Annotated in this window: 68 protein-coding genes and 3 tRNA genes (1 of these 71 only partly in view); 7 read left to right on the top strand and 64 right to left on the bottom strand. The window is 61.5% G+C overall.

Annotated elements, in window-relative coordinates:
• Both KUL93_RS03795 and KUL93_RS03790 read left to right on the top strand, forming a co-directional pair.
• On the top strand, nt 1-172 hold the 3' portion of the coding sequence (locus KUL93_RS03795; protein ID WP_217125772.1) for a hypothetical protein. It extends 854 nt beyond the left edge of the window; only the last 172 of its 1,026 coding nucleotides appear in the window; its start codon lies beyond the left edge, outside the window; it ends in the stop codon at nt 170-172.
• A 70-nt stretch (nt 173-242) separates the two neighbouring features.
• Entirely contained in the window at nt 243-1,298 is a 1,056-nt protein-coding gene (locus KUL93_RS03790; protein WP_217125771.1) for a 2Fe-2S iron-sulfur cluster-binding protein, read from the top strand.
• Between the two features lie 42 nt (nt 1,299-1,340).
• Here the strand turns inward: KUL93_RS03790 and KUL93_RS03785 are convergent, their stop codons facing one another.
• The 3 genes from KUL93_RS03785 to KUL93_RS03775 all read right to left on the bottom strand — a co-directional run bounded on the left by KUL93_RS03785 (nt 1,341) and on the right by KUL93_RS03775 (nt 4,171).
• Entirely contained in the window at nt 1,341-2,666 is a 1,326-nt protein-coding gene (locus KUL93_RS03785; protein ID WP_217125770.1) for a diguanylate cyclase, read from the bottom strand.
• A complete protein-coding gene (locus tag KUL93_RS03780) occupies nt 2,648-2,872 on the bottom strand; it encodes a DUF2788 domain-containing protein (protein WP_119334537.1) in 225 nt (74 codons plus the stop codon). Before KUL93_RS03780 ends, KUL93_RS03785 begins: the two co-directional genes overlap by 19 nt.
• A 66-nt stretch (nt 2,873-2,938) precedes the next feature.
• Entirely contained in the window at nt 2,939-4,171 is a 1,233-nt protein-coding gene (locus KUL93_RS03775) for an argininosuccinate synthase (protein WP_217125769.1), read from the bottom strand.
• A gap of 73 nt (nt 4,172-4,244) precedes the next feature.
• Here KUL93_RS03775 and KUL93_RS03770 point away from each other — a divergent pair, with 73 nt between their 5' ends.
• The gene (locus tag KUL93_RS03770) at nt 4,245-4,631 is read left to right on the top strand and encodes a nucleotidyltransferase domain-containing protein (protein ID WP_217125768.1); all 387 of its coding nucleotides are present in this window, start codon (nt 4,245-4,247) and stop codon (nt 4,629-4,631) included.
• Between the two features lie 65 nt (nt 4,632-4,696).
• On the opposite strand, the gene argF is transcribed toward KUL93_RS03770, so the two are convergent.
• The 7 genes from argF to purN all read right to left on the bottom strand — a co-directional run bounded on the left by argF (nt 4,697) and on the right by purN (nt 12,701).
• Nucleotides 4,697-5,620, bottom strand: coding sequence for an ornithine carbamoyltransferase (gene argF, locus KUL93_RS03765; protein ID WP_217125767.1), 924 nt, complete (start codon nt 5,618-5,620; stop codon nt 4,697-4,699).
• Between the two features lie 3 nt (nt 5,621-5,623).
• On the bottom strand, nt 5,624-6,829 hold the full coding sequence (locus KUL93_RS03760) for an aspartate aminotransferase family protein (protein ID WP_217125766.1): 1,206 nt from the start codon (nt 6,827-6,829) through the stop codon (nt 5,624-5,626).
• Between the two features lie 193 nt (nt 6,830-7,022).
• The gene (locus tag KUL93_RS03755) at nt 7,023-8,918 is read right to left on the bottom strand and encodes a propionate--CoA ligase (RefSeq protein WP_217125765.1); all 1,896 of its coding nucleotides are present in this window, start codon (nt 8,916-8,918) and stop codon (nt 7,023-7,025) included.
• A gap of 46 nt (nt 8,919-8,964) precedes the next feature.
• Complete coding sequence (locus KUL93_RS03750; protein WP_217125764.1) at nt 8,965-9,966, bottom strand: oxidoreductase; 1,002 nt, start codon at nt 9,964-9,966, stop codon at nt 8,965-8,967.
• A 50-nt stretch (nt 9,967-10,016) separates the two neighbouring features.
• Nucleotides 10,017-11,342 (bottom strand): RsmB/NOP family class I SAM-dependent RNA methyltransferase, encoded by a 1,326-nt coding sequence (locus KUL93_RS03745; protein WP_217125763.1) that lies wholly within the window; start codon nt 11,340-11,342, stop codon nt 10,017-10,019.
• Nucleotides 11,314-12,033, bottom strand: coding sequence for a DUF3108 domain-containing protein (locus KUL93_RS03740; RefSeq protein ID WP_217125762.1), 720 nt, complete (start codon nt 12,031-12,033; stop codon nt 11,314-11,316). The genes KUL93_RS03745 and KUL93_RS03740 overlap by 29 nt, the downstream gene beginning before the upstream one ends.
• Nucleotides 12,030-12,701 carry a phosphoribosylglycinamide formyltransferase gene (purN, locus tag KUL93_RS03735; RefSeq protein ID WP_217125761.1) on the bottom strand — a complete coding sequence of 224 codons (672 nt, stop codon included), beginning with the start codon at nt 12,699-12,701 and terminating at the stop codon, nt 12,030-12,032. Before purN ends, KUL93_RS03740 begins: the two co-directional genes overlap by 4 nt.
• A gap of 57 nt (nt 12,702-12,758) precedes the next feature.
• Here purN and mutL point away from each other — a divergent pair, with 57 nt between their 5' ends.
• Nucleotides 12,759-14,669: a DNA mismatch repair endonuclease MutL gene (gene mutL / locus KUL93_RS03730; protein ID WP_217125760.1), complete on the top strand. Its 1,911-nt coding sequence runs from the start codon at nt 12,759-12,761 to the stop codon at nt 14,667-14,669.
• Nucleotides 14,670-14,754: 85 nt separating this feature from the next.
• Here mutL and KUL93_RS03725 read toward each other — a convergent pair whose 3' ends face one another.
• The 4 genes from KUL93_RS03725 to KUL93_RS03710 all read right to left on the bottom strand — a co-directional run bounded on the left by KUL93_RS03725 (nt 14,755) and on the right by KUL93_RS03710 (nt 15,805).
• Nucleotides 14,755-15,342 carry a YqaA family protein gene (locus KUL93_RS03725; protein ID WP_346731635.1) on the bottom strand — a complete coding sequence of 196 codons (588 nt, stop codon included), beginning with the start codon at nt 15,340-15,342 and terminating at the stop codon, nt 14,755-14,757.
• 44 nt (nt 15,343-15,386) lie between these two features.
• Nucleotides 15,387-15,587: a DUF2905 domain-containing protein gene (locus KUL93_RS03720; protein ID WP_119334524.1), complete on the bottom strand. Its 201-nt coding sequence runs from the start codon at nt 15,585-15,587 to the stop codon at nt 15,387-15,389.
• Nucleotides 15,588-15,616: 29 nt separating this feature from the next.
• Nucleotides 15,617-15,709: transfer RNA gene (locus KUL93_RS03715), tRNA-Ser, on the bottom strand.
• 20 nt (nt 15,710-15,729) lie between these two features.
• Nucleotides 15,730-15,805 (bottom strand) — tRNA-Thr (locus tag KUL93_RS03710).
• Nucleotides 15,806-15,961: 156 nt separating this feature from the next.
• Here KUL93_RS03710 and KUL93_RS03705 point away from each other — a divergent pair.
• Nucleotides 15,962-18,001, top strand: a complete 2,040-nt coding sequence (locus KUL93_RS03705; RefSeq protein WP_217125758.1) for an aldehyde ferredoxin oxidoreductase C-terminal domain-containing protein — start codon at nt 15,962-15,964, stop codon at nt 17,999-18,001.
• A gap of 86 nt (nt 18,002-18,087) precedes the next feature.
• Here the strand turns inward: KUL93_RS03705 and KUL93_RS03700 are convergent, their stop codons facing one another.
• From KUL93_RS03700 to KUL93_RS03625, 16 genes are all read right to left on the bottom strand, one after another.
• Nucleotides 18,088-19,398: an adenylosuccinate synthase gene (locus KUL93_RS03700; RefSeq protein WP_119334522.1), complete on the bottom strand. Its 1,311-nt coding sequence runs from the start codon at nt 19,396-19,398 to the stop codon at nt 18,088-18,090.
• A 29-nt stretch (nt 19,399-19,427) separates the two neighbouring features.
• Nucleotides 19,428-20,612, bottom strand: coding sequence for an ATP phosphoribosyltransferase regulatory subunit (locus KUL93_RS03695; protein WP_217125757.1), 1,185 nt, complete (start codon nt 20,610-20,612; stop codon nt 19,428-19,430).
• A complete protein-coding gene (gene hflC / locus KUL93_RS03690) occupies nt 20,609-21,496 on the bottom strand; it encodes a protease modulator HflC (RefSeq protein ID WP_217125756.1) in 888 nt (295 codons plus the stop codon). Before hflC ends, KUL93_RS03695 begins: the two co-directional genes overlap by 4 nt.
• Nucleotides 21,493-22,812, bottom strand: a complete 1,320-nt coding sequence (hflK, locus tag KUL93_RS03685) for an FtsH protease activity modulator HflK (RefSeq protein WP_217125755.1) — start codon at nt 22,810-22,812, stop codon at nt 21,493-21,495. Before hflK ends, hflC begins: the two co-directional genes overlap by 4 nt.
• The gene (gene hflX, locus KUL93_RS03680; protein WP_217125754.1) at nt 22,803-24,002 is read right to left on the bottom strand and encodes a GTPase HflX; all 1,200 of its coding nucleotides are present in this window, start codon (nt 24,000-24,002) and stop codon (nt 22,803-22,805) included. Before hflX ends, hflK begins: the two co-directional genes overlap by 10 nt.
• Nucleotides 24,002-24,247 (bottom strand): RNA chaperone Hfq, encoded by a 246-nt coding sequence (gene hfq, locus KUL93_RS03675; protein ID WP_119334517.1) that lies wholly within the window; start codon nt 24,245-24,247, stop codon nt 24,002-24,004. The genes hflX and hfq overlap by 1 nt, the downstream gene beginning before the upstream one ends.
• Nucleotides 24,248-24,326: 79 nt before the next feature.
• Nucleotides 24,327-25,694 carry a ribosome biogenesis GTPase Der gene (gene der, locus KUL93_RS03670; RefSeq protein WP_346731634.1) on the bottom strand — a complete coding sequence of 456 codons (1,368 nt, stop codon included), beginning with the start codon at nt 25,692-25,694 and terminating at the stop codon, nt 24,327-24,329.
• Entirely contained in the window at nt 25,691-26,857 is a 1,167-nt protein-coding gene (gene bamB, locus KUL93_RS03665; protein ID WP_217125753.1) for an outer membrane protein assembly factor BamB, read from the bottom strand. The genes der and bamB overlap by 4 nt, the downstream gene beginning before the upstream one ends.
• Complete coding sequence (locus KUL93_RS03660) at nt 26,854-27,525, bottom strand: YfgM family protein (protein WP_217125752.1); 672 nt, start codon at nt 27,523-27,525, stop codon at nt 26,854-26,856. Before KUL93_RS03660 ends, bamB begins: the two co-directional genes overlap by 4 nt.
• Entirely contained in the window at nt 27,503-28,810 is a 1,308-nt protein-coding gene (gene hisS, locus KUL93_RS03655; RefSeq protein WP_217125751.1) for a histidine--tRNA ligase, read from the bottom strand. Before hisS ends, KUL93_RS03660 begins: the two co-directional genes overlap by 23 nt.
• Nucleotides 28,807-30,039 carry a flavodoxin-dependent (E)-4-hydroxy-3-methylbut-2-enyl-diphosphate synthase gene (gene ispG / locus KUL93_RS03650; protein WP_346731636.1) on the bottom strand — a complete coding sequence of 411 codons (1,233 nt, stop codon included), beginning with the start codon at nt 30,037-30,039 and terminating at the stop codon, nt 28,807-28,809. Before ispG ends, hisS begins: the two co-directional genes overlap by 4 nt.
• A gap of 38 nt (nt 30,040-30,077) precedes the next feature.
• Nucleotides 30,078-31,067, bottom strand: coding sequence for a helix-turn-helix domain-containing protein (locus tag KUL93_RS03645; protein ID WP_217125749.1), 990 nt, complete (start codon nt 31,065-31,067; stop codon nt 30,078-30,080).
• Entirely contained in the window at nt 31,061-31,876 is an 816-nt protein-coding gene (locus KUL93_RS03640; protein WP_217125748.1) for a tetratricopeptide repeat protein, read from the bottom strand. The genes KUL93_RS03645 and KUL93_RS03640 overlap by 7 nt, the downstream gene beginning before the upstream one ends.
• Entirely contained in the window at nt 31,877-33,025 is a 1,149-nt protein-coding gene (gene rlmN, locus KUL93_RS03635; RefSeq protein ID WP_217125747.1) for a dual-specificity RNA methyltransferase RlmN, read from the bottom strand.
• 7 nt (nt 33,026-33,032) lie between these two features.
• A complete protein-coding gene (gene ndk / locus KUL93_RS03630; RefSeq protein WP_217125746.1) occupies nt 33,033-33,458 on the bottom strand; it encodes a nucleoside-diphosphate kinase in 426 nt (141 codons plus the stop codon).
• Between the two features lie 126 nt (nt 33,459-33,584).
• On the bottom strand, nt 33,585-34,037 hold the full coding sequence (locus KUL93_RS03625) for a hypothetical protein (RefSeq protein WP_217125745.1): 453 nt from the start codon (nt 34,035-34,037) through the stop codon (nt 33,585-33,587).
• Between the two features lie 52 nt (nt 34,038-34,089).
• Here KUL93_RS03625 and earP point away from each other — a divergent pair, with 52 nt between their 5' ends.
• A complete protein-coding gene (gene earP / locus KUL93_RS03620) occupies nt 34,090-35,223 on the top strand; it encodes an elongation factor P maturation arginine rhamnosyltransferase EarP (protein WP_217125744.1) in 1,134 nt (377 codons plus the stop codon).
• Between the two features lie 41 nt (nt 35,224-35,264).
• Nucleotides 35,265-35,825 carry an elongation factor P gene (gene efp / locus KUL93_RS03615; RefSeq protein ID WP_217125837.1) on the top strand — a complete coding sequence of 187 codons (561 nt, stop codon included), beginning with the start codon at nt 35,265-35,267 and terminating at the stop codon, nt 35,823-35,825.
• Nucleotides 35,826-35,930: 105 nt separating this feature from the next.
• On the opposite strand, the gene KUL93_RS03610 is transcribed toward efp, so the two are convergent.
• The 34 genes from KUL93_RS03610 to KUL93_RS03445 form a co-directional block, all read right to left on the bottom strand.
• Nucleotides 35,931-36,007, bottom strand: a tRNA-Pro gene (locus KUL93_RS03610).
• Between the two features lie 5 nt (nt 36,008-36,012).
• On the bottom strand, nt 36,013-36,984 hold the full coding sequence (locus KUL93_RS03605; RefSeq protein WP_217125743.1) for a polyprenyl synthetase family protein: 972 nt from the start codon (nt 36,982-36,984) through the stop codon (nt 36,013-36,015).
• Nucleotides 36,985-36,993: 9 nt separating this feature from the next.
• Entirely contained in the window at nt 36,994-38,433 is a 1,440-nt protein-coding gene (locus KUL93_RS03600) for an FAD-binding oxidoreductase (RefSeq protein WP_217125742.1), read from the bottom strand.
• Entirely contained in the window at nt 38,423-39,217 is a 795-nt protein-coding gene (locus KUL93_RS03595) for a patatin-like phospholipase family protein (protein WP_217125741.1), read from the bottom strand. The genes KUL93_RS03600 and KUL93_RS03595 overlap by 11 nt, the downstream gene beginning before the upstream one ends.
• 91 nt (nt 39,218-39,308) lie before the next feature.
• Nucleotides 39,309-39,704: a 50S ribosomal protein L17 gene (rplQ, locus tag KUL93_RS03590; protein WP_119334503.1), complete on the bottom strand. Its 396-nt coding sequence runs from the start codon at nt 39,702-39,704 to the stop codon at nt 39,309-39,311.
• A 2-nt stretch (nt 39,705-39,706) separates the two neighbouring features.
• Entirely contained in the window at nt 39,707-40,696 is a 990-nt protein-coding gene (locus tag KUL93_RS03585) for a DNA-directed RNA polymerase subunit alpha (RefSeq protein ID WP_217125740.1), read from the bottom strand.
• A 20-nt stretch (nt 40,697-40,716) separates the two neighbouring features.
• Complete coding sequence (rpsD, locus tag KUL93_RS03580; RefSeq protein ID WP_217125739.1) at nt 40,717-41,346, bottom strand: 30S ribosomal protein S4; 630 nt, start codon at nt 41,344-41,346, stop codon at nt 40,717-40,719.
• A 15-nt stretch (nt 41,347-41,361) separates the two neighbouring features.
• Nucleotides 41,362-41,751, bottom strand: coding sequence for a 30S ribosomal protein S11 (gene rpsK, locus KUL93_RS03575; protein WP_119334500.1), 390 nt, complete (start codon nt 41,749-41,751; stop codon nt 41,362-41,364).
• A gap of 17 nt (nt 41,752-41,768) precedes the next feature.
• Nucleotides 41,769-42,134, bottom strand: a complete 366-nt coding sequence (rpsM, locus tag KUL93_RS03570; RefSeq protein ID WP_119334499.1) for a 30S ribosomal protein S13 — start codon at nt 42,132-42,134, stop codon at nt 41,769-41,771.
• Between the two features lie 53 nt (nt 42,135-42,187).
• Nucleotides 42,188-42,301, bottom strand: coding sequence for a 50S ribosomal protein L36 (gene rpmJ, locus KUL93_RS03565; RefSeq protein WP_119334498.1), 114 nt, complete (start codon nt 42,299-42,301; stop codon nt 42,188-42,190).
• Between the two features lie 15 nt (nt 42,302-42,316).
• The gene (gene infA, locus KUL93_RS03560; protein ID WP_119334497.1) at nt 42,317-42,535 is read right to left on the bottom strand and encodes a translation initiation factor IF-1; all 219 of its coding nucleotides are present in this window, start codon (nt 42,533-42,535) and stop codon (nt 42,317-42,319) included.
• Between the two features lie 4 nt (nt 42,536-42,539).
• Complete coding sequence (gene secY / locus KUL93_RS03555) at nt 42,540-43,853, bottom strand: preprotein translocase subunit SecY (protein ID WP_217125836.1); 1,314 nt, start codon at nt 43,851-43,853, stop codon at nt 42,540-42,542.
• Between the two features lie 16 nt (nt 43,854-43,869).
• Nucleotides 43,870-44,307: a 50S ribosomal protein L15 gene (gene rplO / locus KUL93_RS03550; RefSeq protein ID WP_217125738.1), complete on the bottom strand. Its 438-nt coding sequence runs from the start codon at nt 44,305-44,307 to the stop codon at nt 43,870-43,872.
• Between the two features lie 3 nt (nt 44,308-44,310).
• Entirely contained in the window at nt 44,311-44,493 is a 183-nt protein-coding gene (gene rpmD, locus KUL93_RS03545) for a 50S ribosomal protein L30 (protein ID WP_217125737.1), read from the bottom strand.
• Between the two features lie 5 nt (nt 44,494-44,498).
• Entirely contained in the window at nt 44,499-45,017 is a 519-nt protein-coding gene (rpsE, locus tag KUL93_RS03540) for a 30S ribosomal protein S5 (RefSeq protein ID WP_217125736.1), read from the bottom strand.
• Between the two features lie 12 nt (nt 45,018-45,029).
• Nucleotides 45,030-45,383, bottom strand: a complete 354-nt coding sequence (rplR, locus tag KUL93_RS03535) for a 50S ribosomal protein L18 (RefSeq protein WP_217125735.1) — start codon at nt 45,381-45,383, stop codon at nt 45,030-45,032.
• A gap of 12 nt (nt 45,384-45,395) precedes the next feature.
• A complete protein-coding gene (gene rplF / locus KUL93_RS03530) occupies nt 45,396-45,929 on the bottom strand; it encodes a 50S ribosomal protein L6 (RefSeq protein ID WP_217125734.1) in 534 nt (177 codons plus the stop codon).
• Nucleotides 45,930-45,943: 14 nt separating this feature from the next.
• A complete protein-coding gene (gene rpsH / locus KUL93_RS03525; RefSeq protein ID WP_217125733.1) occupies nt 45,944-46,339 on the bottom strand; it encodes a 30S ribosomal protein S8 in 396 nt (131 codons plus the stop codon).
• A 10-nt stretch (nt 46,340-46,349) separates the two neighbouring features.
• Entirely contained in the window at nt 46,350-46,655 is a 306-nt protein-coding gene (gene rpsN / locus KUL93_RS03520) for a 30S ribosomal protein S14 (RefSeq protein WP_217125732.1), read from the bottom strand.
• A 10-nt stretch (nt 46,656-46,665) separates the two neighbouring features.
• Nucleotides 46,666-47,205 carry a 50S ribosomal protein L5 gene (rplE, locus tag KUL93_RS03515; RefSeq protein WP_217125731.1) on the bottom strand — a complete coding sequence of 180 codons (540 nt, stop codon included), beginning with the start codon at nt 47,203-47,205 and terminating at the stop codon, nt 46,666-46,668.
• Between the two features lie 10 nt (nt 47,206-47,215).
• On the bottom strand, nt 47,216-47,533 hold the full coding sequence (gene rplX / locus KUL93_RS03510; protein WP_217125730.1) for a 50S ribosomal protein L24: 318 nt from the start codon (nt 47,531-47,533) through the stop codon (nt 47,216-47,218).
• An 8-nt stretch (nt 47,534-47,541) separates the two neighbouring features.
• Nucleotides 47,542-47,910, bottom strand: coding sequence for a 50S ribosomal protein L14 (rplN, locus tag KUL93_RS03505; RefSeq protein ID WP_217125729.1), 369 nt, complete (start codon nt 47,908-47,910; stop codon nt 47,542-47,544).
• A 122-nt stretch (nt 47,911-48,032) separates the two neighbouring features.
• A complete protein-coding gene (gene rpsQ / locus KUL93_RS03500) occupies nt 48,033-48,305 on the bottom strand; it encodes a 30S ribosomal protein S17 (protein WP_217125728.1) in 273 nt (90 codons plus the stop codon).
• Nucleotides 48,302-48,496 carry a 50S ribosomal protein L29 gene (gene rpmC, locus KUL93_RS03495; protein WP_217125727.1) on the bottom strand — a complete coding sequence of 65 codons (195 nt, stop codon included), beginning with the start codon at nt 48,494-48,496 and terminating at the stop codon, nt 48,302-48,304. The genes rpsQ and rpmC overlap by 4 nt, the downstream gene beginning before the upstream one ends.
• A gap of 2 nt (nt 48,497-48,498) precedes the next feature.
• Nucleotides 48,499-48,915 (bottom strand): 50S ribosomal protein L16, encoded by a 417-nt coding sequence (gene rplP, locus KUL93_RS03490; protein WP_217125726.1) that lies wholly within the window; start codon nt 48,913-48,915, stop codon nt 48,499-48,501.
• Nucleotides 48,893-49,660 carry a 30S ribosomal protein S3 gene (rpsC, locus tag KUL93_RS03485; RefSeq protein WP_217125725.1) on the bottom strand — a complete coding sequence of 256 codons (768 nt, stop codon included), beginning with the start codon at nt 49,658-49,660 and terminating at the stop codon, nt 48,893-48,895. Before rpsC ends, rplP begins: the two co-directional genes overlap by 23 nt.
• A 12-nt stretch (nt 49,661-49,672) precedes the next feature.
• On the bottom strand, nt 49,673-50,005 hold the full coding sequence (rplV, locus tag KUL93_RS03480) for a 50S ribosomal protein L22 (RefSeq protein WP_217125724.1): 333 nt from the start codon (nt 50,003-50,005) through the stop codon (nt 49,673-49,675).
• Nucleotides 50,006-50,016: 11 nt separating this feature from the next.
• Nucleotides 50,017-50,292: a 30S ribosomal protein S19 gene (gene rpsS, locus KUL93_RS03475; RefSeq protein WP_217125723.1), complete on the bottom strand. Its 276-nt coding sequence runs from the start codon at nt 50,290-50,292 to the stop codon at nt 50,017-50,019.
• A 10-nt stretch (nt 50,293-50,302) separates the two neighbouring features.
• The gene (rplB, locus tag KUL93_RS03470) at nt 50,303-51,130 is read right to left on the bottom strand and encodes a 50S ribosomal protein L2 (protein WP_217125722.1); all 828 of its coding nucleotides are present in this window, start codon (nt 51,128-51,130) and stop codon (nt 50,303-50,305) included.
• A 2-nt stretch (nt 51,131-51,132) separates the two neighbouring features.
• A complete protein-coding gene (gene rplW, locus KUL93_RS03465; RefSeq protein ID WP_119334479.1) occupies nt 51,133-51,441 on the bottom strand; it encodes a 50S ribosomal protein L23 in 309 nt (102 codons plus the stop codon).
• Complete coding sequence (gene rplD, locus KUL93_RS03460; protein WP_217125721.1) at nt 51,438-52,064, bottom strand: 50S ribosomal protein L4; 627 nt, start codon at nt 52,062-52,064, stop codon at nt 51,438-51,440. Before rplD ends, rplW begins: the two co-directional genes overlap by 4 nt.
• A gap of 11 nt (nt 52,065-52,075) precedes the next feature.
• A complete protein-coding gene (gene rplC, locus KUL93_RS03455; RefSeq protein WP_217125720.1) occupies nt 52,076-52,720 on the bottom strand; it encodes a 50S ribosomal protein L3 in 645 nt (214 codons plus the stop codon).
• Between the two features lie 98 nt (nt 52,721-52,818).
• Nucleotides 52,819-53,130 carry a 30S ribosomal protein S10 gene (gene rpsJ / locus KUL93_RS03450; RefSeq protein ID WP_119336029.1) on the bottom strand — a complete coding sequence of 104 codons (312 nt, stop codon included), beginning with the start codon at nt 53,128-53,130 and terminating at the stop codon, nt 52,819-52,821.
• A gap of 69 nt (nt 53,131-53,199) precedes the next feature.
• Nucleotides 53,200-53,298, bottom strand: a 99-nt coding sequence (locus tag KUL93_RS03445) for an EF-Tu C-terminal domain-related protein (protein ID WP_217125835.1), incomplete at its 5' end; no start/stop codon positions are given.

The raw sequence follows: 53,298 nt of genomic DNA, 5'->3' as shown, positions 1-53,298 counted from the left end.
TTTCGGCATCCCCACCTACGAGGCGAAGAAAGAGAACTGGCGCAACGCAATCCTCAATCTCAAAGGGGTGCTCGACCGCTATGGGATCCCCTTCCCCGCGATCCCCGAAGTCGGCATCTCGGGTGAAGAGGTGAGCGAAGTCGATATGGCGTCGATCATTCCGGTCTTCTGAGCTGCTCGAGAACCACCAACCGATTGTGCACGGGCGCCTTATGGCGCCCGTTGCCCCAGGAGAGCCCACGATGGAACCCACGGTCATTCGTCTCTACCCATCGAACCGCGAGGTGGTTTGCGCCCCAGGCGACACCGTCCTCACCGCGCTCGAAAAAGCGGGCTACGCGCTCCCCAACAACTGCCGCGCTGGCGCCTGCGGTGAATGCAAAGTCAAAGTGCGGGAAGGGCAGTTCGATCAGGGAATGGTGCTTGACATGGCGCTTTCGCCGGACGAGCGCCGGGAAGGGTATGGCCTCATGTGTATGGCGAAACCGCTCTCGAAAGTTCTGGTGATCGAATGGGGCACCGCAGACGCCAAACCGAAGCTCTTTCCACCTCGGGAAAACCAGCGTTACGTCGTCGTCGACCGCATCGTGCGCACCCCCCGGGTGGTGGAGTTGCGCCTGCGCCCGGTTGGCCAGCCGATGCGCTACTGGCCCGGGCAGTACGTGACGCTTGCCGATCTGCGGGGCGAATACCCAGCGCGCTCCTACTCGATCGCAAACGCCCCGCGTCCCGACGGCGAGCTGAGCCTTCAGATCGCGAAGATCGATGGGGGTCTTACCAGCGTCTGGGCCACCGAGCGGCTTCAGGTTGGCGAGATCGTCAAGATCGACGGCCCCTACGGCACCTTCATCGGTGATCCTTCGGCAGAAACCCCGGTGCTCTGCCTGACCGCCGGCACAGGGCTTGCGCCGGTGCTCGCGCTCACCGAAGCGGCGCTGCGCCGCGGCTACCGCAAACCGGTGACGTTGGTCCATTCCGGCCGCACCCGCGCCGATTGCTATGCCCAAGGGATGATGCGCTACTGGGAGACGAAACACCGCAACTTCACCTACAAGGCGACGCTCACCCGCGAAACCGCCGAAGGCTACTGGCACGGTCGCATCCCGGCGCTCCTTCCCCACCACTTCCCCGATCTTTCAGCCTATTCGGTATTCATCGCGGGAAGCCCCGAATTCGTCGCCGACTGCCGTTCGGTGGCGCTGGCGCTGGGCGCTCCTGAAGCACGCATCCACACCGAAGGCTTCTTCGGACAGGCCCAACCGGCGACCGCGCCTGCGGACGCGATGCTTTCAGCCTGAAGGCGTCTCCGTGGCGGGGCGAGCGGTCAGCGGGGCGAGCGGTCAGCGCGCCGAAGTAGGAGCAGCAACCACAACGCGGTTACGCCCCTGCGCCTTCGCTGCATAGAGCGCGGCGTCGGCGCGCGCGAACCCTTCGTCGAACGACTCCTTTTGTGGCGCCAGCTCGGCGACCCCGACGCTCACGGTTACGGATTCGCCGACCTTGTCGCGCACGTGCTGCTCGATTTCGCGCCGGATCCGTTCCGCTTTCTTCGCCGCATGGGCAAGATCGCAGTTGGGCAGCAAGACGACGAACTCCTCCCCGCCGAAACGGGCAAGAAAATCGCTTGCCCGCACCGATTTGGCGATGCACTGCGCAACCTCGACAAGGATCTTGTCGCCGACGCTATGCCCAAAGGTGTCGTTGATCCGCTTGAAGCGGTCGATATCGACGATCAGGAGCGCAAGCGGCTTGCCATCGCGTTTTGCGCGTTCGAAATAGCGGCGCGCCACAACTTCGTACGCGTGACGGTTGGGAATACCGGTGAGTTTGTCGGTCACCGCCATCACCTGCAGTAGCCGTTCGCGTTCGCGCGCCTGGAGGTAGAGGCGGCGCATCAGGACCAAATTGTGGACCCGTGCCAAGAGCTCGACGTCGTGCGGCGGTTTGACGACGTAATCATTCACCCCCAAGCGGTAGAGTTCGTTCTTGCGCGCGGTATCGTGAAAACCGGTGAGCACGATGATCGGGTAGAGAACGAAATCCTCCGGACGGCGACGCAGCTGCCGAATGAGGGACAAGCCGCTCTCGCCATCGGCGAGCACGAGGTCGATCACGAACAGTTCGTATTCGTTCTGCGTCATTGCCGCACGCGCGGCTGCGACACTGCCCACCGTTTCCACCCGATAGCGCCGCCGCTCAAGGATCGCCTGCAGGCTGCGCTGCTGCATCGGCGAGTCTTCGACCAAGAGCAGCGACGCGCCCGCGAGCATATCGGTGCGGTGGGCGAGGAAATAGTTGAGGAAGTTTTCGAGTTGCGCGAGATCATCCCGGGTGAAGACGTCGGTGACCCCATTGCGAAAGGCGCGCTCCAGCAACGCCTGGTCATTCTCGGAGGTAACCATCACCACCGGCGCCGCTTCCTTGAGCCACGGGCGGAGTTTCGCCGCCAGCGAAATCCCATCGTCGTCGGGCAACACATAGGTGGTGAGCACCACATCAAACCGGATCTCACCGGCCATTCTGAGTGCGCTCGTACCGTCATAAGCGCGGTGGATTCGCAATCCGAATCGGTCCAGGGTGCGCGCAAGGAACTTTCCCGACGCCTCGCCTGGGTCCACCAAGAGCGCGTGGAGCGATCCCTCGTCCACTAATGGGTCATGAACCATTCGATGATCCCCTTCGCGATAAACCCGATGAACCCGACGCCGAGCGCGACGAAGAGCCACAAGGTCCCGTATTTGCCGGCTTTCGACTTCCACGCCAGGTTGCCGATGATGAAGATCATGTAGAGAATGAACGCTGGAATGAGGATGCGCAGCGCCCACTCCTCCCACTCTTCGAACGTCAGCCCCAGAATCAGGTCCTCACCCATCGCCGTTTCTCGCGCTTCATGACCTCATGTTGTCGATGCACCGGGGGCCGCTACTCGCGTTGGCAGTCAACGACGCCGTTTTGCCGCCAATTTCGCTGCGATGCGCAACCGCAACGAGTTGAGCCGGATGAACCCTTCGGCGTCCTTCTGGTTGTACGCGCCGCGGTCGTCTTCGAAGGTCGCGATCGTCGGATCGAAGAGCGAATCGGTTGCGGAGTCGCGCGCCACCACCATCACGCTCCCTTTGTAGAGCTTCACCCGCACCCAACCATTCACCGTCTGCTGCGTGAAGTCGATGAGCGCCTGCAACGCTTGCCGCTCGGGGCTGAACCAGTAGCCGTTGTAGATGAGCGCAGCGTAGCGCGGCATCAAATCGTCCTTGAGGTGCGCCACTTCGCGGTCGAGCGTGATCGACTCAATCGCGCGGTGCGCTTTGAGAAGAATCGTCCCACCGGGGGTCTCATAGCAGCCACGGCTCTTCATCCCGACGTAGCGGTTCTCGACCAGATCGAGCCGGCCAATCCCGTGTTTGCCGCCCAATTCATTGAGTTTCGCCAGCAGTTCGTGCGGCCGCATCCGCGCACCGTTGATCGCGACCAGATCGCCCTTTTCGAAGGTCAGTTCGACATACTCTGGCGTGTCCGGTGCCTCTTCAGGCGCGACCGTCCAACGCCACATCGACGCTTCCGGTTCCGCAGTGGGATCTTCCAGGTGCCGGCCTTCGTACGAAATATGGAGCAGGTTCGCGTCCATCGAGTACGGGGCACCGCCTTCGCGGTGTTTCTGTTCGATCGGAATGCCGTGCTTTTCGGCATACGCCAACAGTTTTTCGCGCGAATTGAGGTCCCACTCGCGCCACGGCGCGATCACTTTGATCTCGGGCATCAGCGCGTAGTACCCCAACTCAAAACGGACTTGGTCGTTCCCTTTGCCAGTTGCCCCGTGCGCCACTGCATCGGCGCCCGTGGCGCGCGCGATCTCGATCTGACGCTTGGCGATGAGCGGGCGGGCAATCGAGGTTCCCAACAGGTATTCGCCCTCATAAATGGCGTTGGCGCGAAACATCGGGAAGACAAAGTCGCGCACGAACGCTTCGCGCAGATCGTCGATGAAAATATTTTCCGGTTTGATCCCCAACGCCAACGCTTTTTGCCGCGCAGGTTCCAGCTCTTCACCCTGCCCAAGGTCGGCAGTAAACGTCACCACTTCACAGCGGTAGGTATCCTGCAACCATTTGAGAATCACCGAAGTATCGAGCCCGCCGGAATAGGCGAGCACCACTTTACGCACGTCGCTCATTTTGGGGGATGTTCCTGTCGTACAAACCAAAAAAGAAATTGCTCGATTTTGCTTGCTATTCTATCATTGGCGTATGAGATTCGCGCAAACTTCTCCCCCGTCGGCGCCAGACCGCGCGCTGCCACCCCATGCAAGAGCGTGTCAGCCGCGCCTTACGCCAGCCGAGCGCCGTGCGATCGAGACCACAGCGGCGCAGCTTCTGCCGCCAGGAAGCCGAGTTCTTCTGTTCGGATCGCGCACCGACCCAGCGCGACGCGGCGGTGATATCGATCTGTGCCTGCACGTACCCGTGCGTCTGAGCGCCTCGGAACGGTTGGACCTCGCCAACCGCTTCTGGGCGCGGTTGGTAGCTCACCTCGACGAACAAAAAATCGATCTCGTGATCGTCACCCCTGAGACCCCGCCGTCCCCATTGCTGCGACGCATCGCCGAAGAAGGGATCGAGTTGTGTCGGTTATAGAGGACCCCTTTGCGTTGCCCCAACAGCGGTTACGCAGCGGCTACGCCTGCCGCCCGCAGCTGACCCTACCCTTCCATCGGTCCCAGTACCAAATACTCCATCAGCGCCTTTTGCACGTGCAACCGGTTTTCTGCTTCGTCCCAGACGACCGACTGCGGTCCGTCGATTACCTCGGCGGTCACCTCTTCGCCGCGGTGCGCCGGCAAACAGTGCATGAAGAGCGCATCGGGTTTGGCGACGGCCATCATTTCGGCGTCGACCTGCCAGTCGCGGAACGCCTGGAGCCGCGCTTCGGACTCCTCTTCGAACCCCATCGACGTCCAGACGTCGGTGGTAATCAGGTCGGCGTTACGCGCCGCGTCCATCGGATCGGCAAAACACTCATAGTGGCCGTTCGGAGTGACTTGCGCGACCGCCGGATCGACCGCATAGCCGGGCGGGGTCGAGACGTTCACTTTGAAGTCGAGCACTTCCGCCGCCTGTAACCAGGTGTTGCACATATTGTTCGCATCCCCGATCCACGCCACGGTCTTGCCTTGGATCGCGCCGCGGTGCTCGATGAAAGTGAAGATATCGGCCATCACCTGGCACGGGTGGAATTCGTTGGTGAGCCCGTTGATCACCGGCACCCGCGAACGCGCCGCGAAGCGCTCGACGATCGCCTGCTCGAAGGTACGGATCATCACCAGATCGCTCATCCGGGAGATCACCTCCGCCGCGTCCTCGACCGGTTCGCCGCGGCCAAGCTGTGAGTCACGGGTATTGAGATAGACGGCGAAGCCACCCAACTGCTGAATCCCCGCTTCGAACGAAAGGCGGGTGCGGGTGCTCGCTTTTTCGAAGATCATCACCAGCGTGCGATCGAAGAGCGGATGCCACGGTTCGTACTGCTTGAACTTACGCTTGATCCACGCCGCACGATCGAAGAGGTAACGATATTCGTCCGCGGAAAAATCGCGGAATTGCAAATAATGTTTGACCGCTGGCATCGTCTATTCCTCTCCCCTCACGAATCGCCGCACCAACGGCACCAGCCGCGCGGCGATCTCCTCCGTCTCAGCTTCCGAAATGACGAGCGGCGGCAAAAGGCGTATCACCCGCTCGGCGGTCACGTTGATCAGTAACCGCGCCTCCTCGAGCGCGGTCCGCACCAAGGCACCACAGGGGCGGTCGAGCACCACTCCGATCATCAGTCCTTCCCCGCGCACCTCCTGAACCGCGGGAAGGTCAGCAAACGCCTGTTGCAGTGCGTTCTTGAGTTGCGCGCCGCGTGCCGCCGCGTTCGCGAGCAATCCCTCTTCCTCGATCACCGCGAGCGTGGTGAGCCCGGCGACGCACGCCAAGGGATTGCCGCCAAACGTCGATCCATGATTTCCCGGACCGAAAACCCCAGCGGCAGGCCCCCGTGCCAGGAGCGCACCTAGGGGTACGCCGGAACCGAGCCCTTTTGCGAGCGTCATCACGTCCGGTGCCAGCGCCTCCGGCGCCACCCCCAGCGCCGCAGCGGCCCACTGCCAACCGAACCAATGGCCAGTGCGCCCAACGCCACACTGCACCTCGTCGCACATCATCAACACGCCCCGCGCCGCGGTGATCTCCCGGATCGCCCGCACGACCTCGGGCGCGGCGAGGCGAATCCCGCCTTCTCCCTGGATCACTTCGAAGAGCACCGCAACGACGTCGGAATCCATAAGCGCCGCTTCCAGTGCGGCAAGATCACCGAACGGCACCCGAACGAACCCTTCGACGAGCGGCTCAAAGCCTTGCTGGGCCTTGACGTTACCGGTTGCCGAGAGCGCTGCGAGCGTCCGACCGTGAAACGCCTGCTCCATCACGACGATCTTCGGCCGCGCGATGCCGCGGCGATGGCCGTAGAGGCGGGCGAGTTTGATCGCCCCTTCGTTCGCTTCCGCGCCCGAATTGGCAAAAAAGACTTCGGTCATGCCACTCAGCGCACAGAGCCGCTCGGCCAACGCCTCCTGCGCGGGAATGCGATAGAGGTTCGAGGTGTGGAGCACCTTTTTGGCTTGGGCGCAGATCGCTTCGGCCAGGCGCGGATGGGCGTGCCCCAAAGTCGAGACCGCGATGCCCGCAAGCGCGTCGAGATAGCGGTTTCCCACTTCGTCGCTGAGCCAGACCCCCGCCCCGTGCGTGAACGCCACCGGCAAACGGGCGTAGGTGTTCATCAGATGGGTCATTGCCATTCCTTCCGCAACGAAAAGAGGGAACCCCATGGTTTGGATTCCCCAAAAAAGCCATTTTAGCGCGGTGTCGGCCTATCCCCAACCAATCGGGCCGACTGAAGCCCCAAAACGCAACACCGCTTGCAGCAGCTGCCGCAAGCGGTGTTGATGGCCGCGCGCTGCGCGTGCGGCGCCGGGGGCACGCAGCTTATTGCGTTTTGAGCGCCTCGGCGATCTGCTCCAGCGCCGAACGGTCTTCGATCGTCGTGAGGTCGCCGGGATCGCGCCCTTCGGCAAGCGCCTGGATCGAGCGGCGCAACATCTTGCCGGAGCGGGTCTTCGGCAAGGCCGAGACGAAATAGACGCGCTGGGGTCGAGCGATTGCGCCCAAGAGCTCGTCCACTTTCTGCTTGACTTCCGCTTCGAGCGCTTGCCGCCCTTGCTCCGTTTCGACCCGCGACGGATCTTTGACCACCGCAAACGCGACTGGAACCTGCCCTTTGACTTCGTCGCGGACACCGACCACCGCCACTTCGGCAATCGTGGTATGCGCCTGCACCGCCTCTTCGATTTCGCGCGTGCCCAGGCGATGCCCCGCGACGTTGATCACGTCGTCGGTGCGACCCAGGATGAAATGGTAACCCGCTTCGTCCTTGATCCCCCAGTCGGCGGAAGAATAAACGAGCGGCTCTTTGAAGAGGCTGAAGTAGGAGCTGATGAAGCGCGCATCATCTCCCCACACCGAACTCAGGCACCCCGGGGGCAGCGGCGGCAAGATGCCGACGATCCCTTTCTCGTTGGGACCACACTCGGTACCATCCTCGCGGAAGATTTTGAGGTTGTACCCATAGACCGGGAACCCAGGAGAGCCGTATTTGATCGGTTTCTCTTCGATGCCGCGGCAGATCGCAAGCATTGGCCAACCGGTTTCGGTTTGCCAGTAGTTGTCGATCACCGGTTTGCCCAACGCTTCGTGGATCCACTTATGGGTGGTCTCATCGAGCGGCTCACCCGCAAGAAAGAGATGCTTGAGGCTGGAAAGATCGGCACTCTTTAGATACTTCGGATCCTGCTTCTTGAGCACCCGGATCGCGGTGGGCGCGGAGAACATCACAGCAACGCGGTATTGCTCGACCATTCGCCACCAGATGCCCGGATCGGGGCGCAGCGGTGTTCCTTCGTAGAGGATCGTCGCCATGCCCGCCAGAAGCGGCCCGTAGATGATGTAGCTGTGGCCGACCACCCAGCCGATGTCGGAAGTGGCAAACATCGTTTCGCCGGCCTTGCCGCAGAAAATGTAGTCCATCGACGCCGCGAGCGCCACCGCGTACCCGCCCGTGTCGCGCTGCACCCCTTTGGGTTTGCCGGTGGTCCCCGAGGTGTAGAGGATGTAGCTTGGATGGGTAGACTCGACCCACGTCACGGAAACTGCAGCATCGAGGTGCTGCGCGCGCAGGGTCGCGTAATCGAGGTCTCGCCCTTCGACCCGCGGAAACCCCTTGTCGAGCCCACGGTCGACGATGATGACTTTTTCAGGTGGTGTTTTTGCCAACGCACACGCTTCATCCACCAGGTGCTTATAGGGGACCACTTTGCCGTTGCGCATCCCCGCATCAGCCGTCACCATGATCTTCGGTTGCGCGTCGTCGATGCGGGTAGCGAGCGACGCCGACGCAAAGCCGCCGAAGACCACCGAATGGATCGCACCGATGCGTACCGCCGCCAGCATCGCAAACGCCGCTTCGGGAATCATCGGCATGTAGATGAGCACCCGATCCCCTTTCTGAACGCCCAGGTTGAGGTAGAGCGCAGCCATGCGCTCCACCTCGCGCTGGAGTTCCGCAAAGGTGTAGCGCTTCTCTTCGTTCGTTTCCGTGGAAACGTAGATCAGTGCGGTGTCGTTCGGGCGCTCTGCGGCGTGGCGGTCGACCGCGTTGTAGCAGAGGTTGGTCTCCCCCCCTTTGAACCATTTGACGAACGGCAGCCGCGAATCGTCGCAGATCACCTCTGGCGCTTTGTGCCAGTAGATCCGCTTTGCCTCCTCCGCCCAAAAAGCGTCACGTTCCTCGATCGAACGGCGGTAGAACGCTTCGTATACCCCCATGGCTTCCCTCCCTCAAACGCACAACAAGACTAGCCATAATTATGCATCATTTATCACCGATACGAACCACCGTGCGCCCTTTAGCCTTGCCGGCGATGAACTCGTCGAAGATCGCCGGTAGCGCCGTAAGCGGCACTTCTCGGGTGATCGCTTTGAGGTGTTGCGGTTTGAGGTCGGTGGCCAACCGCTCCCACACTTTGCCACGCAACGGAAAGTCGGTGTAGGCCGAGTCGACCCCGAGCAGACTCACGCCACGCAAAATGAACGGAAAGACCGTGGTTTCGAGCTTCGGCGACGCGGCGTTACCGATCGACGCCACCGTTCCCGCCTGTTTCATCGTCGCCAACATCCAGTGGAGGATCGGACCACCGACGTTGTCGACTGCCCCTGCCCAGCGGCTTTTTTCAAGCGGCCGCGTCGCAGCGAAATCGATCGCGTTGCGGTCGAGAATTTCCGCTGCCCCCAGCGTTTTCAATTGCTCGGCCTCTTCCGGTTTGCCCGTGAGCGCCACCACGTGATACCCTCGGCCCGCCAGCATCTGGATCACCAACATCCCGACGCCACCCGACGCGCCGCTCACCACCACGGGCCCCGCCTCCGGCTTCAACCCTTCGTGTTCCATCCGTTCCACCGCCAACGCTGCGGTATAGCCCGCAGTCCCCAACGCCATCGCTTCGAACAGATCGAGACCCGCCGGCAACGGCACGATCCACTTCGCGGGAATCCGGGCATATTCGGCATATCCGCCGTGGTGCGAAACCCCGATGTCGTAGCTCGTGGCGATCACCGCCTCCCCAGGCCGAAAACGGTCGTCGCTCGACTCGACCACCGTTCCCGCGAGATCGATCCCGCCAATGCAGGGAAAACGCCGAATGATCTTGCCTTTCCCCGTTGCCGCCAACGCATCCTTGTAGTTGATGCTCGAATAGTGGACGCGAATGAGCACTTCACCGGGGTCGAGCTCTGAGAACGGAACCGATTCCAACGCGGCGCGCACGCCCCCTTCCGGGTTTTCCCGAATCATCAATGCGGTAAAAGCCTCACTCATCACACTACTCCTCTGTGTGTCAACAAAAATGGCTCGAAACCTTGTCTATTCTAGACGGAACGTCGCTCGAGCACCACCGCGAAAAAGCCGTCACACCCATGAACATGAGGAAAAAGCCGCACCGCCTCGGGCACACCATCCGTTGGTAACGGGCCATTGACAAACGGGGTGCCGTGCGTACCGTGCTGCCAATCGGCAGTCAATTCATTCCAGGGTAGTGGCGCAAACTCTGGGTGCGCGGCGAGAAACTGCTGCACCACGCAGTCGTTCTCTTCGGGCAAGATACTACAGGTGACATAAACCAGTCGGCCTCCTGGTTTCACCAACCGGCCCGCCGACGCGAGGATGCTCCCTTGTTGCGCGGAAAGCGCCGCTACCGTTGCTTCCGTCTGGCGCCATTTGAAATCGGGGTTACGGCGTAGCGTCCCGATCCCGGAGCACGGGACATCGACCAATACGCGGTCGGCTTTTCCGCTCAGATGGGCGAGCTTGGGGTCGTGTTCATCGGCGATCGCCATCGGCTGGACGTTGGTTGCGCCCGCACGCGCCAAACGGGGATGCAAACCGGCGAGGCGCTTTGCGATCGCATCGCACGCGAAAATCTGGCCGCTATTGGCCATGAGCGCCGCCAACGCCAGCGCCTTGCCGCCGGCGCCCGCGCAGAAATCGACCACCGTCTGTCGCCGTTTGGGGGCGACCAACCGAGCAACCAATTGGCTCCCTTCGTCCTGCACTTCGACGACACCCTCGCGGTAGAAGGGGTGTCGGTTGAGCGCCACTTTTTCGCTAAGGCGTATCCCCCACGGCGACCATGGTGTCGGTTGCGCCTCGAGCCCCTCGGCGGTAAACGCCGCCAACACCTCGCTGCGCTTCGCTTTGAGGGTGTTTACCCGCAGATCGAGTGGCGCTGCGCAAAGCATGCTCGCTGCGATGCGTTGCGCTTCGTCGCCCCCGTACGCGGCGACGAGCCGCACCCACAACCAATCGGGCACGCTCAACCGTTCGGCGTCACGCCACGAATAGTTTGCGATCGCCGCTTTGCGGTGCGCGAGCCATTCCGCCTCTTCCCGCCGGATGAAGGGGGTCAGCTGCGCCACCGAAAAGCCCCGCCCCACCACCAACCATGCCAGCAGGAGATGGCGCGGCGCGGTACTCTCGGCCCAGAGGGTGAGGCGACGATAGTGGCGAATCACACCGTAATAGGTTTCGGCAACCCAGGCGCGGTCGCGCTGCCCCAACTGGGGCCAGGCGCGCAGAAACGCCGACAGCACCTTGTCTGCCGGCGCGGCGAACGTGAGCGCTTCCGATAACGCCTGAACCACCGCCTGCACCCGTTGCGGGTGCCATTCAGCGCGCAAGTTCGTAGACAAAATCACCCTCTTCCCCATTTACTTCGAGGCGCACCAAACGAACGATCGGTGCAACCTGCCACTCGGCGGTCACCTGCCAATCCTTTTTCTGCGTCTCCGCGTGAAAGACCAACCCCAAAACCGTTTGTCCGTCCGGCAACGTCACCGCTTCGGTGGCGGCTCTCAGGAAAGTGATTGCTTTGCCGCGCTTTGCGCCGAGTAACACCGTCTCGCCATCGCCTTTTCCCGCCGCAGCGCGTGATGGCATCGAAAAGAGGAGGCTTAGAAAATCCTGCGCAGTTGGGGGCGCCGGGTAGCGTAGCGTCTGGCCTTTGCGCGTCACCACCACGGTCTCCTCAGCGCGCGCGATCACCTCATCGTCCTTTCCTGGCCGTTGACGCACAGAGCGCTCGGGCACCCACCACCCAGACACCACACGCCCTTCGCTGATACGGGTCTCCGCATAGTGGCTCAGCAACCCGGCCAACCCGGTGGTTTGGGACGCGAGAACGATGCGATAGCGCCCATCCGGCGCAACCTGCCATTCCAATCGCGCCACTCCCAAGGGCACCCCTCCTTTTTGGACCGTGTACTGGGCGTGCCCCTCACTGGGCAGGACGAACGTCGCGCGAGCCGCATTGCCGAACGCGACCGCTGCCCAGAGTCCGATCACCAACCCCACCGCCCAGTGGCCACACCCAAGTAGCGCGCGCCTCATTCCGTCGCTTCCTTGCGCTTTTCCGTTGCCGGCACGTGCACCGCGACGTCCGGGAAACGGGCATCCGCCACGATCACCCGTCCCTCCGGGGTCAGCGAGATCCGCCCTTCGACGAACCAGCAGATCGCTTGCGGATAGATACGGTGCTCTTCGCGCAACACCCGTGCGGCGAGCGTCTCTGGCGTATCCTCGGGCAACACCGGCACCGCCGCTTGAACGATGATCGGGCCATGATCGAGCGCCGGCGTGACGAAATGGACCGTTGCGCCATGCACCCGACACCCTTCGGCAATCGCGCGCTCGTGGGTGTGCAAGCCGGGAAACGCAGGAAGGAGCGACGGGTGGATATTCATCATTCGCCCTTCGTAGCGGCGAACGAACGCTTCGCCCAAAATGCGCATGAACCCCGCGAGCACCACCAGATCGGGCCGATAGTGGTCGATGCGCTCAGCAAGCGCCGCATCGAACGCGTCGCGCGTCGGGAACGCCTTGTGATCGACCACCTCGGTGGTGATGCCATGCTGGCGCGCAAACCGCAACCCCGCCGCGTCGGGGCGGTTGCTGATCACCGCAGCAACCGTCGCACCGGGAATCTGCGCCCGCACGATCGCCTCCATGTTGCTTCCCCGTCCCGAAATCAAGATCACCAACCGTTTCGCTGCACCCATCGCTACGCCTCTTCGTCTGTGGTTCGCGCGATTGTACACCTGTCGTACAATCGAACGATGCCGATCCAGCTTCTGCCCGACACGCTCATCAACCAGATCGCCGCTGGCGAAGTGGTCGAGCGGCCCGCGTCGATCGTCAAAGAGCTCGCCGAAAACAGCTTGGACGCCGGCGCCACCGAAATCGCGATCCACCTCGAAGCGGGCGGGATCGAACGGGTCTGCGTCCGTGACGACGGCTGTGGGATCCCAGCCTCGGAATTACCCCTTGCGATAGCGCGCCACGCTACGAGCAAGATCGATTCGCTCGAGGCGCTTCTCCGCGTCACCACCAAAGGGTTTCGCGGCGAAGCGCTTGCGGCGATCGCAGCGGTCACCCACCTCACGATCGCGTCCCGCCCCCGCGAAGCGCCGCACGGCATGAAGCTCGACGCCCGCAGTGGCGAGCTCACGCCGTATGCGATGGCCCCCGGCACCGAGGTAGACTGCCGCGCCCTCTTCGATACGGTCCCCGCGCGGCGCAAATTTTTGAAAACGCCGCAGACCGAAGCGCACCACGCGATCGAAGCCGCGCGACGGCTGGCACTTGCGCACCCGCAGGTGACTTGGCACCTCACCCACAACGACAAACTGGTGTGGCGGCTTGCGCCCCAATCGGCAGAGGCCCGCTTTGTGGCGCTTTTTCAGACCGATCCCGCCGAATGGCGCTTGGCACACGCCGAAACCCCCGCCGCGCAACTCCTGGGTTGGGTGATCGAGCCCCGCTTCGCCCGGGAAAGCGCGCGCCAGGCGCTTCAATACCTCTTCGTGAATGGTCGAGCGGTTCGCGACCGGCTGCTCGCCCAAGCCGTGCGCCAAGCCTACCACGATCTCTTGCACGGCCACCGCCAACCGAGCTACGTGCTCTTTCTCACCGTCGCGCCCGAACTCGTCGACGTCAATGTCCATCCGGCAAAAAGCGAAGTGCGCTTTCGCGACCCCAACGCCATCTTCCGCTTGGTAAACGGTGCGATTGCGCAAGCGCTGGCACCAACGGTGGTATTCCCGCAGCCACTCGGCACCGAGGCCACCGAAGCTGCTGGTAAAACGCAACCTCCGCTTGCTACGGAGCGCGTAACAGCGCCCGCGACCCGCGCCATCGTTTCGTCCCCGGCCGCCCAGCAACGGCTGCCGTTTGGCACATCGACCGTGCGCGACAGCGCCAACGCCCGCTACCTGGCTTTTGCCGCGCACGCCTTTGTAGACGCAAACACCGCGCGATCGGAAACCGCCACCCCCGCACCCACGACTCCGCCCGGCGCGCTTCCCCCGCTCGCCCCTGCGCACGAGCACGCGGCGCCTGAGGTGGAAGCCCCCTCACCGCCCCCCGTCGAACCGTCTGCGACGGAGCCCCCGCTGGGTTACGCGCTTGCGCAACTGCATGGCATCTACATTTTGGCGCAAAACCGCCGCGGGCTCGTGCTCGTCGATATGCACGCCGCACACGAACGCATCCTCTACGAACGGCTGAAACGTCACTACGACGAAACGGGATTACCCGCGCAACCGCTCCTGCACCCCGTCCCCGTTCGGCTGAACGGCGCGGCGCTCGCCACCTTCACCGAACACCGCGTCACGTTGGCACAGCTGGGGCTCGAAGCATCGCTGCTCGATACCGAGACGATCGCCGTGCGCACCCATCCGCCATTCGTCGCGCCGCGGGAAATCCCCGCGCTCGTTGCCGAACTCCTCGAAACCTTGCGCGATGCCCCCACCAGCAACGCGGTCACCGCGCGGCGGGACGCGCTCCTTGCTCGCGTAGCCTGTCATGGCGCAGTGCGAGCAAACCGCGCGCTCACACATGACGAGATGAATGCGCTGTTGCGCGATCTGGAAGCGACCGAACGGGGCGGCCAGTGCAACCACGGGCGCCCCACTTGGATCGAACTGCCGCTCGCCGCACTGGACGCCCTCTTCTTACGAGGCCAATAGGTGGCAAAGATCCACCGCGCCGCAGTGTCACCCCCGCACACCAAGCCTCACCGGGAACGGAGGCAAGGCACCCTCCCGACCCAGGTCACCCCTTCGTCCAATACCACCACCCGAGACCGACGGCGACCAACCCGACCATTGCCCAGCCGATGCGGTCGACCCAACGGTGCAGCGTCGCCTCCAAACGGGGACCGCCCCACGCCATGAGCCCGGCAACGAGGAAAAAGCGCGCCCCGCGGCCCACGAACGACGCGATCGTGAACGGCATGAGCGCCATCTGCAGCACCCCGGCGGCGATCGTAAAAACTTTATAAGGAATCGGCGAAAACCCTGCGATGAAGACCGCCCAGACGCCCCACTCCGCGAACCAGCGGTGTGCCGTCTGATACGCCTCCCAATAGCGAGAGGTTTGCAGCCACGGCTCGATCAAGCCAAATGCCCCCCACCCGATCGCGTAGCCGAACAATCCGCCCAATACCGAGGTCACCGTTGTCAACAGTGCCAAGCACCACGCCCGCTGCGGCTGCGCCATCGCCATCGGCGCGAGCATCACGTCCGGAGGGATGGGGAAGAAAGACGATTCGGCAAAGGAGAGCAAAGCGAGGAACCAAGGCGCACGGCGGTGGCGCACCCACTGCATCACGCGCGCGTACAAAGAAGAAAAGAGGCGCATCACGAACTGCCGTAACCCGAAACGCCCGCGATTCTAACCCGCATTTACTTGCGCCACCACCAGAAGAGGAGCGAAAGGAGGAGCGACACCACGATGCTCGTAGTGATCGGAAAGTAGAAGGTGAAATGCTCCTTCTCGACTACGATATCCCCCGGCAAACGCCCGAAGGGCAATTTACTCAGCCACGGATATAGGAGCGCAAGCAGAATGAGCGCAACGCCCAGCCAGAAAAGGAGCTTTTGCATTGCTCGTCGCAATCGGCAAGCGGAAAGATTGGCGGAGAGGGCGGGATTCGAACCCGCGTGCCGGTTTTACCCGACCATCCGATTTCGAGTCGGCGCCGTTATGACCACTTCGGTACCTCTCCGCACCCCATAGTCTGTGCTATGGTGCCGTTGGGCGGACTCGAACCGCCGACCTACTGATTACGAATCAGTTGCTCTACCAGCTGAGCTACAACGGCGTAGAAGAAGATTATAACAAAAAACCATCAACAAAAACAACAGCAGCTGGCACACTTACGCTTACCGACCTACTCTTTGATCTCGCGCAAAGACAGAAGCGTCATTTCAGCATATCATTATAGATGATGGAAGAAAACCCCAGTTGAGGAACCGCAATGAACGCCCCCCAACCCCTAACGTTGCTTCGAACGTCTGCCTGGCTCCCTGCGCAGAGCCTCACCATTGCGCTCAACGATGGCAGTACGATGCTGACTGAACGCACCGCCGAAACGATCACCGGACCGATCGAATACGGTTGGCGCATCTACCAACAGTATGGGCGCGACGCCTTTACGTTCGGCATCGGGCGGCTTGCCGATTCGCCGTTGGCCGGGACACGCCGCCTTTTCGTCTGCGGCTACAGCCACCAATGGGAGAGTTTCTATCTCTCCTCCGCTGGCGGCGTCGCGTACACCTTCAAACATTTCGGCATCCCCTGGGTGACGCTCGTCGGACGCGCGGCGCAACCGTCGGTGCTGATCTTGCGTCACGACGGCAACGCCCCTACCGTTACTCTGGAACCCATCCCCGATCTCGAGACACTCTGGCGGGTCGGCTACCGGCGCGCCAGCGACGGCGCCCAGCTCAGCGGTGCGCTTGCGGTTCAACAAGCGATGCTCGACCGCTTCGGCGCGGCATTTCCGTCGAAACAGGTGCGGGCGCTCGCAGTCGGCCCGGCAGCGGCGGTCACTTGGGAGGGAACGATCGTCTCGAACCCGGTCGAGAAAGGAGCGATCACCTGGGTCTCCGAATTCTGCGGCCGCGGTGGGATGGGCTCGACTTTGTTCCGCGATTTCCACGTCGCGGCGCTTCTCGTGGGCGGCGCATGGGAGCCTGCGAAAGAGTCGACGAAAGCATACGACCCCGATTTCGAAGCACGATTTGGCGATCGCTACGTCAAAGTCGAGCAGCGCACCACCGTAAAATACTCGTTCGACCCCAAGACGGGGACCGGCGGCACCTTCGGTTCGAACTACGCGGCGATGGGCGACAAGATCCTCTCGTTCCACTACCAGAGCGTTTTCGCCCCCAAACCAGAGCGTCTGGCGCAGATGGAACGGTTCGTCCGCGGCCACTACTGGAAACAGTTCCAAGAAGAGACCATCGCGAACAAGCAGTTCGAACACTGCGGCGAACCCTGCTCGGTCGCATGCAAAAAGATGAACGGACCGCACAAAAAGGATTACGAGCCGTACCATACGCTGGGCCCGCAGATCGGGATCTTCGACCAGCGCGCCGCCGAACGGGTCAACGACTTCGCCGACGCGATGGGATTCGACGCGATCCAGCTCGGCGGCACCCTCGGCTGGCTCTTCGAGGCGATCTCCGCCGGGGACTTTGACCCCACGGATCTGGGGCTACCGCCCGCCCACGAACTACGCTTTCGCGGCTTCACCGCTAACCCCGAGCAATTCGACCTCGTCGCCGACAGTGCCGCGAACGCCGACTACGCGCTGCGCGCGATCGCCGCAATCCTCTGGGACGAGCGCGCCGCCCCGCTGCGCGAAGGGGTTCGCGTTGCAGCACAGACCCTCAACGCCCGCTACCCGCAGACACGGCCTGGCGACCGCGCCGTCTACCTTGCCCACGGCGAACGGGGGGCGCTCGTCCCCAACCAATATTTCGTACCGGGGATGTTCAGCCCCATGCCGATCATGGGCAAGTACTATGTCTTCTACGGCCACGACCTCCTCTCGCCGGAAGCGCTCGGGCAATGGAACGTCGCACGGATGATCGGCGAGCTCATCTCCGACAACGCCGGGATGTGCCGCTTCCATCGCGCCTGGGGCGAACCGATGGCCGAACAACTCTTGGTGAACCACCGCGGGCTCCCCGCCGATTACAACGAACGAGTAAAGCGCCTCGCGCAGGAGCTCTTCGCTGCCGAAGAAGCAGCGAGTCGTTTTTGGGAGACCCCCCGCTTGATCGAACTCTTCGCCCACTACTGGCGCTGGCAGCGCGAAAACGGAGTGGACCTCTCACCAGTGGCCGCGTTCTTCGCTCCTGAAGCGCAACCGGGTGAAACCACCGAGCAGACGATCGACCGGTTGCTCGCTGCAAACGACCGCACCACCTGGCAACGTTTGGCGCAACGCTACTGGGAGACGGTGCGCACGGCACAGATCGCCGCGATGGCCCAAGCGCACCAACGTTGACCTGGGCCAAAGCCGCTTTCCCGCTCTTTTGCTACGATCGGCGGCCGGGCGCTTGCGCACCCGTGAGGTAAGCGCTCCCCGCTTACCTAGGCGCCGAACGGGTGCTGACGCAGGATCGTCTCGCTCCGTTCGGGGCCGGTGGAGATCACGTCGATCGGCACCTCACAGAACTCTTCGATGCGGTGCAGATAGGCGCGCGCCGCTGCGGGCAGCTCCTCCCACCGCTTCGCGCCGTAGGTGCTCGCCTGCCACCCCGACCAGGACTCGTAAATGGGTCGGCACCGGGCCACTTCGTCGGCCCCCATCGGCAGCAGATCGACGCGCTTGCCGTCGATTTCGTACCCGACACAGAGTTTGAGCTCCTTGAGCCCGTCGAGCACGTCGAGTTTCGTGATGCAGAGTCCCGTGACCCCGTTGATGATGAGCGAACGCTTGAGCGCCGCGAGGTCGAGCCAACCGCAGCGCCGTTTACGCCCGGTGACGGTGCCGAATTCACGCCCTTTGGTCGACATCTGCCAACCCGGCGTCCCTTCGGTTTCGATGTCGAGCTCGGTCGGGAATGGGCCACCCCCGACACGCGTACAGTAGGCTTTGGTGATTCCGAGCACATAGTGCAACCGCCCCGGACCGACCCCGGCGCCCGCTGCTGCGGCACCCGCGACACAGTTGCTCGACGTCACGAACGGATAGGTTCCGTGGTCGATATCGAGGAGCGTGCCTTGCGCCCCTTCGAAGAGCAGGTTTCCGCCCGCTTTGTTGATGCGGTAGAGTTCCGCAGAGACGTCGGCGACCAACGGCTTGACCGTTTCGGCGTCGGCAAGGAGTTGCTCCCAGAACGATTCGAGCGTCACCGGTTCGGCGTCGAGCACCGTGGTGAGCAGATGGTTCACCAACGCCAGGTTGGCTTCGATTCGATCGCGCAGCCGCACCGGGTCGAAGAGGTCATAGACACGCACCGCGCGCCGCGCCACCTTGTCCTCATAAGCCGGGCCGATCCCTTTCCCAGTGGTGCCGATCTTACTGTTACCGGTGCGCGCCGCTTCCCGTGCGCGGTCGAGCGCCACGTGATAAGGCAGGATCAGCGGACAGCCGGGGCTCACCTTGAGGCGGGAACGCACCTCGATCCCCCCCGCTTCGAGCGTCGCAATCTCTTCGCAGAGGTGGTGGATGTCCAGCACCACGCCGTTGCCGATGAAACAGGCCACGTTGGGACGAACGATCCCGGAAGGAACCAGATTGAGCTTGAAGGTCTGGTCGCCGATCACCAACGTATGTCCGGCGTTGTGACCGCCTTGGAACCGAACGACCCCGTGTGCGGAATCGGTGAGCCAGTCGACGATTTTCCCTTTCCCTTCATCGCCCCACTGCGTTCCCACCACGACCACGTTTTTGGCCATCGCTACCGCTCCCTACTCCTCGACTCGATTCATTCCGCAAAAGGCACCACGTGCCAGGCGCCTCTTTCCCAAACCAGCTGGCGCGTGCACCCCGCCTCAAACCAACTTTCGCGGGGGTGTCCAGGCAATTCGTCGACCACCACCTCTCCCGCTGCGCGCAGCGCAGCGACCCGCTCGACAAGCGCGGTGCGCTGCTTTGCCGGGGCGTCCGCACCCAACGCGGGTGCAAGGATCGCGCCGGGGAGCGGAGAAAGCGGTAAGAGCGTCACCACCGCACGCAAGTCGATCGAAAAGCCGGTAGCAGGCCGCGCCCGTCCGAACGCAGCGCCCATGCCGTCGTAGCGCCCACCCAACGCCACCGCAGCGGCGCTTCCCGGTGCGAATGCAGCGAACATCACGCCCGTGTGGTAGTGGTAGCCGCGCAAATCGGCCAGATCGAACCCCACCGCAGCTCCTTCCGCTGCAAGCGCCTTAGCGAGCGCGGTGAGTTGCGTGAGCGCCGCGGCGATCTCGGGCCAATCGGGCAAGCGGCGGCGCGCCTCGGCCAAGACCTCCTCACCACCGTAGGCGTGTGGCAGCCAGAGCAGTGCTGCCCGTACCTCGGCAGGCAGTTCCCGTCCCGCGAGGAAACGTTGCAGATCGGCGCGATCTTTCGCGCGCAACAGGGTGAAGAGCGTCTCCGCATCGGCTTCGCACCAACCCCGCGTGAGCACCCGGAAGATCGCCATGTGCGCACACTCGAGGCGCACCGCCTCAAGCCCCGCTTCCGCCAAGAGACACAACAGAAGACGCGCCACTTCGCAGTCGGCTTCGACGCCCGAGTGCCCATAGAGCTCGGCGCCCAACTGCCACGGTTCACGCACCGCAAAGAGGTTGGCAGGGCGCGCGTGGGCAACCGGCCCAGCATAGCACAGGCGGGTTACGCCGCTGCGGTTCAACAGATGGGCGTCGATCCGCGCAATCTGCGGGGTCATGTCGGGACGCACCGCCACCGGCTTGCCGGTGAGCGGATCGACCACCTGAAAGGTCCGTTCCGCAAGGTCCCGCCCGGAACCGACGGTGAGCGCGTCCAGATACTCGATGAGGGGCGGCGCGACCAACTGATAACCGTGCCCCCGCAGCCGGTCGAGCCATTGCCGCCGCAACGTCTCGAGCCGCTCCGCCGCAGGCGGTAATTCGTCGCGGAAGTGGTCGGGCACCGTCCACAGCGTCATCGCGCCCCCTCGGTCGCTGCAGCGTCGCCGCGGAAATGGCGGAAGAATTCGCTCGTGGCATCGAGCACGAGCACGTCGTCGCGGCGGGCAAAGCTCGCGCGGTACGCTTCGAGGCTTCTGTAGAAGCGGAAGAATTCAGGGTCGCGTCCAAACGCCTCGTTGAAAATCCTTGCCGCTTCGGCGTCCCCCTCACCACGAATCTTCTGTGCTTCGCGGTACGCCTTTGCGATGATCACCTCACGTTCGCGGTCGGCTTCGGCGCGGATCCGTTCGGCATCCGCCGCCCCTTCGGAGCGCAGGTTGTTCGCCACCCGTTTGCGTTCGGCCTCCATGCGGCGATAGACCGATTCGGAAACCTCTACCGGCAAGTCGACGCGTTTGAGCCGGACATCGACGATTGCAACCCCAAAGGTGCGCGCATCCTTGTCGGTTTTTTGCCGCACCTCCTCCATCACCCGGTCCCGTTCTCCAGAGACGACGTCATGAACGGTGCGCAGACCGAACTCTTCACGCAACGTGGCGTTTACCGTTTGCATGATGCGGGTGCGCGCTCGTAGCTCATCACCCGCCAGCGAAATGAAATACTGCTTCGGGTCGACGATCCGCCATTTGACGAAATGGTCGACCAACACGTTTTTCTTCTCCGAGGTGATAAAGCGCTCCGGATCGGGCGTATCGATCGTCAAAAGCCGCTTGTCGAAAAAACGGACATTTTGGATCAGCGGCATCTTGAAATGGAGCCCGGGTTGATCGATCACCTGCCGCACTTCACCGAATTGCGTCACGATCGCATAACGGCGCTCGTCGACCACGAAGAGGCTCATCGACGCCAATACCGCAACGATCAGCGTCACTCCAATCAAAAGCGTGGCTCTTGGGTTCATGGGCGGCTCTCCCGGTCACGCGTCAAGGTTCGGACCGCGTCTCGGGCGCGGTCGAGCAAACCCGTCGAGGGGGACGCGACGCCGCTGCTTTGGGGCGAAACCGCACCTGAGACGGCGTCACGCAACAGATCCTCAGGAGATTGACTGGCGTCGCTGGTGGGTTCGGCTCTGCCCGCACCGCGCTGCTGTCCCAGGATCTCCGCAAGCGGCAACATCAACAGGTTGTTGGACGATTCGACATCGACCAGCACTTTGCTCGTGTGGGTAAAGACCTGTTGCATCGTCTCGAGGTAGAGCCGCTCGCGGGTGAGCGCCGGTGCCTGCCGGTACTGCTCATAGAGGCTCAAGAAGCGCTGCGTGTCCCCTTCGGCTTGCGCGATCACGCGCGATTTATAGGCCTGCGCCTCTTCGATCATCCGCGACGCCGTCCCGCGGGCGCGCGGAATCACGGCGTTGGCGTACGCTTCGCCTTCGTTGCGCAACCGTTCACGGTCTTGCCCCGCCTTCACCGCGTCGTCGAACGCGGCTTGCACCTGCTCGGGCGGTTGTGCGTTTTGCAACGTCACCCGCACGATTTGAATTCCGGTTTGATAGCGGTCGAGCATCTGTTGCATCAACGCTTGGGTGCGCACCGCGATCTCTTCCCGCCCTTCGTAGAGGACGAAGTCCATCTTGCTCTTCCCGACGATCTCGCGCATCGCGCTTTCAGCAACCTGTTTCACGGTCTCGTCCGGCGCCCGGTCGCGGAAGAGGTAGTCTTCAGGCGATTTCAAGCGGTACTGCACCGCGAAGAAGATCGTGACGATATTTTCGTCGTCGGTGAGCATCAACGCTTCGCGCAGATTTTTGTTGCGTTCACTTCCCCGATAACCGACTTCGACGGTGCGCACTCCGGTGAAATCGACCAGTTGGTGCGATTCGATCGGCCACGGCAACCGCCAGCGCAACCCAGGCTCGGTGGTTTCGAAATATTTTCCGAAGCGCAATACTACGGCGCGCTCGTTTGCTTCCACTTTGTAAAAACCGGAAGCGAGCCATAGCGCGAGCGCCGCAACCGCGAGCAAACCGATGAACAGAACGACTCGGCGCGGATCGCCGCCACTACCGCCGGGCAGGGGGCCGCGCGGACGACGACCGCCCCCTTTGCCTCCGAACAACGCGTTCAGACGTTCGTTGAACTCGCGCCACACTTCGTCGAGGTCGGGCGGTCCGTCATCGGGTCGTTGCCCAGAGGGGCGCTGTTGCGGCCCGTGCGATGCGTCTTCGGGGCGTTGCCGCGGATCGTCATCGCCCCAGCGCGGATCGTTCAAGGACATGGTGTTGCTTCCCTCTCAAGCGGTTCCCAGAATGGTTCGGCGTGATCCTGTGTCGATGCGGGGGTCGTCTCGGCGCTGTTTTCACCGGACAAAGGAGCGGCGACGCTCTGCAACCGCTCGTCGATCGCGGCGCGCAGCAGGTCGAGCCCAGCGCCCGTTGCCGCACTCACGGTGACGCGCCGAATCGTACCACAGCCGTCGCGCACCCCTTCTGGGCTTTGATCGAGGAGATCGATTTTGTTCCCCACCTCCAAGATCGGAACCGACTCAGCACCGATCTGCCGCAGCGTCTCGGTCACCGCCAGGCGCTGCGCGTCGGCGTCGGGGCTGGCGAGATCGCTCACCACCAGCAGCAGGTCGGCCTCCTTCACCTCTTCGAGCGTTGCGTGAAACGCGGCAACGAGGTCGTGCGGCAAATCGCGGATGAAGCCCACGGTGTCGGAAAGCACTACGTTGCCCGTTTGCGGGAGCCAGATCCGCCGCGAGGTGGTGTCGAGCGTCGCAAAGAGCTGGTTTGCCGCATACGTTTGCGCTTTGGTGAGCGCGTTGAAGAGGGTCGATTTGCCTGCGTTGGTGTAGCCGACGAGCGACACCTGCGGCACACCATACCGTTGTCGCGCACGCCGGCGGGTCGCCCGCTGGGTTTGCAGCCGTTGCAATTGCGCTTTGAGGCGCTTTACCCGCATCCCGATCAACCGCCGGTCGGTTTCGAGCTGCGTTTCGCCGGGGCCGCGCAAGCCGATCCCCCCACGTTGCCGCTCCAAGTGGGTCCAACCGCGCACGAGCCGCGTGCTGACGTATTCGAGTTGCGCGAGCTCGACTTGCAGTTTCCCCTCGGCGCTTTTGGCGCGCAACGCGAAAATGTCCAGGATCAAGGTATTGCGATCGACCACCCGGCACGCGAGCGCTTGCTCGAGATTGCGCTGTTGCGCCGGCGAGAGCGCATGGTTGAAGACGACGAGATCGGCCCCGTGTTCGCGCACCAGCGCAGCCAATTCGGTGACTTTACCCGAACCGAGGAAGGTGGCGGGATCGGGTTTGGCGCGACGCACGGTCAGTGCGCCGACGATTTCCGCGCCGGCACTCACGGCGAGCTGGCGCAACTCTTCCAGCCGCTCGGCAACGCGCCCTTCGCCGAAATCGATTTGGACGAGCCAGGCCCGCTCGCCGAAACGCGGGCGTTCGAACATCAGGCTTCTTCGCTTTCCCCGTGAACTTCGCGCAAGGTCACCGGGCGCGACGGCACGACCGTCGAGATCGCGTGTTTATAGACCATTTGAGTCACGGTGTTCTTGAGGAGCACCACGTACTGATCGAACGACTCGATCTGACCTTGCAATTTGATCCCGTTGACGAGGTAAATGGAAACCGGCACGCGCTCACGGCGCAGCAGGTTGAGGAAAGGGTCTTGCAGTTGGAGGGCTTTGTTGCTCATCGTTCTCGACTCTAATGGTGTGTGATCAGAACCTGATATTGTACGCGAGTTGTGCACCGGGTGGTGCACCTTGGTGCGACTATCCCTTTTCGGCGTATGGGTTGTGACTCGTGCGCAGTTCGAGCCGCAACGGCGTACCCTTCAACCCGAACGCTTCGGTGAACCCTTGCTCCAGGTAGCGGAGGTACGACTTCGGCAGGTGTTCGAGGGCATTGCCGTGGATCACGATGATCGGCGGATTGCTCCCGCCCTGGTGGGCATAGCGCGGTTTGGGGCGAAAGAGACCGTGGCGCGGCGGTGCCTGACGCTTCACCAGTTCTTGCAACACCCGCGTCAGTTGTGGCGTCGGCAGTTTTTTCATCGCCGCAGCGAACGCCTGGTCGACTGCGCGCATCAGCGCGTCGAGCCCTTTTCCGGTTTTCGCCGAGAGAAAGACCACCGGCGCGAACGAGAGGAACGCGAGCTTGTGCGCAAGCTGCGTCTTGGTCCGCTGCCGCTGGTAGGCGTCGGCAGCATCCCATTTGTTTACGGCGATCACCAGCGCCCGCCCGGTCTCCAAAATGAAACCACCCAAATGGGCATCCTGTTCGCCCACCTCCTGGGTGGCATCGAGCGTCAGAATCACGACATTGGCCTGCTCTACCGCTTGCAACGCCTTGATCACCGAAAACTTTTCGATGGTGTCGGTCACCCGCCCTTTTTTGCGCACGCCCGCGGTATCGACCAACGTGTAGGGGCGACCGTTGTGTTCGAATGGAACATCGATCGCGTCGCGGGTGGTTCCCGGCATGTCGTACGCGATCAGACGGTTCTCTCCCAACAGAGCATTGATGAGCGTCGATTTCCCGACGTTCGGACGACCCAGCACCGCCACGCGAATCCCATCTTCGTCCCCCGTTTCCTCGCTCTGCATTTCGGCCAACGGCTCTTTGTTCGGCTTTGGCTTTGGGAAGGGGGCCAACACCTCGTGGATCATCTCGCGCACGCCGTCACCGTGCGACGCCGAAATCGGCAACGGCTCACCAAACCCGAGCGCGTAGAACTCGGCGCGCGCGATCGCGCGGTCCAATCCTTCGGTTTTGTTCACCAATACGCGCACCGCTACCCCCAGCGCGCGCAGATAGTCCGCGATCGCTTCGTCGTGCGGCGTCAAGCCCGCGCGACCGTCGACGACGAAGAGCACGAGGTCGGCCTCGCGAATCGCAAGCTCCGCTTGCCGGACCATTTCGGCGGTCAGCCCCTCTTTCGCCGTTGGATCGAAACCCGCCGTATCGACGACCAGATAGGGACGCCCGCCCACTTTGCCGCGGCCATAACGGCGGTCGCGCGTCAAACCGGGAACGTTGGCAACCAGCGCGTCACGCGACCGCGTCAATCGGTTGAAGAGGGTCGATTTGCCCACATTAGGGCGACCGACCAAAACGAGGGTGGGCAGCTGCGCGCTCACCGCGTCCGCTCCAGCACCGCTACCGTGCCGTCTTGATTCTGGACCACGACCGCGCCATCGGCAACGCGCTGCGGAGCCACGACGATCGCGCCGCTGCCGATACGGGTGCGGGCGCGGAGCTGCCCGTCACTGAGATCGACGGCGTGGAGATACCCTTGCGCGTCGCCGACCAGCGCAACGTCGCCAAAGACCATCGGACGCGTCAGCTGTCGGTAGACGAGCGAATCGTTTTGCCAGCGCGGTTGCCCGTTGAAGAGATCGATCGCGACGATGCGATCGACCTCGTCGACCGTGATCAAGGAACGCACGTCGCGGTCGATCCCGACTCGCGTCGCGATCGCACTCGTGAGCACCTCCCGCCCCGTTTTCAGGTCGAAACAGGCGATGCGGCTTTGGTACGCCGCCGCACAGAGCTCTTGGCTGTCGAGCACCACGGCCCCAACGATATCGGTCAGCCGTTCGATTTCGGTCGTCCCTTTGGGCGGCGCAACCGTGAGCTCGAAGAAGGGCTGCCCCCGGTTGGGATCGAGCGCTGCGACGATTCCGCCGGGATAGCCGACGAAAATCGCGCCACCGGCCGCAACGAGCGGCGCACTCTGCCGCAACGAAAGCGGCGGCAGCGGCCGCTCATATCGCCAGCGGGGTTTGCCATCGAACGCATCGAACGCCAGCAGCCGATGGTCCGCGGCGCGAACGACCACCAACCCCTCTCCCACGAGCGGCGGCGTCACCGCCGGCAGCGCGGCGGCTTGACGCCACCGGATGGAGCCGTCACTGACGTTGATCGCGACTACCTCCCCCTGCTCGGTCACCACCGCTGCCAACCGAGCGTCGCTCCCCACCCCGGCCAGGATCGGCGCGCCTACCTCGGTGCGCCACTGCTCCTTGCCGTCGGCGCCGATCCAGACCACTTCCCCTTTCCCCCCCGCGGCGACCACTCCGTCGGCAACAGGGGCGGGGGTGAGGTAGCGTTGTCCCCCTTCGGAAAGGTGCACGGTGTAGCGCACCGGAAGGGAGCGCGTGTCACGAAGCTCTGGCAACGGTGCCGGCTTGGGGCCCGAAGCGGCAAAGGGGTTGAGCGCATCGAGCGAGGCACAACCCGAAACCCCAACCCCCAGCGCAGCGCATACCACCCAGCGCCGAAGAAGCGCGAAACGTTTCATTGGGTAGGCTCCTGAACGGAATCGGACACGATCGCCGCTTGCTCGCGTTGTGCGCGCAATACCATCTGCCACGAGGGGTCGCCGCGCACCTCGGCAAGCGCTTGGTCATAATGGGAAACCGCCTGTTGCGCCTGACCGTGCGCAAGCGCGATATCGCCTTTGAGCGCCCAGAGCCGTGGCTGATAAGGCGCTGGAACTGCCTGCGGCAAGGCTTTCGCCGCAGCATCGTCATCCCCTTGCGCCAGATGGAGTTCCGCCAACGTGAACGCCAGGAGCGGTTGCACCGCATCGTCGGCATTGCCGAGTGCCACCGCCTCGCGCACCACGGGAATCGCCTCGGCGGCCGCATGCTCGGCCGCTGCACGGTCGGCGATTGCGAGCGCCGCAAAAGCCGCCTGCGTTTTCCCAACCCACGGAATGGCTTTGAGGCGCTCCCACGCCGCGCGCGCCTCGGCCCACGCCTGCTTTTCCAAGGCTTGGTCGATCGCTTCGAACGCGTGCGCCGCCGCCTGGATCTGTTCGCTCCGCCACCACTGCCAACCGTGCCAACCGAGCGAAAAAACGAGTGCCGCACTCACCGCGGCGATGAGCAAACGGCCATTTTCCCGCCACCATGCTTTGAGCGCGTCGACCTGCTCCTGCTCTTCATGCGAGAGTACCAGCGCCATCGCTTTCCTCCGATCCCAATTGGATTTGCGCCACGACCTCCTCGAGCTGCGCCCACGGCACTTGCCGTTGTGCGCCCGGTCGCCGCAGCGGTTTCACCGTGGCCGTCTCACTCGCGAGTTCCGATTCGCCCAGGATCACCGCCACCTCGGCGCCACTTGCGTCGGCACGCTTCATCTGGCTCTTGAAGCTGCCCCCGCCCGCATGCACGACCACCGAAAAACCGCTCGAACGCAACGCTTCGGCCAGTCGGAACGCCGCGTGCGCACTTTTTTCGCCTTGGTGGACGAGATAGACGTCGAGTTCCGGCCGGGGTGGTTCCCCCCCACACGCTTCCCAGAGCGCCAACACCCGCTCGACCCCAAGCGCAAACCCGGCTGCAGGGGCGGGTTTTCCCCCCAACTGGGCAAAGAGTCCATCGTAACGCCCTCCGGCACAGATCGTACCCTGGGCGCCGAGCTTTGGCGTCACCCATTCGAACACGGTACGGTTGTAGTAGTCGAGGCCACGAACCAGCCGCGGGTTGATCCGGTAGGGGATACCCGCCGCTTCGATTAGCGCCAACACCGCGTCGAAATGGGCGCGCGTCTCCGCCCCCAGATAGTCCAACAACCGCGGCGCCCCTTCGATGAGCGGCTGCATCGCCGGGTTTTTGCTGTCGAGAATGCGCAGCGGGTTGCGGGTGAGCCGACGGCGCGAATCCTCGTCCAGCTCCTCCTGATGGGCGGTGAAATAGGCAATGAGCGCTTCCCGATGCGCTGCGCGCTCCTCAGGGTCCCCCAACGAGTTGATCTCGAGCCGTACGTCGGTAAGGCCCAAATCGTCCCACAGCCGCGCCCCCATCACGATCAATTCGGCGTCGATCTCAGGGTCGGCAAAACCCAACGCCTCCACACCGATCTGGTGAAACTGCCGGTAGCGCCCTTTTTGCGGTCGTTCGTGGCGAAACATCGGGCCCCAGTAGTACAGGCGCTGCGGCCCCTGGTGCAACAGATTGTGTTCGATCGCCGCGCGCACGCACCCCGCGGTTCCCTCCGGCCGTAACGTGAGGTGCTCGCCGTTGAGTGCATCCTCGAAGGCGTACATCTCCTTTTCGACGATGTCGGTCACCTCACCGATCGCCCGTTTGAAGAGCGCTGTCTGCTCGACGATCGGCGTACGCAACGGCCGATAGCCGTAGGCAGCTGCCCACGAGTGCACCAGCGCCTCGAATTCGTTCCAGAGGAACGACTCAGGCGGCAGGATGTCGTTCATGCCGCGAACCCCGCGGATCCCTTTCTGGCTCATCTCATCCTTTCCACAAAACGGGTGGTCACGTAGTGCTCGATCAGCGCCAAAAACTCTTCGGCGATCCGGTCGCCGCGCAACGTGGCCACCTTCTCTCCGTCCATGAAAACGGGCGCTGCTGGGGCCTCACCGGTGCCGGGCAGCGAAATGCCGATATGGGCTTGCCGCGACTCTCCCGGACCATTGACGACGCACCCCATCACCGCAACGCTCAGTTGTTCCACCCCGTCGAACTGCTGTCGCCATTCGGGCATGCGCTCGCGCAAAAACGCTTCGGTACGCTGCGCCAACTCTTGGAAAAAGGTCGACGTCGTGCGGCCGCACCCCGGACACGCCGTCACCGTCGGGGCAAACGCCCGCAGACCCAAGGACTGCACGATCTGTTGCGCAACCACCACCTCTTGCGTGCGCGGTTCCCCAGGCGCGGGGGTGAGCGAGACGCGAATCGTATCGCCGATCCCCTCTTGCAGCAATACCGCCAACGCTGCGGTACTCGCGACGATCCCTTTGCTGCCCATTCCCGCTTCGGTCAAACCAAGATGGAGCGGATAACGGCAGCGTGCAGCCAACGCACGATAGACCGCGATCAAGTCTTGCACACTCGAGACCTTCGCCGACAAAACGATCCGGTCCGGCGCCAACCCCAGGCGCTCCGCTTCCGCCGCAGACTCCAACGCCGAGGTGACGAGCGCTTCCCGCATCACCGCGTCTGCAGGCCAGGGTTCGCTACGGCGGGCGTTTTCGTCCATCAGCCGCGCCAAGACCGACTGGTCGAGACTGCCCCAATTGACCCCGATCCGCAGAGGTTTGTCGAAACGGCACGCCAGTTCGACGATCGCAGCGAATTGCGCGTCGCGTTTCGCTCCAAACCCGACATTACCGGGATTGACTCGCCATTTCGCCAACGCCTCGGCACAGGCTGGCGTGTCACGCAACAGACGGTGGCCGTTGTAGTGAAAGTCGCCGACCAGCGGAACGTCGACACCCCATGCCAGCAGACGATCGACGATTTCCGGGACAGCTTTCGCCGCGGCTGCGCTGTTCACCGTAACGCGAACGATTTCAGAACCCGCATGCGCCAACGCCGCGACTTGCCGGGCCGTCGCGGCCACGTCGGCGGTGTCGGTATTGGTCATCGACTGGATCACCACTGGCGCGCTCGAACCGATCGTCACCTTACCAACCCGAACCTGATAAGTGGGGCGACGCGGCGCCGGTCCATACGGCATTGGCGCGATGGGGGTCGCTGGAGAGTGCAGCGTGTCGTTCATGGTTGTGCCGGAACTTGCATACGAACGACCCCACGACCAGGGGGCTTGAGGGAGGCACCATTCCATTCGATCACCAGCGCCTGGGCGTTCCCCAGGTGAAGCGCGTACGGCGCACCGTCGACGGGAAAAGTGCGGCTGTTGCCTTGCCGGAGAATGCCGTCAAAAACCTTGGTCCCGTTGGCGGCGGTCACCTGCATCCACGAGTCCCCACTTTCCGCGCGAATCGCAAGCCCGGTAACCGACTGCGGCGACTGGCTCGCCGACTGTGACTGGGCATCTGGCTCGCTTTTCTTTGCGCCCTCGGGAAAGCCGCCACCCAACGCTCCGCCGGCACCGCCCATTAGCTCGGCTTGCGTTTTCGCCCCCTGTCTCGCCTCGGTTTCGGATCGCGACAAAGGAGCGGAGTCGGCCGCCCTGTCACTACCCGTTTCGGAGCGTGGATCGGCCCTAGGCGTACCCACGGCATCCGTTGGCGGGGGGGGCGGCACCGTAACGACTGCCGCAGCGGTATCGCCGTTGGGCGTGACCAGTGGCGTCCGTAACGAAACCCCGTCGCCCATCGCCGAGTCCGATTCCCAAACCCCGAACCACTGCAGATAACCGACGAGCAGCAGACCAACCACGATGACACCAGCTGCGAAACGCACGACCGGATGGCGCCAGACGGGGCGACGCACGACGATTTCGCCCTCGGCGTTTCTGGGCGGCGTCAGACGCACGGTCGATTCGGCGAAACAGGCTTGCGCCACCTCCAACCACGGCTGCGGATCGCGATTTCCCCAGCGTGCGATCCCTCTGAGCACGCCGCGTACGAAAATCGCGTTGGGCAGTTCGTGCCACTCGCCCGCTTCCAGCGCGGCCAATTGCCGGGTAGCGATCTTCAGCTCGGCGGCAAGCGCTTCACGTGACCAACCCGAAGCCTCCCGGAGCTGACGAATCGCTTCGCCAACCGCCTCTGGTGAAGCGCCGCGTTCTTCTGTCACCATGACTCCCACTCTCCTCGCTCCAATTTGCGCGTCTCCAAGCGGTTGGGCGCTTCTTGGCGCAACCGTTCGGCCCAGCGCGCTTCGTTCAGACGATCGCCTTTCGCGTGCGCCAGATTGGCCGCAAGCCACCAGACCATCGGGTCGTCGGGCGCGCGCTGGAGGAGCCGTTCCAAATGGCGATCCGCAATCGCCCACTGCCTTTTGCGCGCCGCCCATTGCAACGCGCGGACTTGGACGAGGAAATCGTCGGGTTGCAGCGCAAGCGCCATGTCGATCTCGTTCTGAACTGCAGATTCATCGCCGGCACGCCAAGCACACCACGCGTGGTTCGCCAGCGAACGCGCGCGCCGCGGATAGTAGGGGTTCATCGCCGCCTCACGCAACAACGCCAACCCCTCTTGGAAACGATCTGCGGAACAACGGAGTGAGCCGAGCGCATGCAGAATGTCGGGATCGTTGGGCGCAAGCCGCTGCGCCTCTTCGAGACTCTTTTCTGCAGTCGCGCGATCCCCCAGCGCCAGATGGGCCAACCCCCAGGCATAGGGCACCAGCGGGTCAGAGGGGTTGAGCGCACGCGCTTTTGCGATTTCGTCGAGCGCCACGTCGACGCGCCCCAGCTCAAGGTAGGCCAACGCCAGGTCGATGCGCGCTTTGCGTTCCTTATCCTCGGGCTGCGCGGCCGTTTGGTCCAAAAGGGGCGCAGGATAAACGCCCTCGGCGATCCCCGCACGCGGCGACGTCGCAACGGACGCGCACCCCGCCAGCGCGAACGCTGCTGCGACCCCGCAAAAGACCTGCCCCCACTTCATTCACCCCTCCGCGGCAACCAAGCGCAGCGAACGACGGGTTCGATCTTTGACCTGTCCCGCCAATTGGCCACACGCCGCTGCGACGTCGTCGCCGCGGGTGCGACGGATCGTCGTCAGGCGCCCTGCAGCCATCAGCCGCTCGGCAAACGCTCGGACACGCTCCGGCGCCGGGCGCCGAAACGGACTCCCTGGGAAGGGGTTGAACGGAATCAAGTTGAATTTGCACGAAAGGCCACGGGTCAGCGCGATCAACTCCTGCGCATCCCGCGGGTTGTCGTTCACCCCGTCGAGCAACACATATTCGAACATGATGAAATCGCGGGGCGACGCGGTGAGATACCGTTCGCACGCTGCGATCAGTTCTTTGAGCGGATACTTTTTGTTGATCGGAACCAATTCGTCCCGCAATCGGTCGTTGGGCGCATGCAGCGAAACGGCCAATGCCACAGGGCATTCGGCACGCAGCCGATCCATCGCCGGCACCAACCCTGAGGTCGAAACCGTCACCCGGCGCCGTGACAGGCCATAGCCGAAATCGTCGAGCATCACTTTGAGCGCGCGCACCACCGCATCGTAATTGGCAAGCGGCTCCCCCATCCCCATCATCACGACGTTGGTCACCACGCGCCCGTTGTCGGTCCAATCGCCGTCGTCGAGCCGAGCGTGCGCGTACGCTGGCCCCAACACATGGTTGGCCAGCCACAACTGGCCCAGGATTTCGCCGGTCGTCAAATTACGGTTGAAACCTTGCTTGCCGGTCGCGCAAAACGCACACTCGAGCGCACAGCCTGCTTGGGTCGAGATGCAGAGCGTTCCCCGGCTGCGTTCCGGGATGAAGACGGTCTCCACCGCGTTGCCCTGACCGACGTCCAAGAGCCATTTCCGCGTCCCGTCGCTCGAAACGCGGTCCGAAATCACCCGAGGTGGCGTGATCGACGCAGATTGCGCCAGTTGCGCCCGCAAGGTTTTCGCGACATCGCTCATCGCCGCGAAATCGGCGACCCCCATGCGGTGGATCCAGCGATAGACCTGGCGCGCCCGAAAGGGCTTCTCTCCTTGCGCGACGAACCAGGCTTCCAGCTCCTCGCGCGTCAGCTCCAGGAGATTGGTCGGCACCGCGTCAGCCACGGCAGCTTCGGTCTCTTTCATTCGACGGTCAGCGCGAATAGATCGCCATTTCCGGGAAGAAGAAGGCGATTTCGGTGCGCGCCGTCTCGGGGCCATCGGAACCATGGACGGCGTTGGCGTCGATCGATTCGGCGAAATCGGCACGAATCGTCCCCGGCGCCGCTTTCTTCGGGTCGGTAGCGCCCATCAATTCGCGGTTTTTCGCGATCGCGTTCTCCCCTTCCAGCACCTGGACCATCACCGGCCCAGAGGTCATGAAGCGAACCAGATCGTTGAAAAAGGGGCGCTCCTTGTGGACGGCGTAAAAAGCCGCCGCTTCTTTCTCCGAAAGCCACACCATTTTCGCCGCCACGATTTTCAATCCGGCGTCTTCGAAACGCTGGTAGATTTTGCCAATCACATTCTTCGCAACCGCGTCGGGTTTGATGATCGAGAGCGTCCGTTCGATTGCCATGCTTCCTTCTCCACAAAAAGGTTGAATTATAACTTGCCAATGCGACCGGCGGTGAAGGTACACCCGCCGCCTTACTGCCACCCAATCGGGCCGCTGTTCGCAGCGAGGCAGACAGCAAAAGAAGCCTCAATGGTTTTTCGCAACCTTCTTGACGCGCTTCTCTTGAGGCGAACGCTCTGCCGCATGCCCCTTATCGAGTTGCGCTAGGGTCAGCTCGGGGGCAAAGGTGCAGTCGTTGGCGATGGGGCGCTCGTTCCTGAGATTCAAAAGCACACTCTTCCACGGTAAATCGATCCACAAAAGCCCCGCCGCTTCATCGGAAAAGCGTGGCAACCCCGACTTCGAGATCTCCCGCCGCAGCTCATGCACCCGCCCTTGATAGTGAACTTTCACGGCCCCGTTGGTTTCGGTGCTGCGATCGATCCCCACCAACGGTTCCCCGTAGGCACAGCGATAGACCCCTGTGGGCAAGCGCAAATCGAGTTGCGGCAATTCGCTCGACTCGTTCTGAGTCGCCCCGTAAGCCCACTGCGCAGCGATGAGCCAGATGGCGCACCCAATCCCCACTTTGCGAACCATTGAAACCACTCCTGCTCTGTTGCACCCAAGCTTTCTATAATACACGCATTCCGTGCCGGCACAACCGATCGACACCCTTTTGATTTCCGGAACGAAAATCGCGATTTTTTGCGCCCGCATCGACAACTGGGGCGACATCGGCGTCACCTGGCGCCTGGCGCGCGTTTTGGCCCAAGCGGAACACGCAGTCGTCTGGTGGGTTGACGATTGGCACGCGGCGCAATCGTTCGTAGCGCGGACATCCTCCCTGCCCACGCTCACCGTGCGCCGTTGGCACCGTTCGGCGCCAACGGCAGAAGATCGCGACCAGGTGTCCCAAGTCGACGCGGTGATCGAAGCGTTTGCGTGCGGATTCAGCGACCCGTGGCTAGCGGCATTCGCAGCACGCCGCCCGCACCCCCCACGATGGATCGTCCTCGACCATCTGGTTACCGAGCCCTGGGCTGGCAGCGTCCACGGGCTCAGCAGTCCCCACCCGAGACTGCCGCTCGACGCCCAATGGTGCATTCCCGGATTCGAACCGAGATGCGGAGGGCTTTTGCGCGAACCCGATCTCTTGACCCGCTTTGCCGAATCTCCAGACGCCGAGGCACGCGCTTTTTTCACACGCCTTACCCCACTTCCCGCAACGCGCTATCGCCGCATCTCACTCTTTTGTTACGCCGATGCGCCGCTCTCGGGGCTCCTGGCGGCACTTGCTGAGGACCCAACCCCCACCCTTCTCTTCGTTCCGCCTGGCGCGCCGCGGCAGGCGCTTGCCGCCGCCGGAATCGAGCTCGACGAATCACCGCAAGCCTGGCTGGGTACCCCACACGTCTGGCAACCGATCCCCTTTCTCCCGCCAGACGACTACGATCGACTCTTGGCGCTAAGCCACCTCAACTGGGTCCGCGGCGAAGACTCGTTCGTACGCGCGCAATGGGCCGCACGGCCGTTCGTCTGGAGTCCCTACCGGCGCGCAGACGGCGCCCACGTACACTTCGCCGAAGCATTCCGCACCCGCTTTGGCGGCCACTGGCCCCTGGCCGATACCGAAACGCGGATCACCGACGCCCCCTATTGGCGTCAAGCCTTCGTCGAATGGGAGGCCTGGGCGCACCACGCAGCCGCATGGCGCGAAACGCTACTTCTGTTACCCGAACTCGGGCAAACCGTGCTTGGAATGAGTTTGCCGATCGTGCGATAATAGCGTTTTGTTTTTGCTTGGAAAGAGGCGAGATCCCTATGATGAAACAAGCGCAAGAACTGCGTAACGGCAACGTCATCCTGATCAAGGATGAGCCCTATATCGTGCTCAAAGGCGAATACAACAAGTCGGGACGCAACGCGGCGGTGATGAAGCTCAAGCTCAAAAACCTCTTCACCGGCAACGTCTCCGAAACCGTCTATAAGGCTGACGAGAAGTTCGAAACGGTCATTCTCGAGCGCAAAGCGTGCACCTACAGCTACTTTGCCGATCCGATGTACGTCTTCATGGACGAAGAGTTCAACCAATACGAAGTGGAAAAAGAGAACATGGAGAACGTCTTGCCGTTCCTCGAAGACGGCATGACCGCCGAGCTGGTTTTCTTCCAAGGTAAGCCCATCGGCGTCGAACTCCCCGCCTCGGTCGTTCGGGAAGTGGAATACACCGAACCAGCGGTGCGCGGCGACACTTCCGGTAAAGTGATGAAACCGGCGCGCATCAAACCGACCGGTTTCGAAATCCAGGTCCCGGCGTTCGTCGAGATCGGCGACAAGATCGAAATCGACACCAACACGTTCGAATACAAGCGCCGAGTTTCGTAAAAGGTCTCGTCGCTGGCCGTGCGCGGCCCGCGACGGCAGAAGACTCAAAACCCAACAAAAAACCCACCGAGAATCCGGTGGGTTTTTTGTTACGTCGATTTCGATTGGTCGGGGAAAGAGGATTCGAACCTCCGACCCCTGCGTCCCGAACGCAGTGCTCTACCAGGCTGAGCTATTCCCCGATTCGCTAAAACGTTCGCTCAACGGCGAAGTCTGCTAATTGTAGCAAACTTTCCCGGCAAGGGGAAGAGGGGAGCGCTGCCAACGCCGTTTTGGCCGTTTCGGCATGGCAACGTGCTGCGTCGTAACTGGCCGCGATCGCCCCGCACGCCTCTACCGCGGCCACCACCGCATCGAGTCGCTCCCGCGCGCCTGCCTCGATCACCTCGCGAATGAGCGCTTTTTGCGCTTCACTCCCCTGTTCGAGCACGTAGAGCAATGGGTAAGTGGGCTTCCCTTCGGCCAAATCGTCGCCCAAGTGTTTCCCCAATTGCGCTTCGTCCGCGGTGTAATCGAGCACGTCGTCCGCGATCTGGAACGCGATCCCCAAATGACGGCCGTAAGTCGCCAAGGCCGATTCCACCGTAGGCGGGGCATCGGCGACCACCGCGCCGAGCTGCGCCGACGCTTCGAAGAGTTTCGCCGTCTTGTAGTCGATCACACGGAAGTAATCGTCCCAAGTCACCTCGGGATTGCCGCAGTTCATCAACTGCAGCACCTCCCCTTCGGCGATCGCATTGGTGGTCTTCGCCAAAATCTCCATCACCCGCATCCGCCCAACGGAAACCATCAACTCAAACGAGCGCGAGTAGAGAAAATCCCCCACCAATACCGACGCGGCATTACCAAACACCGCGTTTGCGGTCCGCTTTCCGCGGCGCAAATCGGACTCATCGACGACGTCGTCGTGCAAAAGCGTCGCCGAATGGATGAACTCGATCACCGCGGCCAACGTGACCCGATCCTGCCCTTCGTATCCGCACGCCCCCGCAGCCAAGAGATGAACCGCTGGCCGCAACCGTTTGCCGCCGGCGGCGATCAGATAATCGGCGATCGTACGCACCAACGCTACATCAGAGTGGAGTTGCTGACGGATCGTCTCATCGAGCGCACGAAACGCCTCGCGCACCGGGGTCAAGAACGGCAGAGTACCAGCCATCTTTTCTCCTTACCCGACTTTGGGAAGCACTTTTCCCGGGTTGAACAGGCCGTCGGGATCGAGCGCCGCTTTGATGCGCCGCATCAACGCCAATTCGGCATCCGACTTGTACCGTGCCATCGCTTCGACCTTGAGCAAACCGATGCCATGTTCGGCAGAGAATGAGCCGCCACGACGCACCACCTCATCGTGAATCCAGCGCGTCACCTCCGCTGCGGCGGCCGCACGGTCCGCACGATCCAACCCAGACGGCAAAAAGCAATTGTAATGGAGATTGCCGTCGCCGAAATGGCCAAAGCAGGCGATGCGCACGCCGGGAAAACGGGCAGGCAAATGGGCTTCACCCGCGCGAATGAACGGCACGATCTGCGCAAGCGGCAACGCGATGTCGTGCTTGATGCTCACCCCTTCACGCTGCTGCGCTTCCGAAGCCGACTCGCGCAACTGCCAGAAGCGCAGCCGCTGCGCTTCGCTCAGCGCGACCGCCACGTCCCACACCCACCCTTTTTCAAACGCTTCTCCCCAAAACGATTCGGTGAGCGCTTCGAGCCCCGCCGCAGGTGCCGTATCGCTCAACTCGACGAGCGCCGCCCACTCCGGCAGCTCCGCCCCTTGCCACGGCGCACGCGCCTCAGGGATATGGCGCAGCACCAATTCGAACACCGTCCGCCCCATCAATTCGAACGCGGTCAACTTGTCCCCAAAGGTCTCGTGCAACGCGACGAAGAGTGCCGCAGCTGCGTCGAGATCGGCAAGCGCCACCCAAACCGTTTGCTGCCACCGCGGCCGCGGGAAGAGTCGCACCGCGGCCGCAGTGATGATCCCGAGCGTTCCTTCTGCGCCGATCAACAGATCCCGCCAATCGTATCCCGTATTGTCCTTGCGCAGCCCCGAGAGGTTCGCCACCACCGAACCATCCGCCAACACGGCCTCCACGCCCAAGACTTGCGCGCGCATCGTCCCATACCGCACCACATGTACGCCACCGGCGTTGGTACTCAACACCCCTCCCAACGTCGCACTCCCTTCAGAGGCCAACGAGAGTGCGAAAAGACGGTTCGCTTCGGCAGCCGCTGCCTGCAGCGCAGCAACGGTCACGCCGGCTTCTGCGACCAGAAAACCGCCCAACGGGTCGAGCGAACGGATGCGGTCGAGACGCTGAAGATTGAGGAGTAGCCGCGGCCGCTCCCCACCCAAAGGAGTTGCGCCGCCACACAAACCGGTGTTACCCCCTTGTGGCGTGATCGTTACCTGATGCGCACGACACCAGGCGACCACAGCAGCCACTTCAGCAGTCGTGCGTGGAAAAACGACCGCGATCGCGTCACCCTGATAGCGGCCGCGCCAATCGGTCAGAAGCGCAGACTGTTCGTCCGGCGCCACCACACGACCCTCAGGCAGTTCTGCCTGCAGCGCGGCGACGAGCTCCTTTTTCTGTTCAGAAACCATCGAGCACCGCCTCGATTTGCGCCCGGACTCGGCGGGTAGCTGCGACTCCCTCTTCGATCGCCTCTTTGCCGCGATGGAAGTCGAGAATCGAAAATTCGGTCAACCGCGGCTGAATGAGGACGTCGGGGGGGTCACCCGCCAAGCGCGCCCGCGCAATCCGCGTCTGCATGATATTGATCGATGTGGCCAACACAGCACCCAGCGTGGGGATCTCTTCTGCGGCTTTGCGCATGTGGCGCGTCGCTCTCCCCGCTCCGAGCTCGACCGCGATCACCACGTCCGCGCCAAGCGCGCGACAGAGCGAGACTGGCACCGGGTTCACCAATCCGCCATCGACCAACCAATGACCCCCCAAGCGTTGCGGCTGAAACATTCCCGGCAACGCGATCGACGCGCGCAACGCCGGCGCGAGCAGCCCTTCGCGCAACCAGACCTCACGCCCGCTACTCAATTCGGTCGCAACGCAGGCAAACGGCAGTTGGAGCGCCTCGAAACGGTCGGCGAAAAAGTGTTCCGCACAATACTCGACCACCTTGTCGCCCTGCAACGCACCGCCGCGCAACGACACATCCATCAGCGCGACGACATCGGTCCAACCCAGGCGCGCCACCCATTCCGCCATCGCTTCTTCGTTTCCGGAAGCGAGCGCAGCGCCGACCAGCGCACCCACCGACGTTCCGCAGACGATATCGATCGACACACCCAACGCGCGCAATTCGCGGATGACCCCAAAATGGGCCCATCCCCGTGCGGAACCCGATCCCAACGCCAAACCGACTTTCATCGCTAACCCCCTCTCTTGTGACGGCAAAAGAAAAGAGCCGGTGGCACAGGCTACCGGCTCTTTCACGATCGCCCAAGCGACGCATCGGCGCTTATTGCGCGGCGGTTGCCTCGCCGCTTTCGGTTGCCGTTTGACGATCAACGAGTTCGATGATCGCCATCGGCGCGTTGTCGCCGTCGCGGTAACCGAACTTCAGTACGCGCGTATATCCGCCCGGCCGGTTCAAGGAGCGCTGGCCCAAATCGTCGAAGAGCTTGACGACCGCAGCGCGGTCACGAAGCCGCGCAAAGGCAAGACGACGATTCGCCACCGTGGGTTTCTTCGCGAGCGTGATGAGCGGCTCGACGTAGCGACGCAACTCTTTGGCTTTCGGCAACGTCGTGACGATCTGCTCTTCGCGGATCAATGCGCTGGCGAGGTTACGCAACAGCGCCTGACGGTGACTCGAAGTTCGGTTGAGTTTACGATAACCCTTTTTGTGTCGCATGATCACACTTCCTTCTGTTTGTCGGCATCCGCACGCACAAGCCCAGCAGGCGGCCAATTGTCCAGCTTCATCCCTAAGGAGAGCCCATGCGCCGCAAGCACCGATTTGATTTCGTTGAGCGACTTCCGACCCAAATTGGGCGTCTTGAGCAGCTCTTGCTCCGTCTTCTGGATCAAGTCACCCACATAGTAGATGTTTTCGGCTTTGAGGCAATTGGCAGAACGCACGGTCAATTCGAGCTCGTCGATCGGTCGGAGCAAAATCGGATCGATCGTCGCTTGCGCTTCCGTCGCAGCCGTTTCCTCTTGTCCCTCGAGGTTGGCGAAGAACTGGAATTGCTCGATCAGAACCTTCGCGGCTTGACGCACCAACTCGACCCCATCGACTGCACCATTGGTTTCGACCTCGAGAACCAGGCGATCCAGGTCGGTGCGCTGCTCGACACGGGCACTCTCCACCGTGTACGCGACACGGCGTACCGGCGAAAAGGAAGCATCCAGCGCAATCCCACCGATCACCTTACTGTCACGGCTGCTAGCCGGTACGTACCCGCGACCCGCCTCGACGACCACCTCCATTTCCAGGCGCCCACCCTCTTCGACGTGGGCGATCACATGCTCTTCATTGATCACCTCAACGCCATGGGGCAACGCAAAATCGCCTGCTTTCACCACTGCGGGGCCAACCACTTCCAGACGGACGATCGCTTCGTCCCGGTCGTGAAGGCAAAAAACCACCCCTTTGAGGTTGAGCAACAGATCGACGACGTCCTCACGCACCCCTTCGAGCGCACTGTACTCATGGAGGACACCCGTGATGCGCACCTCGGTCGGAGCAAAACCGCGCAGAGAAGAGAGCAGAACACGGCGCAGCGCATTTCCCAGCGTATGGCCAAAACCGCGCTCGAACGGTTCCAACGTGATGCGTGTCGTCACCGGCGACAGCATCTCGATCTGAACCGAACGCGGGGTCAAATAAGATTCAAACGGCATTGCGCTGTCCTCTCGTCAGGTTAACGCGAATAGAGCTCGACCACCGCCTGCTCGTTGAGCGTCGGCGAAAGTTCCGCACGCATCGGATAGGCCTTGAAGACCCCTTTGCCTTCCTCGACGTTGACCTCGACCCACTCAGGGAAACCGCGCTCTTGCGCGCTTTTGAGCGCCGCTTGCACGCGCAGCTGCTTGCGGGCACGCTCGGTGAGTTCGATCACGTCACCGGGGCGTACGAGATAGGAGGGGATATTCACGCGTTTGCCGTTGACCAATACCCCATTGTGACGCACCAGTTGCCGCGCTTCAGCTCGGGATGCGCCAAACCCCATGCGGTAGGCGACCGAATCAAGGCGACCTTCGAGCAGTTGCAACAGGTTTTCACCGGTTTGCCCTTTGCGCCGTTCGGCTTCTGCATAAATCCGCCGGAATTGGTTTTCCAGTACGCCATAGATCCGACGGATTTTTTGCTTCGCGCGCAACTGCTGACCGTAACCCGAGAGACGACGCCCCGAGTTCTGCCCGTGTTGACCAGGCGCATAGGAACGGCGCTCGAACGCACATTTGTCGGTGAAACACTTCTCCCCTTTCAGGAAGAGTTTTTCACCTTCACGCCGACACTGACGGCATTTTGGATCACGATTACGTGCCACTGATCATTCTCCTCATCAAACCCGACGTTTCTTGGGCGGACGGCATCCATTGTGCGGAATCGGCGTCACGTCGGCGATCCCGGTGATTTTGATACCCAACGCAGCAAGGGCACGAATGGTCGATTCGCGCCCCGGTCCCGGCCCTTGCACGCGGACTTCCAGATTTTTGATACCACACTCCATCGCAGCTTTTCCGGCAGCGTCGGCAGCAACCTGCGCTGCGAAAGGCGTGCTCTTGCGCGACCCCTTGAACCCAGAGGAGCCTGCGGAAGCCCACGCCAGCGCGTTCCCTTGCCGGTCGGTGATGGTTACGATGGTATTGTTGAAGGTTGCCTGAATATGGGCAATCCCGTCGGAAACGTTCTTTTTGACGCGACGACGCGCCTTGACTCCACTCTTCGCCATGCTACTTGACCCTCACATTACTTCTTCTTGCCCGCGATCGTCTTGCGCGGCCCCTTACGCGTCCTGGCATTGGTCCGCGTCCGTTGACCACGAACCGGCAGACCGCGACGATGGCGCATCCCACGGTAGCACCCGAGGTCCATCAGCCGCTTGATGTTCATCGTGATTTCGCGGCGCAGATCCCCTTCGACCTTATACTTAGCCACCTCTTCGCGCAAGCGCTCGATTTCGGCGTCCGTGAGATCTTTGATCTTCGCTTGCCGTGAAACTCCCGCCGCGTCGCAAATTTTGCGCGCGCGCGAACGACCGATCCCGAAGATGTGGGTCAGCGCAATCTCGGCGTGTTTATGGTTGGGTACGTTTACCCCAGCAATTCGGGCCATATCCACTCACCCCAATGAAAAACATGCAATTCTAGCGGAAAGATGCACCAGGATCAACCTTGGCGCTGTTTGTGCCGTGCCTCTTTACAGATCACCCGCACGACCCCATGGCGGCGGATGATCCGGCAGTGGCGACAGATCCGCTTGACAGAAGGCTGTACTCGCATCGTTTCTCTCCAAAATTATTTGCTGCGAAAGACGATCCGCCCGCGCGTGAGATCGTAGGGCGTCAATTGCACCGTCACCTTGTCCCCGGGCAAAATCCGGATATAGTTCATCCGCATCTTGCCGGAGATATAACCCAAAATTTCGTGACCGTTCTCCAACCGAACCCGAAACGTCGTGTTCGGCAGATTCTCGATCACTTCTCCCTGCATCTCGATCACATCTTCTTTGGCCATCGCGTCAACCCCTCGTCCGACCGCTGCGCAAGTTCGCTTTTTTCAGGAGGCTCTCGTACTGATGAGACATGATGTGCGATTGCACCTGATTCATCAGATCCATCGTCACGACGACGATGATCAGGAGCGACGTGCCACCGAAATAGAAGGGAACGTTCCACTCCAAAATGAGGAACTCAGGGATCAGACAGACCAATGTCACGTAAAGCGCACCAGCCAGCGTCAATCGCGTCAGTACCCGATCGAGATACCGTGCGGTCTGATCACCGGGGCGAATCCCAGGAACGAACGCGCCGCTTTTCTTGAGGTTTTCCGCAGTCTCTTTCGCGTTGAAGACCAACGCGGTATAGAAGAAAGCAAAGAAAATGATCGCGAGCGCATAGAGCAAGATATAGATCGGTTGCCCTGGCGAAAGCGCCGCGGCCATATTGCGCAGCCATTCGAGAGATTCTGATGCGCCGAACCATTGCGCCGCAGTCGCAGGGAAGAGGATGATCGACGATGCAAAGATCGGCGGAATCACCCCAGCCATGTTGAGCTTCAACGGCAGGTGCGAGCTCTGGCCGCCATAGAGACGATTGCCCACTTGCCGCTTGGCGTAGGTAATGGGGATCTTGCGCAGCGCTTTCTCGACGAAGACCACGAACGCAGTGACGCCAACCACAAGGAACACGATGAGTAGCGCAGCCAAGGGATGCAGCGACCCAGTGGAAACGAGTTCGAACGTACCTGCGAGCGCGCGCGGCAACCCAGCGACGATCCCAGAAAATATAAGCAACGAGATTCCGTTACCGATCCCGCGCTCCGTGATTTGCTCACCGAGCCACATCAGAAACATCGTCCCGGTGACGAGGGTGACCACCGTCGTCATCCGGAAGATAAACCCGGGATCCAAGACCAATCCGGGCTGGTTCTCCAACGCCACCGCGATTCCCAGCGACTGAACGAAGGCCAAAGCGACGGTACCGTATCGCGTGTATTGCGCGATTTTGCGCCGCCCGGCTTCCCCCTCTTTGCGCAGTTGCTCAAGGGGCGGGAAGGCATAAGTCATCAACTGCATCACGATCGACGCCGAAATGTACGGCATCACACCGAGAGCAAAGATCGTGAATCGCGAAAGCGCCCCACCTGAAAAAAGGTTGAGCACGCCCAAGATCCCGCCTTGTTGTGTTTCGAAGAGCTTCGCAAGCTGCACTGGGTCGATCCCCGGGACGGGGATGTGCGCGCCAATCCGGTAGACGATCAACGCGCCGACGAGAAACCACAAACGCCGTTTCAAGTCGGCGAATTTACCGAGCGCGAAGCCAGGGGCGGTCATCGTCGCCACAGCGCGATCACTCCGTTTCGACCGAACCGCCCGCAGCTTCGATCGCTGCGCGCGCACCGCGCGTCGCTTTGATCCCGCGCAGAACGACGCGGCGGGAGAGGGAACCCGACGCGATCACCTTCGCACCGATCGCGTTGTTCGGCAAGAGTCCAGCCTGCTTCAGGACGATCAAGTCGATCTCATCGACAGGCAGCCGCTCGAGATCACTCAAACGCAGCTCGTGGACAAGCCCTTTGTTGGGCGACGTAAAGCCGCGCTTCGGGAGCCGCCGCTGCAGCGGCATTTGCCCGCCTTCGAAACCAACTTTATGAAAGCCGCCTGCCCGAGACTTTTGCCCTTTGTGACCGCGGCCACAGGTTTTCCCCAAACCGGAACCGATACCGCGCCCAACGCGGCGGCGGGCTTTTTTGGCCCCTTCTGCGGGTTGCAGTTGATTCAAGCGCATCACTTACCCCTCGACTTTCAAGAGATAGCCTACTTTGCGGATCATTCCCCGCACCTGCGGCGTATCGGGTAACTCGACGGTATGGTTCAGACGACGCAACCCCAAACCTCGAACGGTTGCACGATGGTCCTGGCGCGTGCCAATCACGGAGCGGACCAAAGTCACGCGGATCGTTTGTGCGCTCATTTCGATTACTCCACGATCTCTTCGACCGATTTGCCACGTTTTGCGGCGATCTCAGCCGGTGTTTGCATCCGGGTGAGCCCTTTCATCGCGGCGCGGAGCACGTTGTGCGGATTGCGAGCCCCCAAGGACTTACAAATGACGTCCTTGACCCCAAGGGCTTCGAAGAGCAGACGCATCGCACCGCCGGCAATGATCCCGGTCCCCGCAGGCGCTGGCTTCATGATCACAAGGCTTGCGCCATGTTTCCCGACGATTTCGTGCTGAAGGGTGCCGTTGCGCAACGGAATCTCAACCAGGTTGCGACGCGCATACTGCATCGCCTTTTGCACCGCCACCGGGACTTCGCGCGCTTTCCCTTTACCGATCGCGACACGGCCATCGCCATCGCCGACGACCGTGAGTGCGGCAAAGCTCAGAATCCGGCCACCTTTCACGGTCTTGCTGACACGATTGACCGCAACCAGATTTTCGATCAACTCTTCTGGCGCGTCAAACTCGCGCCCTTTATTTCCTTTTTTGCTCATCGCTTCACCCCGTCAGAATTTCAGGCCGGCCTCGCGGGCAGCTTCTGCAAGCGCTTTGACACGCCCATGGTACAAATACCCCGAACGGTCAAAAGCCACCGATTCGATACCGAGCGCCTTGGCTTTTTCGGCAATCGCTTTGCCGACCAACGCAGCTGCAGCAACGTTACCGCCGTTCTTCACTTGGTCACGCAACTCTTTCGAGAGCGTCGATGCGGCAGCAAGCACCTTCGACCCGTCGGACGTGGTGATCTGGGCGTACATGTGCGCATTGGAGCGATAGACGACCAGACGAATTTTCTTTAGTTGCGCGATTTTGGCCCGGGTTTTGCGGGCGCGGCGCAAACGTGCAAGTCTCTTGTTCATGGTCAAACCACCTTATTTCTTCTTCGTCTCTTTCAGGATCACTTCTTCGCCAGCGTAGCGAATCCCTTTGCCCTTGTAGGGCTCTGGTGGACGATAGGCGCGAATTTTTGCTGCCTCTTGTCCCACCAACTGCTTGTCGATCCCTTTGAGTACGATTTCAGTCTGGGATGGGGTCTCCGCCTTGACCCCATTGGGCAGAGTGTGGACCACAGGATGAGAAAACCCAAGCGACAATTGGATTTGGTTACCCTGTGCCTGAGCGCGGTAGCCCACGCCGACGAGTTGCAAACGACGTTCAAAACCTTGAGAAACCCCTTTCACCATATTGGCAAGCAGCGCACGCATCGTTCCTGCATACATGTTGCTGCGAACGATCGCCGCTTTGGGGCGCACCCGCGCAGCTCCGTCGGCCACTTCGATCGCCACAGCAGGATGCACTTTCATCTCCAGTTGGCCCAGTGGGCCCTTGGCGCGCACCACGTCGCCACTCACGGTGACTTCCACACCTTTGGGCAATACAACGGGTTGTTTCGCGATTCGAGACATCTTTTCTTCTCCCGTTAAGCGACGATGCAGAGCACTTCGCCGCCTACGCGCGCTTTGCGTGCTTCACGGTCGCTCATCACACCCTTAGGCGTCGAAACGATCGCGATACCCAGGCCATTCAGAACCTTGGGCAATTCGTCGGCGCCGCGATAGATCCGCAAGCCGGGGCGGGAAACACGCTCGATGCGATCGATCACCGGACGGCCTGCGTAGTACTTCAGCGCCACTTTCAAGGTTGCCTTCGGGCCGTTACGCAAGACTTCGTATCCAGCAAGATAGCCTTCGTCGTGCAGTACCTTCGCCACCGCTTCTTTCAATTTGGAATGCGGCACTTCGACATGGCTTTTTTGCACCATCTGCGCATTGCGGATACGCGTCAGCATATCGGCGATGGGATCCGTCATACTCATCGCGCTCTCCTTACCAGCTCGACTTGGTCATGCCCGGAATCTGACCCGTGAACGCCAGTTCACGCAACTGATTCCGGCACAACCCGAATTTACGGAACGTCCCGCGCGGACGGCCCGTCAACGCACAACGATTACGCAGACGCACAGGACTAGCGTTACGCGGCAGCTGCTGCAACTTCAGACGCGCAGCCATACGCTCCTCAAGAGACAGCGACTGATCGTTGATCATCGCCAACAATTCCGCGCGCTTTTTCGCGTATTTCGCTACCAGCGCTTCCCGCTTCTTTTCGCGGTTGATCATCGATTTCTTAGCCATACTCGTACCCTTACGTCCGGAACGGGAAACGGAACGCTTCTAAAAGCGCCCGACCCTCTTCATCGGTCTTCGCGGTCGTCGTGATCGTAATGTTCAGACCACGAACGGCATCCACCTTGTCGTATTCGATTTCAGGGAAAATGATCTGCTCACGAACCCCCAGGTTGAAGTTGCCACGACCGTCGAACCCTTTGCCACCGACTCCGCGGAAGTCGCGAACACGGGGGAGCGCGATCGTAATCAGCCGATCCAGGAATTCGTAGGCACGCACACCGCGCAAGGTGACCTTACAACCGATGGGATACCCCTCACGAATCTTGAAACCGGCCACCGATTTCCGCGCCCGCGTGACCACGGGTTTTTGTCCGGCGATCTTCGCCAGATCGTTCATCGCGTTTTCGATCACTTTCTTGTCCGCGACCGCTTCACCCACTCCCATATTGAGGGTGATCTTCACGATGCGCGGCACCTCCATCACCGAGCGATAGCCAAAGCGAGCCATCAGCGCGGGGACCACCTCTTCCTGATATTGCTTCAACAACCGTGCCATCGTCGTGTCCTCACGCTTCTACCAGGTCACCGGTGCTCTTGAAAAACCGCACCTTACGACCATCTTCCAGAATCTTGATGCCAACCCGATCCCCTTTCTGGGTTTTGGGGTTGAAGAGCATCACGTTCGAGATATGAATCGGCATCTCTTTCGACACGATCCCGCCCGGCTCACCTTTCAACGGGTTTGGGCGCACATGCTTTTTGACGACATTGATGCCGGCAACGACGACACGGTCTGCACCGACACGTTTTTGGACCACGCCACGGCGCCCCTTGTCTTTTCCTGCGATGACGATGACTTCGTCACCTTTCCGAATCTTCTGCATGACACACCTCAGATCACTTCGGGAGCCAACGAAACGATTTTCATGAACCGCTCGGTACGCAATTCACGCGTCACCGGGCCGAAGATACGCGTTCCGATCGGCTCCAATTTATTGTTCAGGAGCACAGCTGCGTTTTCGTCGAATTTGACGAGCGAACCATCTGGACGGCGAACCCCTTTGGCCGTACGCACCACCACGGCGTTGTACACGTCGCCCTTTTTCACACGACCGCGCGGCGCAGCGTCTTTGATCGACACCTTGATAATGTCGCCCACGTTGGCGTAGCGTCGCTTGGAACCACCCAACACCTTGATGCACATCACTTTGCGTGCACCGCTGTTGTCGGCGACCTCGAGAAGGGTCTGCATTTGAATCATCTTTGACTCCAACTTATACCGCAATGCGGACAGTATTGGACTGGGAACAAGACGCCCCGCTCACGCGGGGCGCACAACCAGAATCATCAATTATACTGTCGCTGCGGAATTTTGCCAAGACCTTACACCAAACCCGCTTTCGTGACGATTCGCGAAACAACCCAACTCTTGGTTTTGGAGATTGGGCGCGATTCGACGATTTCGACGACATCGTTCAGCGCCACGTTGGGATCTTCACAATGGGCGTGAAACTTGCGCGATTTGGTCACATATTTGCCATAGAGCGGATGCGCTTCGCGGCGTTCGACCAACACCGTCACCGTCTTCTGCCGTGCCGTGGAAATCACCTTCCCTTGCAGGCGGCGGCGGTTTTTTTCCCCTTGATTCGCGGTCATGTCCGTACCCCTTTCTCTGCCAGCACGGTTTTGACGCGCGCGATATCGCGTTTCACTGCGCGCATCTGCGCCGTATTGCTGAGTTGCTGTGTCGCAAGCTGCATCCGCAGGGAGAATTGCGCTTTACGCAACGACAGCTGCTCTTCTTTCAATTCAGCCACCGATTTCTCTCTCAAATCCTTAGCTTTCATGGTTAGCTCCCCAACCGTCGGGTTACGACGATCGTTCGGAACGGCAACTTCGCAGCGGCAAGGCGAAACGCTTCACGCGCCAACTCCTCACTGACCCCAGCCATCTCGTAAAGAACCTTGCCCGGCTGGATTTCAGCAACCCAATACTCGGGGTTCCCTTTGCCGCTACCCATCCGAACCTCGGCCGGTTTTTGCGTGATTGGCTTGTCCGGGAAGACGCGAATCCAGATACGACCCCCCCGTTTGATATGGCGGGTCATCGCGCGACGTGCCGCTTCGATCTGACGGGCCGTGAGACGACCACGACCAATCGCTTTCAAACCAAATTCCCCGAACGAGACCTCGGTGCCGCGCGTAGCGATCCCTTTGTTGCGCCCTTTCTGGACCTTACGATACTTAGTTCGTTTCGGTTGCAGCATGGTTCACTCCCGATTTAGCCGATGCGCGGCCAGCCCGGCCACGACGTGTGTTTTCCCGTGTGGCACGACGCGATTTGCGCGGTTCTTCAGGGGACGCCGCAACAGGCGACTGGTTACGATTGAGAACATCCCCTTTGTAAATCCAAACCTTGACGCCGATCACCCCATAAGTGGTACGCGCTTCCGCAAACCCGTAATCGATATCGGCACGCAACGTGTGCAGCGGCACGCGACCCTCGCGATACCATTCCGAACGCGCAATCTCGGCCCCATTCAGACGCCCTGAGGTCATCACCTTAATCCCCTTGGCGCCCAAACGCATCGCGCTTTGCATCGCGCGCTTCATCGCACGGCGGAATTGGATGCGCTTTTCGAGCTGATTGGCGATCGACTCGGCGACCAATTGTGCATCGAGTTCCGGTTTGCGCACCTCTTCGATCGCGACTTGGGCAGGGATACCCAGCCGCTCAGAAACCTCTTGACGCAGCTTTTCGATGTCTTCGCCTTTCTTGCCGATCACGACACCCGGGCGAGCGGTATGAATCGTGATTTTGGCCGCTTTGGCAGGGCGCTCGATCACGATCCGGCTCACTGCCGCATGCTTGAGGCGCTCTTTGAGATAGCGGCGCAGTGCGACGTCGGCATGAAGGGTCGGTGCGAAGGTTTTACTGGGCGCATACCAACGCGAGACCCAATCGCGCGTGACAGCGAGGCGAAAGCCGGTTGGATGAATCTTCTGTCCCATCGATGCTTCTCCTTACTCGCCCACGGTCACATAGATATGCGACGTCGGCTTCAAGATCCGAGTCCCGCGCCCTTTGGCGCGCGCCGCAAAGCGCTTCAGCACAAACCCTTTTTCGACGTGGATGCGGACCACTTTGAGGGCGTCGATGTCGGCACCATCGTTGTGCTCGGCGTTGGCGATCGCGGAAAGCAACGCTTTTTTGATGAGCTTCGCCCCTTTCTGCGGCATGAACTCAAGTAGGTTGAGCGCTTCGGCAACGGGCTTGCCGCGAATCACGTCGGCAACCAGGCGGCCTTTTTGTGGCGAAAGGCGCACGCCGCGAATCACTGCTTGGGTGGTTTTCATCGCTTCGCTCCTTACCGTTTCGCCTTCTTACCGGCTGCGTGGCCTTTGAAGGTGCGGGTGAAGGAGAATTCACCCAACTTATGGCCCACCATCGCTTCGGTGACGAAAACCGGAACGTGCTGGCGACCGTTGTGCACCGCAAAGGTCAAACCGATAAATTCTGGCAAGATCGTCGAGCGACGCGACCAGGTTTTGATCGGCCGTTTGTCATTTTTCGCGCGCGCCGCCTCAACTTTTTTCAGGAGGTGGGCGTCGACGAAAGGCCCTTTCTTCACTGAACGTGCCATTGCTTACCCCTTACCGTTTATGACGGCTTTGAATAATCATGCCGTCCGTACGCTTGTTCTTACGCGTCCGATACCCTTTGGTCTGCCAACCCCACGGGCTGACGGGAGGCCCACCGGTACCGGTACGGCCTTCACCACCACCATGCGGGTGATCGATCGGGTTCATCGCGACACCACGGACAGTCGGACGGATTCCGCGCCAGCGTGAAGCTCCTGCCTTCCCCAGTTTCTCCAGGTTGTGCTCACTATTGGAGACCTCCCCAATCGTAGCGCGACACTCCATCGGGACGCGACGCACTTCGCCGGAACGGAGACGGATCTGCGCATAGCCTCCGTCGCGACCCACCAGCATCGCAGATGCGCCCGCGGCACGAGCCAACTGCCCCCCTTTACCCGGCTGAAGCTCGATGTTGTGGATCGTAGTCCCAATGGGGATCGAACGCAACGGGAGCGCATTTCCGACACGAATCGGGGCTTGCGGGCCGCTTTCGACCACCATTCCCGCTTCGAGTCCTTTGGGGGCGAGAATGTAGCGGCGTTCGCCGTCAGCGTAGCAAACGAGCGCAATGTGCGCCGTACGGTTGGGATCGTATTCGATCCGTTCGACTTTGGCCGGAATGCCGTCTTTGTTGCGGCAAAAATCGATGATTCGGTAATGGTGTTTGTGCCCACCCCCTTTGTGTCGGGTGGTGATTCGCCCAACATGGTTACGGCCCGCTTTGCGGATTTGCGCTTCGACGAGCGGCGCGTACGGTTCACCTTTGTGCAGATGCGGATGAACGACTTTGACGACGTGGCGCCGACCCGGAGAGGTTGGTTTCAGTTTGACGATCGGCATGATTACGCACTCCCACCCATGACGAAATCGAGCTCTTGGCCGGGCTCGAGCGTCACGTAAGCCTTACGAACGTTGGCGCGGCGACCGGCAAAACGGCCGAAACGCTTCACCTTGCCTTTCACATTGACGACGCGCACCCCTTGCACGCGAACGTTGAAGAGACCTTCCACCGCCGCTTTGATTTCATGTTTTTCGGCATCCGGCGCCACCCGAAAGACGACGGTATTGCGCGTCTCGGCCAGCATCGTCGATTTTTCGGAAATCACCGGTGCCAGCAGCACCTGATAATGGCGTTCCTTGAGCGCACTCATTGCCACATCTCCTGGAATTTTTCGATGGCGCCCTTGGTCACCAACACCAAGTCGAAATGAACGAGCGCAACCGGATCGACCTCGTGCGCTTCCAGCGCCAACACATTCTTCAAATTGCGACTGCCCAACAGCAGGTTTTCGCTGAGCACGTCCGTAACAAGGAGCACGTTGCGATCATAGACCCCCATCGCCTTGAGCTTTTCGACGACCAATTTGGTCTTCGGCGCTGAGACGTCGAAACCGTCGACAACCGCAAGCCGCCCTTGACGCGCCAGTTCCGACAAGATCGACGCCATCGCCGCGCGGTACATCTTCCGGTTGACTTTATGAGAAAAATTTTCGTCCGGCGTACTTGGGAAAATCTTCCCACCCCCACGCCACAACGGGCTCGAGGTCATCCCGGCGCGCGCTCGCCCGGTACCCTTTTGCCGCCAGGGTTTGCGGGTGGAGTGTTTCACTTGCGAACGGTCTTTTTGCGCCCGCGTACCCCGACGCGCGTTGGCCATATAGGCCACCACGACCTGATGGACGAGCGGCTCGTTGAATTCGCGACCAAAAAGCTGGTCCGAGACGGTCACAGCACCAGCCTCTTGACCATTCGTATCGAGTAGTTTCAATTCCATCGTCGCCTCGCTTAGCCTTTGGCCTTCACTGCGGGACGAACGATCACCTCGCGACCTTTCGCGCCAGGGACCGCCCCCTTGACCCAGATGAGTTGACGCTCGGCATCGACCCGCACCACTTCCAGGTTTTGTACCGTGACGGTTTCATCCCCCAGATGACCCGCCATCCGTTTACCCGGGAAAACGCGCCCAGGGTCTTGCGCCATACCGATCGAACCGGGTGCGTTGGTGGTAATCGAGTTACCGTGCGAAGCGCGGTTAGAACTGAAGTTGTGCCGCTTGATCGCACCCGCAAAGCCTTTACCGATCGAGCGCCCGGTGACATCGACCTTTTGCCCAACCTGAAAGCGTTCGACCGAAAGGGTGTCCCCTGGCTTGAACTGCCCGAGTTCAGCCGGGTCGACACGAAATTCACGGAGCACCTTAGCTGGAACAACACCCGCCTTGGCGAAATGACCTGCGAGCGGTTTTGTGACCCGAACGGGACGTCGCTCCCCAAAACCGACCTGTACGGCAGCATAGCCGTCGGTTTCGGGAGACTTGATCTGAACAACGCGATTGCCGGCAGCCGCCAATACCGTGACGGGAATGCTTTGCCCGTCATCGGTAAAAATTCGGGTCATGCCGACCTTGCGTGCAACAAGGCCAAGACTCATTTTTATCTCCTATTCCGGTTACGATTGACCGGAGGTTACCAAAACACAAAAGCTGCGTCGGATGAACGCAGCATTGTAACACAAAAAAACAATTGCGCTTAGAGCAGTTTGATATCGACATCAACCCCGGCAGGAAGGTCGAGCTTGGAAAGCGCGTCGACGGTTTTGTCCGTTGGGTCTACGATATCGAGCAAGCGATGGTGGGTACGAATCTCGAACTGATCCATCGACTTTTTATTGACGTGCGGTGAGCGCAACACGTTGTAGCGTTCGATTTTGGTCGGCAGGGGAACAGGACCACGAACGACCGCACCCGTGCGCTTGACTGCATCGACGATTTGCGCGGCTGAGAGGTCGATCAACCGGTAGTCGAACGCCTTGAGGCGAATCCGGATCTTTTGCGTTTTCATCTCGATATCCTCAAAGAACAAAAGAAAGGCCCTCGCAGACGCGAGGGCATGAATCGTATCACAAATCGCTCACTCGATGATTTTGGAGACGACGCCGGCACCCACGGTACGGCCGCCTTCGCGGATCGCAAAGCGAAGACCTTCTTCCATTGCGATCGGCGCAATGAG

Origin of the sequence: Hydrogenophilus thiooxidans, from assembly GCF_019049855.1 — a bacterium.
In the GTDB taxonomy this organism is placed as follows: domain Bacteria; phylum Pseudomonadota; class Gammaproteobacteria; order Burkholderiales; family Rhodocyclaceae; genus Hydrogenophilus; species Hydrogenophilus thiooxidans.
The sequence above is the reverse complement of the archived record's forward strand: the minus strand, read 5'-3'. Positions and strand labels throughout refer to the sequence as shown.

What these genes read in the sequence shown, in the direction of transcription:
- KUL93_RS03790 (WP_217125771.1), top strand. Translation starts at nt 243, where the DNA reads ATGGAACCCACGGTCATTCGTCTCTACCCATCGAACCGCGAGGTGGTT.
- KUL93_RS03785 (WP_217125770.1), bottom strand. Translation starts at nt 2,666, where the DNA reads ATGGTTCATGACCCATTAGTGGACGAGGGATCGCTCCACGCGCTCTTG.
- KUL93_RS03780 (WP_119334537.1), bottom strand. Translation starts at nt 2,872, where the DNA reads ATGGGTGAGGACCTGATTCTGGGGCTGACGTTCGAAGAGTGGGAGGAG.
- KUL93_RS03775 (WP_217125769.1), bottom strand. Translation starts at nt 4,171, where the DNA reads ATGAGCGACGTGCGTAAAGTGGTGCTCGCCTATTCCGGCGGGCTCGAT.
- KUL93_RS03770 (WP_217125768.1), top strand. Translation starts at nt 4,245, where the DNA reads ATGAGATTCGCGCAAACTTCTCCCCCGTCGGCGCCAGACCGCGCGCTG.
- argF (WP_217125767.1), bottom strand. Translation starts at nt 5,620, where the DNA reads ATGCCAGCGGTCAAACATTATTTGCAATTCCGCGATTTTTCCGCGGAC.
- KUL93_RS03760 (WP_217125766.1), bottom strand. Translation starts at nt 6,829, where the DNA reads ATGACCCATCTGATGAACACCTACGCCCGTTTGCCGGTGGCGTTCACG.
- KUL93_RS03755 (WP_217125765.1), bottom strand. Translation starts at nt 8,918, where the DNA reads ATGGGGGTATACGAAGCGTTCTACCGCCGTTCGATCGAGGAACGTGAC.
- KUL93_RS03750 (WP_217125764.1), bottom strand. Translation starts at nt 9,966, where the DNA reads ATGAGTGAGGCTTTTACCGCATTGATGATTCGGGAAAACCCGGAAGGG.
- KUL93_RS03740 (WP_217125762.1), bottom strand. Translation starts at nt 12,033, where the DNA reads ATGAGGCGCGCGCTACTTGGGTGTGGCCACTGGGCGGTGGGGTTGGTG.
- purN (WP_217125761.1), bottom strand. Translation starts at nt 12,701, where the DNA reads ATGGGTGCAGCGAAACGGTTGGTGATCTTGATTTCGGGACGGGGAAGC.
- mutL (WP_217125760.1), top strand. Translation starts at nt 12,759, where the DNA reads ATGCCGATCCAGCTTCTGCCCGACACGCTCATCAACCAGATCGCCGCT.
- KUL93_RS03725 (WP_346731635.1), bottom strand. Translation starts at nt 15,342, where the DNA reads ATGCGCCTCTTTTCTTCTTTGTACGCGCGCGTGATGCAGTGGGTGCGC.
- KUL93_RS03720 (WP_119334524.1), bottom strand. Translation starts at nt 15,587, where the DNA reads ATGCAAAAGCTCCTTTTCTGGCTGGGCGTTGCGCTCATTCTGCTTGCG.
- KUL93_RS03705 (WP_217125758.1), top strand. Translation starts at nt 15,962, where the DNA reads ATGAACGCCCCCCAACCCCTAACGTTGCTTCGAACGTCTGCCTGGCTC.
- KUL93_RS03700 (WP_119334522.1), bottom strand. Translation starts at nt 19,398, where the DNA reads ATGGCCAAAAACGTGGTCGTGGTGGGAACGCAGTGGGGCGATGAAGGG.
- KUL93_RS03695 (WP_217125757.1), bottom strand. Translation starts at nt 20,612, where the DNA reads ATGACGCTGTGGACGGTGCCCGACCACTTCCGCGACGAATTACCGCCT.
- hflC (WP_217125756.1), bottom strand. Translation starts at nt 21,496, where the DNA reads ATGAACCCAAGAGCCACGCTTTTGATTGGAGTGACGCTGATCGTTGCG.
- hflK (WP_217125755.1), bottom strand. Translation starts at nt 22,812, where the DNA reads ATGTCCTTGAACGATCCGCGCTGGGGCGATGACGATCCGCGGCAACGC.
- hflX (WP_217125754.1), bottom strand. Translation starts at nt 24,002, where the DNA reads ATGTTCGAACGCCCGCGTTTCGGCGAGCGGGCCTGGCTCGTCCAAATC.
- hfq (WP_119334517.1), bottom strand. Translation starts at nt 24,247, where the DNA reads ATGAGCAACAAAGCCCTCCAACTGCAAGACCCTTTCCTCAACCTGCTG.
- bamB (WP_217125753.1), bottom strand. Translation starts at nt 26,857, where the DNA reads ATGAAACGTTTCGCGCTTCTTCGGCGCTGGGTGGTATGCGCTGCGCTG.
- KUL93_RS03660 (WP_217125752.1), bottom strand. Translation starts at nt 27,525, where the DNA reads ATGGCGCTGGTACTCTCGCATGAAGAGCAGGAGCAGGTCGACGCGCTC.
- hisS (WP_217125751.1), bottom strand. Translation starts at nt 28,810, where the DNA reads ATGAGCCAGAAAGGGATCCGCGGGGTTCGCGGCATGAACGACATCCTG.
- ispG (WP_346731636.1), bottom strand. Translation starts at nt 30,039, where the DNA reads ATGCCGTATGGACCGGCGCCGCGTCGCCCCACTTATCAGGTTCGGGTT.
- KUL93_RS03645 (WP_217125749.1), bottom strand. Translation starts at nt 31,067, where the DNA reads ATGGTGACAGAAGAACGCGGCGCTTCACCAGAGGCGGTTGGCGAAGCG.
- KUL93_RS03640 (WP_217125748.1), bottom strand. Translation starts at nt 31,876, where the DNA reads ATGAAGTGGGGGCAGGTCTTTTGCGGGGTCGCAGCAGCGTTCGCGCTG.
- rlmN (WP_217125747.1), bottom strand. Translation starts at nt 33,025, where the DNA reads ATGAAAGAGACCGAAGCTGCCGTGGCTGACGCGGTGCCGACCAATCTC.
- ndk (WP_217125746.1), bottom strand. Translation starts at nt 33,458, where the DNA reads ATGGCAATCGAACGGACGCTCTCGATCATCAAACCCGACGCGGTTGCG.
- KUL93_RS03625 (WP_217125745.1), bottom strand. Translation starts at nt 34,037, where the DNA reads ATGGTTCGCAAAGTGGGGATTGGGTGCGCCATCTGGCTCATCGCTGCG.
- efp (WP_217125837.1), top strand. Translation starts at nt 35,265, where the DNA reads ATGAAACAAGCGCAAGAACTGCGTAACGGCAACGTCATCCTGATCAAG.
- KUL93_RS03605 (WP_217125743.1), bottom strand. Translation starts at nt 36,984, where the DNA reads ATGGCTGGTACTCTGCCGTTCTTGACCCCGGTGCGCGAGGCGTTTCGT.
- KUL93_RS03600 (WP_217125742.1), bottom strand. Translation starts at nt 38,433, where the DNA reads ATGGTTTCTGAACAGAAAAAGGAGCTCGTCGCCGCGCTGCAGGCAGAA.
- KUL93_RS03595 (WP_217125741.1), bottom strand. Translation starts at nt 39,217, where the DNA reads ATGAAAGTCGGTTTGGCGTTGGGATCGGGTTCCGCACGGGGATGGGCC.
- rplQ (WP_119334503.1), bottom strand. Translation starts at nt 39,704, where the DNA reads ATGCGACACAAAAAGGGTTATCGTAAACTCAACCGAACTTCGAGTCAC.
- KUL93_RS03585 (WP_217125740.1), bottom strand. Translation starts at nt 40,696, where the DNA reads ATGCCGTTTGAATCTTATTTGACCCCGCGTTCGGTTCAGATCGAGATG.
- rpsK (WP_119334500.1), bottom strand. Translation starts at nt 41,751, where the DNA reads ATGGCGAAGAGTGGAGTCAAGGCGCGTCGTCGCGTCAAAAAGAACGTT.
- rpsM (WP_119334499.1), bottom strand. Translation starts at nt 42,134, where the DNA reads ATGGCCCGAATTGCTGGGGTAAACGTACCCAACCATAAACACGCCGAG.
- rpmJ (WP_119334498.1), bottom strand. Translation starts at nt 42,301, where the DNA reads ATGCGAGTACAGCCTTCTGTCAAGCGGATCTGTCGCCACTGCCGGATC.
- infA (WP_119334497.1), bottom strand. Translation starts at nt 42,535, where the DNA reads ATGGCCAAAGAAGATGTGATCGAGATGCAGGGAGAAGTGATCGAGAAT.
- secY (WP_217125836.1), bottom strand. Translation starts at nt 43,853, where the DNA reads ATGACCGCCCCTGGCTTCGCGCTCGGTAAATTCGCCGACTTGAAACGG.
- rplO (WP_217125738.1), bottom strand. Translation starts at nt 44,307, where the DNA reads ATGCGCTTGAATCAACTGCAACCCGCAGAAGGGGCCAAAAAAGCCCGC.
- rpmD (WP_217125737.1), bottom strand. Translation starts at nt 44,493, where the DNA reads ATGAGCGCACAAACGATCCGCGTGACTTTGGTCCGCTCCGTGATTGGC.
- rpsE (WP_217125736.1), bottom strand. Translation starts at nt 45,017, where the DNA reads ATGAGCAAAAAAGGAAATAAAGGGCGCGAGTTTGACGCGCCAGAAGAG.
- rplR (WP_217125735.1), bottom strand. Translation starts at nt 45,383, where the DNA reads ATGAACAAGAGACTTGCACGTTTGCGCCGCGCCCGCAAAACCCGGGCC.
- rplF (WP_217125734.1), bottom strand. Translation starts at nt 45,929, where the DNA reads ATGTCTCGAATCGCGAAACAACCCGTTGTATTGCCCAAAGGTGTGGAA.
- rpsH (WP_217125733.1), bottom strand. Translation starts at nt 46,339, where the DNA reads ATGAGTATGACGGATCCCATCGCCGATATGCTGACGCGTATCCGCAAT.
- rpsN (WP_217125732.1), bottom strand. Translation starts at nt 46,655, where the DNA reads ATGGCTAAGAAATCGATGATCAACCGCGAAAAGAAGCGGGAAGCGCTG.
- rplE (WP_217125731.1), bottom strand. Translation starts at nt 47,205, where the DNA reads ATGGCACGGTTGTTGAAGCAATATCAGGAAGAGGTGGTCCCCGCGCTG.
- rplX (WP_217125730.1), bottom strand. Translation starts at nt 47,533, where the DNA reads ATGCAGAAGATTCGGAAAGGTGACGAAGTCATCGTCATCGCAGGAAAA.
- rplN (WP_217125729.1), bottom strand. Translation starts at nt 47,910, where the DNA reads ATGATTCAAATGCAGACCCTTCTCGAGGTCGCCGACAACAGCGGTGCA.
- rpsQ (WP_217125728.1), bottom strand. Translation starts at nt 48,305, where the DNA reads ATGACCGCGAATCAAGGGGAAAAAAACCGCCGCCGCCTGCAAGGGAAG.
- rpmC (WP_217125727.1), bottom strand. Translation starts at nt 48,496, where the DNA reads ATGAAAGCTAAGGATTTGAGAGAGAAATCGGTGGCTGAATTGAAAGAA.
- rplP (WP_217125726.1), bottom strand. Translation starts at nt 48,915, where the DNA reads ATGCTGCAACCGAAACGAACTAAGTATCGTAAGGTCCAGAAAGGGCGC.
- rpsC (WP_217125725.1), bottom strand. Translation starts at nt 49,660, where the DNA reads ATGGGACAGAAGATTCATCCAACCGGCTTTCGCCTCGCTGTCACGCGC.
- rplV (WP_217125724.1), bottom strand. Translation starts at nt 50,005, where the DNA reads ATGAAAACCACCCAAGCAGTGATTCGCGGCGTGCGCCTTTCGCCACAA.
- rpsS (WP_217125723.1), bottom strand. Translation starts at nt 50,292, where the DNA reads ATGGCACGTTCAGTGAAGAAAGGGCCTTTCGTCGACGCCCACCTCCTG.
- rplB (WP_217125722.1), bottom strand. Translation starts at nt 51,130, where the DNA reads ATGCCGATCGTCAAACTGAAACCAACCTCTCCGGGTCGGCGCCACGTC.
- rplW (WP_119334479.1), bottom strand. Translation starts at nt 51,441, where the DNA reads ATGAGTGCGCTCAAGGAACGCCATTATCAGGTGCTGCTGGCACCGGTG.
- rplD (WP_217125721.1), bottom strand. Translation starts at nt 52,064, where the DNA reads ATGGAATTGAAACTACTCGATACGAATGGTCAAGAGGCTGGTGCTGTG.
- rplC (WP_217125720.1), bottom strand. Translation starts at nt 52,720, where the DNA reads ATGAGTCTTGGCCTTGTTGCACGCAAGGTCGGCATGACCCGAATTTTT.
- rpsJ (WP_119336029.1), bottom strand. Translation starts at nt 53,130, where the DNA reads ATGAAAACGCAAAAGATCCGGATTCGCCTCAAGGCGTTCGACTACCGG.